We start from the raw sequence: 57,671 nt of genomic DNA on the forward strand, positions 1-57,671 counted from the left end.
CCCCAACCCGCCGAACGCCCGGGTGATGGAATCATCGGCTTGTTCGAAGGCTGAAAAAATCCGCGGCAACGCTTCGGCGCTAATCCCGATACCGCTATCGGTCACCGAAATCGCGATGGTCGATGCATCCGGATTCCACATCCGCACCGCGATACGCCCGCCCGCTGGCGTGAACTTCACCGCGTTTTTCATCAGGTTCCACACGATCTGCTGCAAGCGCGCGGCATCGCCGAAAACCAGCGTGGAGGTAGCGCCCAAGGTTGTTTCCAGCGTCAGGCCCTTGCCGCGCAGATCGGACTCCGACATATCGAGCGCGCTCGACATCAGCGTCTCCAGCTCCACATTCGCGAAGTTCAGCGAAAGCTTGCCGCGCGCGATACTGGTCAGGTCGAGCAGATCGTCGATCAAGCGCGCCTCCAGCTCCACATTGCGCCGGATCAGTTCGAGCGTCGCCTGGGCCTCGGCCGGCAGCGCATGACGTATCTCCAGCAAACGCACGGCGGCGACGATCGGTGTCAGCGGCGTACGCAATTCGTGCGACAACACCGCCAGGAAATGATCCTTCGCCCGATTCGCGGTCTCGGCCTGTTCCTTCGCCACCCGCAAGGCATCGGCGGCCATGTGCTCTTCGGTGACGTCGCGGATGATCTTCGAATAGCCGATCAGCTCGCCGCTATCGGCACGGATCGCTGTTGTCACGCCCGACGCGAAGAACGAGCGCCCGTCCTTGCGCCAGAGCCAGCGGTCGTCGCTCGCACTGCCATCGGCTTGCGCCGTCTCCAGTTCCTGCGCAAACACATGGGTGTCGCGATCTTCCTGACCGTAGAACACGTCGGCGGACCGGCCGACCACATCCTGCGCCGCGAACCCGAGAATTCGCTCCGACGCCGCGTTCCACGTCCGGATCCTGCCCTCCTGATCGAGCGTGATGACGGCGTAATCCTTGAGCGCATCCACCAGCAAGCGGAAGTGCGTTTCCGTCTCCCGCAGCGCGCGCTCGACCGCAATACGCTGCTGGCGCTCGGTGCTTTCCGTCAAGGCGCGCCGCACGACGGCAGGCAGCCGTTGCAGGCGCTGCTTCAGGACGTAGTCGGTGGCACCGCGCTTGAGCATGTCGACGGCATGCTCCTCGCCGAGCACGCCGGAGACGAAGATGAACGGCGTATGCGGCACGCGCTCGCGGGCGATCGCCAACGCTTCGACGCCGGAAAACACCGGCATCACGAAGTCCGCGAGGATCACATCGAAGCTGGATGCCTCTAGCGCCGCGATGAAACCCTGCTCCGTGTAGACGATTTGCACGTCGACCTTATAGTCGGCGCGTTCCAACTGAGTCAGGGTCAGTTCCGCGTCGAGCGCGTTGTCTTCTACGAGAAGCAGATGCAAAGGCTGCATGTCAGGGCACTCAGGCGAACCGGCGCACGCGATACTGCCGGGCAGGTCGCATCGGGCAAAACAACGAAAGGACCAGCGGGTCCAGGCCGCTACGCCAGGCACCGTGCAGGAGGAATACGCCAGTGTGCACCAGATTCATTGCGGCGCGGGCTGACGGCGAACCCGCATTGACCCGGGCGGCGGCTCGTTGAGCACGGCCCAGAACACGCCGAGATCGGCAATCGCCTGCACAAATTCGTTGAACTCCACCGGCTTCACCACATAAGCGTTCACGCCGAGCGCGTAGCTGCGCACGAGATCCTGCTCCTCACGCGACGACGTCAGCATGACCACCGGAACCGCCTTCAGCGTTTCATTGGAACGGATGGTTTCCAGCACTTCCAGGCCATCGATTTTCGGCAGCTTCAAGTCGAGCAGGATCACTGCGGGGTTGCCTGGGTTGCGTGGGCTCCACTCGCCTTCGCAACGCAGGTAATCGATTGCTTCCTGGCCGTCACGCGCCACGATCACTTCATTGGCAAGCTGGCTTTTGTCGAGCGCCATGAGTGTCAGTTCGAGATCGCCGGGATCGTCTTCGACAAGCAAAATGGGTTTCAGCATGGTCCGATATGACGGGTTGGAATAAAAGGTGACGGGATCAGTCGCTCGGTAATTGCTCGATAAGCAGTCAAACACCGCACATTCACTTCTGCGGTGACGGCGGTGACGGCGGTGACGGCTTCCTCAGCTTGCCAGTGCCTTCGGTGGCGGCGGTTTCAGCCCTGAACACCTTCGGCAGCGAAAAATGGAACGCGGCGCCCTCGCCTTCGCGGCCTTCGGCCCAGGTCCGGCCGTCGTGCCGCTCGATGATCCTCCGCACGTTCGCCAAGCCAATGCCGGTGCCGTCGAACTCTTCAGCACGATGCAGCCGCTGGAACACGCCGAACAATTTGTTCACGTACTTCATATTGAAACCGACGCCATTGTCCCGCACGCTGACGATGTATTCATCGACCGTCGAATACACCGACAACTCAATTTTCGCCGATTCCCGTGTACGCGTATATTTCACCGCGTTCGAGAACAGATTACGCAACGCGATCTGCAGGAACGCCGGATCACCTGTCACTGTCGGTAGCTCCGGAATAATCCATTCCACCTTTCGGTTCGCTGTCTCTTCGCCAAATTCCTGCGCGACCGATCGTACCAACTGGTTCAGGTCGACGCTTACCGGACGCAATGCGGCACGGCCCATTTGCGAAAACGTGAGCAGATCGTCAACCAGAACGCCGGCGAAACGCGCCGACTCAAGCATGTTGTTGAGGAACCGTTTGCTGCGCTCGGACAGTGCGTCGCCTTCGCTTTCCCGCAGCAAATCCCCATAGCCGGCGATATGCCGCAGCGGTGCGCGCAAGTCGTGGGAAACGGAATACGAAAATGCTTCGAGCTCCTTGTTCGCGCGACGCAATTCGTTCGCGAGTTCCGCCAGTTCTTCCGCGCGGCGCAGCACGATGTTAAGCATGCCCAAGCGGAATTCGCCCGCGATTTCGAGTTCCACCGGGTGCCAGCGAATCGAGCGGTTGCGCACGGTCTCCAGCCACGGCGCAAAGTCCTTGCGCGGCGCCACCCTGTCGTCCCGACTCGACACGCGTTTGACCGGCTCGCCCGCCCATGTGATCGTGCGCGTGGTTTCGGGACGGAACCAGAGCACGTAGTTGCGAAAAATCTGTGAGATTGGCACGGCCAGGATGCCGCTCGCGGTGTCTGCATGACGCGATGCAGGCGGCCAGGCTTCCGACAGCGCGTCGGTCGCGTAGACGCCCGACGTGCTCGACGACAGCCACTGCGAGAGCGCGAGCACGGTTTCCTGGTCCGGCGTGGAACCCACCAGCGTTGCTTTCCCGTCGACTACGATCGCGGCGCCCGTCGATCCGGCGAAACACAGCAAATCCTCGGGCGCCGATTCGAGAGCGGAAAGATAGTCGTCTTGCTCGGCGAGCGAGCCCATCAGACGTGACATCGTGCGTCGTAACCTCAGCAGATACGCCGTCTCGGCCCGCTCCTCCTTCGCCTCGATCTGCAATGACACGATCTGTCCAAGGTGCTCGATAGCGACGCGCACCTCGAACGGCACGAGACGCGCGTCGCGGTCGTGGCAGGAAATCAGGCCCCAGAGCTGTCCGCGCACGATCAGCGACACCGATATCGACGCATGCGTGCCCATGTTGCGCATGTACTCGAGATGGATTGGCGAGAAGCTGCGCAGCGCGGCATAAGTGAGGTCGGTGGGGCGGCCGGTCGCGGGGTTCATCGTGGGGACGAGCCGCGCGGCTTTCGCGTCGGCGTTCGCGACGACCCTCACGCGCTGTTTCACGTATAACGCGCGCGCCTGGCGCGGGATATCGGAGGCGGGGAACAACTGGTTCAGGAACGACGCGTACCCGTCATCGACATGTTCTGCCAGCACTTGGCTTCGGCCCTCGTCGTCGAATTTGTAGAGCAGCACACGGCCGAAACCCGTCATCGTGCGCACCTCGCGCACGGCGAGGTTCCCGAGTTCGGTCAAGGTTCCGACGTCCTGCAGACTGCGCGTGAAAGTGCGCACCAGCGGATAGAGCGACGCAAACACGTCTGCAGACTGATGCCGCGCTGCTTCGAGTTCGACGATCAGGTTGCCGTCGTGCCGATGCATCGTGATGTCGAGTTCAGGAGCGTCTACGGCCGTGGCCAAATGGTCCTGCGCGGGGTCCTGCACGGCATCAGGCAGGCTGAAGAGCGGCTTCTCCATCACGCCGACGTAGAGCGGCGTTTCGTCCAGCGTGGCCGTGGCAGCGGCCTGTGCGACCCGCGCCGCAGCGGCAGCGCCGATCACCACGTCCACTGGTTTGCCCAGCAATTGCTCTACCGGACTGCCCACGAGCGCCGCGACGTTTTCGCTGGCCTGGAGGATGGTAAGCGTGCTGGAGAGGCACAGCAGATAACCGTGCGGCTGGATGCCGCCCGGAATGTGGATTGGCTCGGCGTCGCACTGTGCATTCGCCGTGAGCGCCCGGTGGGGCGGCTCCGCGCCGGGTACCGCAGGGGTGGTCCCGTTCAAATCCGGACCCGACACGCCGCGATCATCGTGCCCGCGCATGGCCGCCGTATCGGGCGACACTGGCTCTGGCCCACTGCTCATGCCATTGTCCCCCATCCTGCGCGGACCCGGCCGAGCCAGCCGTGCAACCCATCGAACGTGGCGATCGCGGCATCTACCGCCTCGTCGTACTGCTCGGGCGGAACGTTCGCGCTCGCGGTCTCGCGAAACGCGTTCCACATACTGCCCGTACGCAATCCATAACCTTCGAAATAAGCGTTGCCGAAGCCGCTTTGCAGACCGAACAATGTCGCGACGTGCGGCGCGATGAAGCGCCCTCCGAGCGTGGAGCCTTCCATGACGTACATGGAACCGAAAACGCGGCCGATGCTGTCCATTGCAGGAAGTTGTTCAACTTTCGTCACTCTGTTCGCGCGATTGGTATCGCCGGTCAGGAGCGCCAGGTCCGACGCAAGCAGCGACGCCTTGCGACGCCCTTCGAAAAAATCGCGCAGCCGCGCGGGCATAAAGGCCGCCGCCGCATCCTCCCACGGTGCGACGTATCCGTAAAAGCCCTCAAGCAAGGCCACATACTCCTCCCGCGGCCACTCAGGACGCATCAGATCGAGTGCGTTTTCCAGCCGCGTATGACACTCGGCGGTTTCGTTTTTCAGACGGGACAGGAGGTCGTATTGCATGATCCATTTAATAGATTTGCCGCGGATTTGCCGCGCGGATGCCGCAATGTCGACCCGAATGCCAGATACCGAATGCCGGGTAACCATGCTGGACCAGGCGTACGGCGTTGCTACTGTTCGTGTTGGGGCGGCGTGGGCCGGCACAGCATTGTGGCCGGCGGGGCATTGAGCAGTCCTGGCTCGCCACTCCGAACTCCCCGTCGGCATCGATTACCGATGCACAGGGCGACGCGTACGCAAAAATGGTAGAAACAACTGCGGCTGCTAGGAGCAAACGCCTTTCTCACCTTGGCTCGCACGAGGCCGTGCAGGTTCTCCGCAAGTTCTCTTAACACCGCGCGCCCATTCTACGCAAGAGGTGCTTTGTTGACCACGTGCAACCATCGGCGCCGCCGCGGCGGTCCGTGTCCTGCAAGCCACGCTCCAGATCTTCGTGCGCCTGCTCGCCGACCTCGCGCGGCTCATCTTCCTGCTGCGAAGCGGGACTTTGATCAGTCTCATGCGGCAGCGGCGCGACCGCGCCGTCATCGCGTTTTTGCTGCGCCGGATGCTTGCTTTCCAGTTCACGTCCGTCCTGCGCCGGACCTTGGCGAGTGGCATTGGCGGCGTCGTGTGACGTATCTTGTGACGTATTGCCCTGGTGTGTCATTGCAACCTCCGTTGCCGTGGTCGTTATGCGGTGATCTTCGCTTCCGTTCACTTCATATCAAGCCGCTTCTTCATGGAAGCGGTGATGCGTTGCCGTGTTTTCGCGTACTGGCTCCACGGATCGGTTTTGAGTGCATCCAGGCGCTCATGCAGATTGCCGATATTCCATTGATCACCGCTCGTGGTGGCATCGAGTTCGTCCCAGCCGATAGGAACCGACACCCCCATGCCCGGCCGCGCGCGCAGCGAGAACGCGGCGACCGTGCTCGAACCCCGGTTGTTGCGCAAGTAGTCGACGAAGATCTTGTCACGGCGATTCTGCTTGCCCATCTTCGCGGAGAAATACTTGGGCAGCGTGCTGGCCATATGCTGCGCGAGCGCCTGTGAGAACCCCTTCACTTCGTCCCAGCCGGCCTGCGGCGTAAGCGGAACGACCACATGCAGGCCCTTGCCGCCGCTGGTCTTACAGAACGATTCAAGACCGAGTTCCGTCAGCAACTCACGCGTCAGGCGTCCGGCCTCCTGCATCCGGTCCCAGCCGAGGCCTTCGCCTGGATCGAGATCGAAGACCATCCGGTCGGGCTTCTCGAGTTTGGCCGCGAGCGCATTCCACGTGTGCATCTCGATCGTGCCCATTTGCGCCACGCCCACCAGCGCGCCGACGTTTTCTATCGTGATGAGCGCCGGATGACCAGGATCGATGCCCGGGTGCTGCTTGACGTTGGGAATGGTCAGCTTCTCGCTGTGCTTCTGAAAAAACAGCTCGCCGCCGATATCCTCCGGCGCACGCACCAGCGACACGGGACGGTCTTTGAGATGCGGCAGCATCCACGGCGCGACGGACTCGTAGTAGAGCGCGAGATCGAGTTTGCGAGTACCCGTCGAAGGATCGATCACACGATCGGGATGACTGATCTTCACGCCCGCTACAAGCTCGGTACCAGCGGGACTGCGCGTGGTTTTTTTCGCGGCTGTTTTAGCGGCAGCTTTCGCGTCTGTTTCCTCGGAAACCAGCTTGGATTTGCCATTCGGTTTCGCCGTATCGGCGGTCTTCGCCGACGTTTTTTTGGTCGCCGCTTTCACCGCGCGAGTCGCCTTCGCCGCGCTTTTGGCCACTGTTTTCTTCGCTGGTTTTTTGTCCTCATCGTTGTCATCGTCCAACGCAACCTCCTTCGTCGATTTCGGCACTTCCTTGACGATCTCACGCGCCGGCTTGTCGTCCCTCAGGCTCACGAATGACGCTTGCCGCACGATCCGCTCCGATGTCCATTCAGCGAAATTGCATTCGGCGACAAGGTCCGGCTTGACCCAATGCACCGGTGTGCGGCTACGCTCTTTCGGCGCGCTGGCGAATGGCATTGTCTTGACCTCGCGTGCATCGAGTTGCTTTTTGACAGCGCGTAGAGTCGATGCATCGAAGCCGCTGCCCACCCGCCCTGCGTATTGCAGCTTGCCGTTCGCGTCATAAACGCCGAGCAATAACGCGCCGAACTGCCCCCGGCTGCCCGTCGGCTCCGAATACCCGCCGATCACAAATTCCTGCCGGCGCCGACATTTCAGCTTGATCCACGCGCTGCTACGGCCCGGCGTATACGTGCTGTCGCGCCGCTTGCCGATAATCCCCTCCAGCGCCATATCGCAAGCACTCTTCAACAGGTCGTCGACGCCAAATTCGAAATCCGCGGAGAAACGCAGCGTGTCGTCATCGACCGGTTCCAGCAGCGCCTTCAGGATCGCTCGCCGCTGTACCAGCGGCACGCCGCGCAGGTCGTAACCGTTCAGGTAGGGGATATCGAAGAAATAGACGGCGATATCTTGCGGACGATTGGCGTCGAAGGCGTTCTGCAGTTTCTGGAAGCTGGGCAGGTCGTTGTCGTCGAGCACGACCGCCTCGCCGTCGAGCCACGCGCTATCCACATCGAGCTGGCTCAGCGCCTTGACCTGACGGCTGAACTTGCTGGTCCAGTCATGGCCGTTGCGCGTGAAGACTTGCGTTGCCCTTGCCTCGCGATCAATGCGCACGAGAATCCGATAACCGTCGAATTTGATTTCGTACGACCAATCATCGCTCGGTGGCGCGATGTCCACGAGGGTCGCGAGTTGTGGCTTCATGGTTGCAGGAAGCTTTGCACGTATCGCGTCCTGGATCGCCGGGTTATCCGCCAGCGTGCGCAGTGATTCCGCGCTCCGGTTCGCCACGATATCCGGCCGTGACCGCTCAGGGCTTTTGCCTTGATCCTTCACGGCAGGCCGCTTCGGCGATGGTACGGCCTTGGTCGTTCTACTCGTCTTCGCAGCGCTCTTTCGCTCGGTCCTTTCGCGTACTTCACCACTCTTCGTGCGTGCGCCGAGCGAATCGCTGATCACGCTGCCGGGCTGCTTGAGCAGCACGTCGTAGTCGGCCTCGTTGCGAGCTTCGTCATCTCGTTCCTTGATCAGCAGCCATTGCTCTTTGTCGCCATTGCCACGCATGTTGCTACGCACGAGCGTCCAGCCGCCGTGCAGCTTGTCGCCGTGCAGGACGAACTTGAGCTTGCCCTTCGCGTACGTTTCGCGGGCCTCGTCGATGCTGCCGCCCTGCGGCTCCCACGTCCCGCGATCCCAAACGATCACGCTGCCCGCGCCATAATTTCCTTCGGGGATATTGCCTTCGAACGAGCCGTAATCGATTGGATGATCTTCCACGTGCACGGCCAGCCGTTTCACCGATGGATCGAGACTCGGCCCTTTCGGTACAGCCCATGACTTCAGCGTGCCGTCGAGTTCAAGACGAAAATCGTAGTGAAGACGTCGGGCATCGTGTTCCTGGATGACGAACGAAAGCGCGCTCGCCTGAGCCTTTTTCGACGCGCGCCTGGCCTTGGCCTTATCAGCCGCCTGGCCGGATGGCTCGGGCGTCTGGTTGAAGCGCCTCATGCGCTGATAGGTGTCGAGTTTTCTGTCGGGTTTTCCGGCCATTGGCGGATCGCTTTTCTTGGTGCGTGTAGATGGAAGAACCAATGCACGACGCAACGCATGATTCAACGCTCAACGACAGGCTCAAGCGCGTTTGCGGCGCGTTGTTGTCTTGCGTGCGGGTTTGGCCGCTGGTTCCCCGGCGTCGGCTTCAGCCGTATCGTCCTCGGCGCTGCCGGCACTCTTGGCGCCGCGCCTCGTCGGCTTCCCCTTCTTTAAACTGCGTTTCAGCAGGTCGGACAGGTCGAGAATCTCCGCCGATGCCTTGCGCGGCGCGCCTTCTTCAACCTCCGACACCTCCTCCGTCTTCCCTTCCTTAACCTTCTTGTTAACGAGCGCCATGATGTCCTCGCGAAACGTGTCGTGATAATCGTGCGGGTTCCATGTATCGCTCATGTCATCAATCAATCGCTGCGCCATCTCCAGTTCTTTCGGCGATACCCCCGCCTTCTTCGAGTTTTCGTCCGGGAACTTGAAGTCATCGAATTCGCGCACTTCATCCGCCCAGCGCAACGTGTTGAGCGCCAGCGCAGGACCCACCGGAATCAGTGCGGCCAGATGCTGTTTGTTGTGCAGCACCACGTTCGCGATCCCGACTTTCCCCGACGCCTTCAACGCGTCGCGCAGCAACGCATACACCTTCTCGCCCTTGCGATCGGGCGCGAGGTAATAAGGGGTATCGAGGGAGAGAAACGAGATTTCGGGGGCTTCGACGAACGCGAGGATGTCCACGGTCTGCGTCGATTCCGGATTGGCCGAGCGAATCTCGGCGTCGCTCATCACGACGTATTTGCCCTTCTCGTACTCGAAGCCACGCACGATGTTGTCGCGCGTGACGTCCTTACCCGTGTTCTTGTTGAATTGCTTATAGCCGATGGGGTCCATCGAACGCTTGTCGAGCAGGTTAAAGCCGACATTCTCCGACTGCGTCGCTGGATAGAGCTGCACGGGGACGTGGACCAGCCCGAAGCTGATCGCGCCTTTCCAGATCATGTGTGGCATCGCGAATGACCTTTCCGACAAGCCGCTCTGACGGCGTGACGGGATGAACGGCTAACAACGATTAACACGCGCCGATAGACGCATGGCCGTTATCGCGTTGCAGAAAACATGCCAGATGGGCTAAGCGCGCGCCGGCCTGGACGCGCGCTTATCCAACACCAGCGGCGAGGCCTCCGGACTCCAGGCACGAAAATGCAAACCTCGCCAGCGTCGCCGGGAGAGACCCTACTTGCGGCTCGCGCTGATCGTGAGTTTCGTACCGTCGCTGAGTGTGATGTTTTTGTCGGCGCCGCCGGTGGGCATCGTGAAATGAACCAGCTGGCTGAAGAAGTTATCGGTGGGACATTGAAGCTTCTTGCCGCCCACGGTAACAGCGCTCGCCGGGCGCGGCGCGTGGCCCTGGAAACTCAACTGGACGTCGGCGTCCCCGCTATTCGCCACCACCGCCGCAAAACGGATCTTCACCTGACGCACCGTCGTGCCGCTTGCGTTGCGGATGGAATCCACATCCGGACACGCATCCGGGACGTTCTGCGAACCGCCCACAGGCTTGCTTTGCCATGTGAAGTCATCCGTCTGGCCCGAGCGGATCGTGCGCGTTTCCTGCGCGCTGCCCCAGTTCTTCGACGCCATCTTCACCGTATATTTGATCGGCCCGTCGTTGGCCACTTCCGACAGCACCTTGATACCAGGCGTCGCATGAGCTGCGGGAGCAACCACGCAAGCCAACAGGGCCATCACGGCGCCTGCCGCAATCACGCGACCTCGCGAAGACCCGCCAGCCTGAATAAAACCCGAACGATCAATCATGTGAAAAACCCCTCCGTTTGCAGCCGTCACGCCAGGCATACAGCAACGGCGCCGGGGTGGCCGCGCCGCGCGTGTGGCGCGATCAGTCTAGCGCGACGCACGCCACGGGTTTCTCATGAGAAACCCGTGGCGCGCAGCTTGCAATGGATTGGCCGATTGAACCGCCCGGCGATCAGAAGCCCGTCAGCACCAGTTTGCCGATCGCACGCCCTTCTTCCAAAAGGCGATGCGCCTCGCGCAGGTTTGTTGCGTTGATCTTGCCGAGGTCGCGGCCGAGCGTCGTCTTGATCGTGCCTGCGTCGATCAGTCGCGCCACTTCAGTGAGCAGCTTGTGTTGTTCGATCATGTCCGGCGTGCCGAACATCGAGCGCGTGAACATGAACTCCCAATGGAACGCGGCGCTTTTCGCCTTCAGCAATTCGACCGGGACCGGCTTGTCGTTTTCGACGATCGAGCAGATGCTCCCTTGCGGTGCAATGACGGCGGCAGCGGCGGGAAAGTGTTTGTCCGTGTCATTGAAAATCAGCACGTAGTCGACTTGCTCGAAACCGGCTTCCTTCAGTTGCTTGGGCATGTCACCGAAATGGTCGACGATGTGATCCGCGCCCAGTTCGGTCGCCCACTTCGCCGATTCCGGCCGCGACGCGGTCGCGATCACCTTCAGCTTCGCGACTTTTTTTGCAAGCTGGATGCCGATCGAACCTACGCCACCCGCGCCGCCCACGATCAACACGGACTTGCCGGCGTCATCTCCTTGCGCCGATACCCCCAGCCGCGCGAACAGTGCTTCCCACGCAGTAATCGTGGTGAGCGGCAAGGCCGCGGCGTGCGAGAAATCGAGCGATTCGGGCTTGATGCCAACGATGCGCTCATCGACCAGATGGAACTGACTGTTCGTACCCGGCCGCGTGATGCTGCCGGCATAAAAGACGGGGTCTCCCACCTTGAACAACGTCACGTCCGGACCGACCGCTTCGACCACACCCGATGCATCCCAGCCAAGGACACGCGGCGTTTCTTCGACTTTGTCCTTCGGCGCACGCACTTTTGTATCGACGGGGTTCACGCCGATCGCTTCAATCTTCACCAGCAGGTCACGGCCGGCCGGCGCGGGTTTGTCGATCTCCACGTCCATCAACGATTCCGGGTTCGAGATGGGCAAGTAACGGGTCAGGGCGATGGCTTTCATGAAAGAGCTCCTTAGGGGGTTTCAAGCGTTGCTTATGCAATGCATGGACCCGATGTTAAGGGCTTTCAGCTTCGCGCGAAACCGTCATAATCGCTGAAACATTTTATTGAAAATCACGAAGATGACAAAAACAGACGTTCTGAGCGAATTACCCTACAAGGCACAGCTCGATTTGCTGGACGTCGCGCTGTTCGTGCGGTCGGCGGCTTTATCGAATCTGTCTGCAGCGGGACGGGAATTCGGATTGTCTGCCGCTGTCGCGAGCGCCCGGCTCGCCCAACTTGAACGGCAGCTTGGCGCGCGGCTTTTGCACCGGACGACGCGGCGCATCAGCGTCACGCAGGAAGGCGAGATTTTCGCCAGGCACGCCCGCGCGTTGCTGGACGCCGCCGACGCGGCACGCGCTTCGGTCGGACGGGCGTTCGAGCAACCGCAGGGGCGTTTGCGCGTGACCATGCCGTCTTCGCTTGGGCGTCAGCATGTCTCGCCGGTTATTCCTGAATTCCTGCGCCGCTATCCCGGCGTGAGCCTCGACTTGCGCCTGACCGACCAGATAGTCGATCTCGTCGATAAAGGCATTGATCTGGCGGTGCGTCTTGGCGCGTTAAAGGATTCGACGCTCGTCGCGAAAAAACTCGCCAGCAACCGGCGCGTGCTGTGCGCGTCGCCGGCGTATCTCGCTGAGCACGGCACGCCGCATCACCCCGCCGATCTCGCGCAGCACGAATGCGCGATCTTGTCCGGCCAACGAGACTGGGCGTTCGTCACGCCGACCGGGACCATCGACGTGCGCGTGTCCGGCCGCCTCGAGACGGATAACGGCGAGGTCATTCGCGATGCGTTGCTTGCCGGGTTTGGCATCGGGTTGAAATCGACGTGGAGTGTGGCGCCATTCCTGCACAGCGGCGAATTGGTGACCATCCTCGATAGCTATCCGCTCGGGGAAACGGTGGCGATCTGGGCGGTGTACCCGAGCCGCGCATTCGTGCCGCCGAAAACAACAGCATTCATCGATTTCCTGATTGAGCATTTCGGCGATCCGCCTTACTGGGACGTCGATCCGCAAAGGGTGATGCGGTAGTCGTCATCCCGTAAATGCAAATAGGAATTTACGTATTCTTAAAATTTTGGGGGAGCGGGATCAGGGCGATTGCACTAAAAGTTAAATTTCTATTCCTCACGCCAGCCGAGGAGTTGAGCGAGATAGCGGTCGTTCGCGCACGCTTTTAGACGGCGAATCTTCAGCCCCACCTTGGATGTCGTATCGCGTTTGAGCAGGTTCATGACGATGCGCCGAAGCACAGCGAAGTTCTGCGCGGCGTTGTCCACCCGTACGCGGCATTGATCTTCGCCGAAGGCCATGTCCAATACCCAATGCATTGAATTTTCGATGCGCCAGTGGGAACGTACGGCCTGGGCGATCGTGAGTGCGTTAGGCGGGAGGCTGCTGATGTAATAGCGGCGCTCGGTTGAAACGATACCGTTGATCTCGCGCGTGGCCTCGACCATCGCCACCGAGCGCAGCTTCGGCCAGCGAGACAAAGCATCCAGTGCGCAAGGCGTGTACGACAGCGCCACGCAGCGCCGCGTTTCGATGCGCCCGTGATCCTTGCCAATCTCCACATGTTCGTCGCACTCGTAGGCACCCGGCCAGCGCTCCAATGCTGCAAAGGCCTCGTGGACCCGGTCCTTGAGTTTGCCCTGGTTTCCCTTGACGGCCAGCACGTAGTCAGCCTCGCCATCCACGATCTTCTGCGCAATGCGCTGCTGACACCCCATGGCATCGATGGTGACAATCGCACCCTTGAGCAACAGGGCATCGAGCAGTTCCGGAATCGCCGTGATTTCATTACTTTTGTCGGCCGTACGAACCTGCCCGAGCACCACGCCCAGTCCACAACCGTACGCCGAGACCAGGTGAATCGCACGCTCACCTGCCCGATGCGAGCCACGCACGGTCTTGCCATCAATCGCCACGACCTGATCGACAAGCGCCGGACACAGGTGGCTCATCCAGCGGATAAAACATGCTTCGAACTGCTTAGGATTGAGTGACGCGAACACCTGCCCGAAAGTGTCGTGAGAGGCAATGCCGTGCTCCAGCGGCACATAGCGGCGCAGCCAATCCAGTTTTTCGGTGCCCCAAGTCTGGATCGCGACCCAGCTGTCTGCCCCGCTCAGGATCGCACACACCGCAACCATCAGCATCCCGCTCAGATCATGAGCCGGCGTGCGCCTGCGCGGGTCCTTCAAATCACCAAACGCATCTTCAATACTCAGTGCTTCATCGCGCATCGTTTCGACCCGAAAAAGACGAAAGTAAACGCCTTTTCCGTCGAGTTAACAACCCCCCTTTCTCTAACCCGTTGATTGTTAACGAGCCTTCATGCAATTGCCCTGGGAGCGGGATTATTGCAGTGCATTGACGAATTGGAGCCGGCGCGCCCAGTCGTGTGCATCCTTCGGCAATTCATCCTGCTGTCCTCGTGTTTGTTGTTTTTTCAGCCAACAGCACTTATAAATTTTGGGTGTACAAATAAACCTTGTACTCACCGTTTTTTGGGGGTACATTATTCATGGGCATTTCGTATAACGTCCCAAAGAGTGAAGCAAATATCCAGGAACGAGGCCTGTCGTTCGAAGCGGTCCGCGACTGTCATGTCGAGTGCCTTGATCGTCGAGGATTGCCGTAACACGTATGACGAGCGCAGGTTTCAGGCCCTCGGTTTAATAGCCGACCGCCTGCACATGGTGGTTTTCACACCGCGCGGCAACAAAATTCACGTTATTAGTTTACGGAAAGCGAACCTTCGCGAGGTAAAGCGGTATGAGCAAGCAGAACAAGGAAGAAGTGCTGGACGAGAACCCCGAATGGGGTGAGGCGGAATTCGCCCGTGCACGACCGGCGTCGGAAGTTTTGCCGGAGCTTTACGGGCATGAGCGAGCGATGGAAATTCTGCGCCCGCGCGGGCGACCGAAGCTGGAAAACCCGAAGTTACCCATCAAATTGCGCATCGATCCGGACGTGGTAGACGCTTATAAAGCGCAAGGCGAAGGCTGGCAAACGCGAATGAATGCCGCGTTGCGCGACTACGCGAAATCGCACGGATTGATGCGTTGAAAGATGACTGAGATGAGTGGTAGAGGCGCGCCCGATTCAGGGCGCCCTCAACCCACCGTCACCAGCGCCTTCACGAACCCCCGAAACCGCGCCCGGGACGCGCGCACCGGCTTCCCCGCCAGCCCATAATCTGGAAACCGCGCAATAAACCGCCCGATCGCAATACGCGCTTCCAGCCGCGCCAGCGACAACCCCGCGCACTGATGAATCCCGAATCCAAACGCAAGATGCCGATTCGGCTCGCGAGCAATATCGAACTGATCCGCCGCCTCAAACTGCTCCGGGTCACGATTCGCCGCCCCAATGCACAACGTCACCGGCGTCCCACGCGCCACGGTCATCCCTGCAATATGCGTATCCACCGTTGCGATCCGGTTGCCAAGCTGGTTCGAGCTTTCGTAGCGCAAGCACTCCTCGATCGCGCTCTCGATCAACGCCGGATCGGCCAATAACCGCGCCCGCTGCTCCGGCCATTGCGCCAGTAGCACGATGCCGTTGCCGATCAGATTCGTAGTCGTCTCGTGCCCCGCGTTCAGGATGAAAATGCAGTTGTGCAGCAGTTCAGCTTCGTCCAGGCGCTCTCCGTCGGCTTCGCTTTGAATCAGCCGCGTAAGCACGTCATGCTGCGGGTCGCCGGGATGCGCCCGGCGGCACGCCACCAGCGTCACCAGATAATCGATGAAATCCGCGACCGCCCGATTACCCCGCGCTTCCTGTTCCGGCTTGAGCGCAGGTTCCAGCGCGCCGAGAATCGCTAGCGACCAGTCACGCAATGGCGCACGTTCATCGTGCGGTACGTCGAGCAAATTGCCGATCACTTCAACCGGAATCGCCGAAGCGAAGTCATCGATCAAATCGATCTCACCGCGTACCGCAGCCTGATCGAGGAGACCGTCGACCAGACGCACAAGACCTGGCTCCATTGCCGCGATCGCACGGGCCGTCAGCGCCCCTGCGATCAGTTTGCGCACACGCGTGTGACGCGGTGGGTCGTTGAATACGAGGCTGGTCGTGTGATGCGCGAAAAGCGGCGTATGGACGCCATACTTCGGGCCGAATTCGACGGTCTTGTCCGAACTGAAAGTTTTCGGTTCGCGATACACGGCCTGAACGTCCCGATAGCGCGTGAGAAACAGTGAGCCATCGGGCATTGTCTTGATCGGCTCCCTGGTGCGCAACGCGTCGTAGACCGGATACGGGTCGGCGTAAAACGCGGCGTCGAGCTTGCGCAGATCAAAGTCGAGCGCGCGTTCGGTCGGGGTCATGCGGGTCTCCGTCGTTGATCGAGAGTCATCATAGCGGCGCGGCGCGTACGTCCGCCATCCGTCGGGACCATTACAATGACGGGTCTCGCACCGCTTTCCATCGCTATTTTTCTCGCTCGCCGCCCGTCATGAACCTTGTCATCCAAAGCCTCGATCCAATCGCCGATACCCATCTGAAACCGCTCACCGGCCTCGCCCGCTCGCAGCAGACCGAACGCGCGGACGCCGGCCGGGTGTTGCGGCTGGGCGGCGCGGATCCGCTGCAGCGACCGGATATCGATGCGTATTGCGGCGCGCATCGGCTGGATTACGCGTTCATTGATCCCGCGTGGCGCCTGAGCGATTTCGGCCTCGTTGCGATGGACATGGATTCGACGTTGATCACGATCGAGTGTATTGACGAGATCGCCGATTTTTGCGGGTTGAAAGCAGAAGTCGCGGCGATCACCGAAGCGTCGATGCGCGGCGAGATCAAGGATTTCAACGAGAGCCTGACGCGGCGTGTCGCGCTGCTGAAGGGGCTCGACGCAAGCGCGCTGGAACGGGTTTATGAGGAACGGCTGCGGTTGTCGCCGGGTGCGGAAATCATGCTCGCGGGGGCGAAGGCGGCGGGACTGAAAACCCTGCTGGTATCTGGCGGTTTCACGTTCTTCACCGAGAAGCTGAAGGCACGGCTCGGGCTAGATTTCACGCGCGCGAATACGCTTGAAATAGTGGACGGCAAGTTGACCGGCAAGGTCACCGGCGAGATCGTCAACGCTGATGTCAAAGCGCGCACGTTGCGCGAAACCTGCGCGCAACTGGGTATTGATCCGCAGCGGTCCATCGCCATGGGCGACGGTTCGAACGACTTGAAGATGATGGCGGAAGCAGGGTTGTCCGTTGCGTTCCGGGCGAAGCCGGTGGTGCGCGAAGCGGCCGGATTAGCGTTGAACTTCGTCGGACTGGACGGCTTGCTGCGGCTGTTTTGAGCGGACTCGTATCGCGAGAAAAGGGCTAAGTCCGAGACTCGGCCCTCTTCCGATCAACCGGCTTTACCCGTCCAAGCCCGACAGCGCACGCTCCAGATCCGCCCGCAGATCCGCCTCATCTTCCAGCCCGATATAAAGTCGCACCAGCACGCCCTCATGCGGCCAGTCCCCGGCGGTGCGCATCGACTTGATGTCGTACGGCATGGCAAGACTATTCGCCCCGCCCCAGCTCCAGCCGATCGCGAAGTTTTCCAGCGCCTCGACGAAGGTATCGATTTGCGCCGGGCTGTAGCGTTTGTCGAAGACCACGGAGAACAGTCCACCGGCCCCCGTGAAATCGCGTTCGAAAAATTCATGGCCCGGGCAATCGGACAACGCCGGATGCAGCACCGCCGCAATTTCCGGCCGCGTCTTGAGCCAGTGAGCCAGGGAAAGCGCCGTGCGGTCATGAGCATCGAAGCGGATTTGCATGCTCGGCAAACTGCGCAGCACGAGCGAACAGTCGTCCGAAGACACGCCGACGCCCATGCGCATCCGCGCGCGCTTCAATTGCATGTGGATGGCTTTGTCGGCGGTAATCGTCGCGCCCATCAGGATGTCGCTCGCGCCTGACTGGTACTTCGTCAGCGCCTGCACCGAGATATCGACGCCATGATCGAACGGCTTGAATGCGAGACCGGCCGAATACGTGTTGTCGATAGCCGTCAGGATCTTGCGCGCCCGCGCGACCTTCGTGATCGCTGGCACGTCCTGTACTTCCATGGTCACCGAACCCGGTGCTTCGAGCCAGATCAGCCTGGTGTTCGGCCGAATCAGCGCGTCAATGCCCGCGCCGATCAACGGATCGTAATACGTCACTTCCAGGCCGAAATCCGCCACAAGCCAGTCGGCGTGCTCGCGATTCGGCGAGTAAGCGTTGTCGGGAATCATCACGTGATCGCCGGCCTTCACCAAACCAAAGTACACGTTCGATATGGCCGATAACCCCGAAGGCTGCAGCAACGCATGCTTGCCACCCTCGATCGCCGCCAGCCGCTGCGCCAGCGCAAGCGACGTGGGCGTGGCGTGAAGGCCGTATCGCCACTGACTGTCGTCGCTCCAGACGAGCGCGCGCATGGCGGCGAGATTCGGGAATACCACGGTCGACGCCCGTGCAACCGGCACCGAGAACGAGTCGAAACCGGGGCTGAGCTGATCGTCCGGATGGACGATACGGGTCTGCAAGCTGCGCGCACGGGACGAGTTGCTGGAATCGGTCATGAGTGTCCTGCTTGTTCGAGGCTATAAGAAAAAAGCGTCATCGCTCGAAGCCGATGACGCCGTGTTACATCGAACGGCGAGTTCGTGTTTCACTCGCCGATGGTCACGTTACTGGTCCCGCCCAGCGCGTGCCCTGCGGCCGGGGGAGCAGGCGGAGGCGCCGGCTCCAGCGAAGGTGCGGCCGATTGCGGCACTTTCGGCGCAACCGCACCGGCGGCAGGGGCAGGCACAACACCGGACCCGACCGGCTTGAGGTCGAAGGGCAGCGGATTGGAATCGTCGGCATTCATGCGTTCGCCCGACACGCTGCCATCGGCTGCAAACTTGCCGACCCAGTTGCCGGTGATATGCGTGCCGTCATTCGACTCTTCGATCTCGAGCGTATCGCCGTCACGGTCACCCGCGACCAAAATCACCGTCGACGCTCCCGCAAACCGGTATTCGCCGTGTACGCCCGTGCGCTCATCGGTTTTTGCGCCGAGCTTCATTTCAATCTGCTTGTCGCCCAGCGTACCGACATAGGTCGGGAAACGCGCAAACGCCGGATTCGGCGTCAGCGGTTTGGCGGGCGGGAGTGCCAGCGTTTCAATTGCTTCGGCCGTACCCGGCCCCTGCAGGCCCAGATCGCCTGGCGTAGCCGCCGCGCGTGCCGCCGACACGGCTCGTGAGCCGTCGGGCGGCATGGCCGAATTACAGCCGGCGAGCAATAGCGCTGCCGCCACCGCCGCCACTTTCAGTTGCGTCATCGAATAATTTCCTGTCCTTGCCGTGCTCATGCGCGTTCAAAAATTGCCGCGATGCCCTGCCCGCCGCCAATGCACATAGTCACCAGCGCATAACGTCCGCCCACGCGCTGCAGTTCGTACAGCGCCTTCACGGTGATCAGCGCGCCGGTTGCCCCGATCGGGTGGCCGAGCGAAATGCCTGAGCCGTTCGGGTTGACCTTCGCAGGATCCAGATCCAGCTCCTTAGATACCGCGCAAGCCTGCGCCGCAAACGCTTCGTTCGCTTCGATTACATCGAGATCGCCAACGCTCAGGCCCGCGCGCTCCAACGCCTTCCGTGTAGCCGGAATCGGGCCAATGCCCATGTATTTCGGATCGACGCCCGCGTGCGCATACGAGACCAGCCGCGCGAGCGGCTTCAGGCCACGCGCTTCAGCCGCGCCGCGTTCCATCAGCACGACGGCCGCGGCCGCGTCGTTGATGCCCGACGCGTTGCCCGCGGTCACCGTTCCGTTTTCCTTGGCAAACACGGGCTTGAGCTTCGAAAAGTCCTGGAGCGTCGCGTTCAGACGGACGTGCTCGTCGGTATCGAAGACGATGTCGCCCTTCTTCGATGCCTGCGTGACGGCAAGAATCTGTTCCTTGAAGTAACCCGCTTCGATAGCCCGCGCTGCGCGCCGATGCGATTCGAGCGCAAGTTCGTCCTGCATCTCGCGCGAAATGCCGTATTTGGCAGCGACGTTTTCCGCCGTGACGCCCATATGGATCGTATCGAAGGGATCGTGCAGCGCGCCGAGCATCATGTCGATGAGACGCGCGTCGCCCATGCGCTGTCCGAAGCGCGCCGACTGAGCGAGATACGGCGCGCGGCTCATGCTTTCCGCGCCCCCGCCGATGGCGATATCGGTGTCGCCAAGCAGAATGGATTGAGCGGCCGAGATGATTGCCTGCAGGCCCGACCCGCACAGGCGATTGACCGTCAGCGCGGGCGCGTGATGCGCCACGCCGCCGTTCACCGCGGCGACGCGCGCCAGATACATGTCCTTGGGTTCGGTCTGGATCACGTTGCCGAAGACCACATGGCCAACATCCTCGCCCGACACGTTCGCTCGCGACAAAACTTCCCGCACCACGCGCGCACCGAGATCCGTCGGGCTGAAGTCCTTCAGCGCACCGCCGAAATCGCCAATTGCAGTCCGTACGCCGCTGACCACCATCACTTCACGTTGCGCCATGAAAGCTCCTTCGTCTCAGTTGTTTTGCGTTTTGCGTACGCCGCTGCGGCTAGCGTGAAATCACAACCAGACGCTCAGACTTCGCCCCACAGGTCGTGGCCATCGGCGCCGGTGATTTTCACCGACACGAAATCGCCCGCCTTGTAACGCTTCGACGCCTTCTTTGCCGGCTCGATATACACCACGCCGTCGATCTCCGGCGCGTCCGCCGCGGTCCGGCCGACGCCGCCTTCATTGCTCAGTTCATCGACGAGCACTTTCAGCGTCTTGCCGACCTTGCGTTTCATGCGTTCCGCCGACAGTTCTTCGGCCAGCTCCATGAAACGCGCGCGACGGTCCTCGCGCACTTCGTCGGGCAGCGCACCGTCGAGCTCATTCGCCGTTGCGCCTTCGACTGGCGAATAAGCGAAACATCCGACCCGATCCAGATCGGCGATGCGAATAAAGTCCAGCAGCGTCTGGAATTGTTCTTCCGTTTCACCCGGGAATCCCGCAATAAACGTGCTCCGAATCGTCAGGTCCGGGCACATCGCGCGCCATTTCTGCACGCGTTCCAGCACCTTCTCGGCGTTCGCCGGGCGCTTCATGCGCTTGAGCACTTCGGGATGCGCGTGCTGGAACGGCACATCCAGATACGGCAGCACGTGGCCCTTCAACGGACCTTCGGCCATCATCGGGATGACTTCGTCCACGCTCGGGTACGGATAAACATAATGCAGGCGGACCCACGCGCCGTATTGCACAGCGAGCTCGCCCAATGCGCCGACGAGATCCGTCATGCGCGTCTTGACCGGCTTGCCGTTCCAGAAACCAGTGCGGTATTTGACATCGACGCCATACGCGCTCGTGTCCTGCGAGATCACGAGGAGTTCCTTGACGCCGGATTTGAACAGGTTCTCGGCTTCGAGCATCACGTCGGCCAGCGGGCGCGACACCAGATCGCCGCGCATGGACGGGATGATGCAGAACGTGCACCGGTGGTTACATCCTTCCGATATCTTCAGATACGCGTAATGCCGCGGCGTCAGCTTGATGCCGGCAGGCGGCACGAGATCGATGAACGGATCGTGCGGCTTGGGCAAATGCAGATGCACGTGGCTCATGACCTCGGCGGTCGCATGCGGCCCGGTCACGGCCAGCACTTTCGGGTGCACTTCCTGGATCAGGCCGGTCCCGCTCGCGCTTTTCTTCGCACCGAGACAACCGGTCACGATCACCTTGCCGTTCTCGTGCAGCGCCTCGCCGATGGCGTCGAGGCTTTCCTGCACGGCTTCATCGATAAACCCGCAGGTGTTGACCACGACGAGATCGGCGCCGTCGTAGGAGCCGGAAATCTCGTAACCTTCCGCGCGCAGTTGGGTGATGATCTGCTCGGAATCCACCAAAGCTTTTGGACATCCGAGGCTTACAAACCCTACTTTCGGAGTCGAAGGGGTCGGCACGGCGGGGGAAATGGTCTGCGACATAGGTGTGGGTCCGGCGTATAGCGGTGACGATGGCGACAAATGGGGACGGTGCGGCAAGGCTACGGGTCCGATGTCCATGAGGACCACAGCCCAGACAGCGTCCCGCGCACGTAACCGCTTATTGTACCGCGCTGGCGGGGGCAGAGCCGGCCAAGCGGCAAGGCGTTGCCGCATCAAGCAGGCCGAGCGCCGCGCGTTGATGTGCCGGTATCGGGTCGTGGAAAGCCGAAGCGCGCTCGATTACCTCAAGAATTTCGCGCGAATCGTGCAGGCGCCGGATGGCTGTGTGCAACTCAGCCGCCTGCGGCCAGGTCCGCTTGAGGTAACTGAGCCACATTTTGACGCGTCCGTGCTCATGACGGACCGCGATACGGACTTGCAGTTTTCTCAGGTAATCGGCGAGTTGACCCAGCACGGCCGGCCATTCCTCGCTGGAAGGCGTCCTGTCTATCAATCCGCGGATGCGCAAGGCCAGGAACGGATCCGAAACGGCGCCACGCCCGATCATCACGTCCGCGCAGCCGCTGACCGCCCGGCACCGCTCCCAGTCCGCCACTGTCCAGACTTCGCCGTTGGCGACGACCGGCACGTCCACGGCGGCGTCGATACGCGCGATCCACTCCCAGTGGGCCGGCGGCCGATAGCCATGGTCACGCGTTCTGGCATGCACGACAAGGGAAGCGGCACCGCCTTCGGCCAGCGCCGTGGCGCAGTCGATTGCGAGCGAAGTATCGGACACGCCAAGCCGCATTTTTGCAGTCACGGCGATGCCGGCAGGCACCGCTGCGCGAACGGACGCAACGATCCGGTTCAACTGTTCAGGGTGCGCCAGGAGCATCGCGCCGCCACCGTGCCGGTTGACGACTTTGGCAGGGCAACCGAAGTTCAGATCGATTCCATGCGGCGACAGACTGGCGGCTTGGGCCGCGTTCAGCGCCATCCATTCAGGATCGCTGCCGAGCAACTGGATCACCATCGGCGTGCCGCCGGGTGTACGGGCTCCGTGGAGGACTTCGGGCGTATCTCTCTCGTAGACACTTCGGGGAAGCACCGAGCCCGTCACCCTGACGAATTCGGACACGCAGCCGTCGAATCCGCCTGTGCTGGTCAGCACGTCGCGCAGCACGTAGTCCGCAAGCCCTTCCATGGGCGCAAGAAACAGCCGGCTCATGCGAGAACGGCGCCTGGGCTGCTTTTGCCGATCTTACGGCTATCCGAGCGTAACAAAGCCGACTTTCGGAGTGGCGGGTGTGGTGATGTGGGACATGTTGTGTTCTGCGATGTGAGTGCCGGGCGGCGTTTGGGCACCGGACAGGCACGAAGCTAACGAGCGCAGCGACGCGCGTGCTGCCGTTATCGTTCGTCGCCGCTCGAAAGCGTGACAAAAGACGCTGGAAAAGACGAGAACCGGCGCGGCATCCGCCACAGGGCGAGGTATTCGCCTTGGGCGCTGTGCTGCAAATCGAGATTGTACCGTGAGCGGACGCGAAGGAATGCCGTGCACCAGAGCCTCAACCGAATAGCGTCCAGACCTTCTGAACCAGGCAGTCCTCCAGTCCCAAATGTAGCGCACGCGTTCTTGCGAATTATACGGCAATGCCGTATAATTCGATCCAATGTATACGATCGTCGAGACTGAAATTTTTCAGCGTTATGCTGCGGACATCTGGCGCGAAGCAGAGCGAGAGGCTTTCATCGCTTGGCTTGCCAATAATCCTCTATCCGGAGATGTCGTTCCGGGTACTGGCGGCTTACGCAAAGTACGGTGGTCAAGGCCAGGAATGGGAAAACGTGGCGGCGCACGTGTGATCTATTACAACCTGCTCGATGACGGCTGCATCTGGTTGCTGATCGCGTATACGAAGGCGAAGTTCGACAATCTGCCAGCGTCGTTTCTAAACCAGTTACGTGAAGAGGTGAAGAATGGATAAGGAAATGGAGCAATTCCAAGCGGACTTGTTGAAGTCTGTCCGCGATATGAAAGCAGGACGTGCTGGACGCACTACTACCGTTGCACCCACAACGGCGTCCTTAGCCCGCGCCAAGGTCGGACTTTCGCAGAGCGCATTTGCCGCTCTGCTCGGTGTATCGACGCGAACACTGCAAGATTGGGAGCAAGGTCGACGCGAACCTACCGGGGCCGCACAGACGCTGCTGCGGGTCGCAGCTCTCCATCCAGACGCGTTGCGAGACCTACAAACGGTGTGATGCGGAAATACGGAGCCAAGCCGGTATAAAAGCCAAGCCGCCGATTTATCAACGTTCCTTCAGATATCCGAAGGAAACAAAGCTGACTTTCCGCGCGCGGATGCCACATGATACCGCGCGCCCAGCCTTGACCCGCGCGGCTTTGGCCCTTCGCCAAGTCTGCTTCAAATCAAACACTGCGCCGCTCGCCGCTTACTTCTTCTCCTGCGTGCCGGCCGGCGGAGTAGCCGTGGAAGTAGCCGGCGCTGCAGTCGCAGCCGCCCCAGCCGTCCCCGGCGTCGGAAACGGGAACGTGTTGAACATCGATTTCGCCTGGGTCTGCATCTGCTCCTGCATCTGCACGAACATGTTCTTCGATTGCTCGATATAGCTCGTCATCATCCCCTGCATCATGGGCGCCTGCATGTTCATGAACTGCGACCAGACTTCAGGATTAAGCGGCACGGCATTACCGTCGATCAGCCCCTTCGACTGATCGGTGAGCTTGTGCTGGATGTCGATGAACGCCTGGATATTCTTCTCCAGGTACGTACCCATCATGCCCTGCATCGCGTTGCCGTAGAAGCGGATGATCTGCGAGAGCATGACCGATGAAAACATCGGCAAGCCACCGCTTTCTTCTTCCAGAATGATCTGCAGCAGGATGCTGCGCGTCAGGTCCTCGGCGGACTTGGCGTCCATCACCTTGAACTCTTCCTGGTCGAGCACGAGCTGTTTGACGTCGGAAAGCGTGATGTAGGTGCTGGTTTCGGTATCGTAGAGCCGGCGATTCGGATATTTTTTTATGAGTCGTTCGGCGGATTTCTTTGTAGTGGTCATGTAACGCCTTTAAACGCAAAACTCAAACTGTGCCGGCGGACTCCGCGTGATTGAAAGCGACGCAAGCCGCCGGTTCGTAGTTGGTGCCGGTGATCTCCGGCATCCAGTCCCAACGCCCCGACCCTACCCGAGACGCGCGGCGCGCACAGCTTTATGGCGCGCCGCTTGAAGCACCCTCACCCCATGTGCAAGCCGCCGTTCAGCGAGAAATCGGCGCCGGTCGAAAAACCCGATTCCTCCGATGCCAGCCACGCCACGATCGAACCAATTTCCTCCGGCCGCCCCAGCCGGCGAACCGGAATGGTCGCGACAATCTTCTCCAGCACGTCCGGGCGGATCGACTTCACCATGTCCGTGCCAATGTAGCCCGGCGAAATGGTATTGACCGTCACACCTTTGGTCGCCACTTCCTGCGCGAGCGCCATCGTGAAGCCGTGAATGCCGGCCTTCGCCGTGGAATAGTTGGTCTGGCCGAACTGCCCTTTCTGACCATTCACCGACGAAATATTGATCACGCGTCCGAAACCACGCTCAACCATGCCATCGATCACCTGCTTCGTGACGTTGAAGAGGCTCGTCAGGTTGGTATCGATGACCGCGGTCCAGTCTTCGTGCGTCATCTTCCGGAACACGACGTCGCGCGTGATGCCCGCGTTGTTCACCAGGATGTCGACTTCGCCGACTTCAGCCTTGACCTTGTCGAAGGCGTTCTTGGTCGACTCCCAGTCGCCCACATTGCCTTCTGACGCAATGAAGTCATAGCCCAGCGCCTTTTGCTCTTCGAGCCACTTGACCCGGCGCGGCGAGTTCGGTCCACAGCCCGCGACGACCGTGTAGCCATCCTTATGGAGCCGCTGGCAGATACTCGTACCAATGCCGCCCATGCCGCCCGTCACATACGCTACTCGTTTCGTCATTGCTCGCTCCGTTTATCGTTATGCGCGCTTGGCGACCGGCCTTGGCTGCCGGCTCGTATCGCGGCGCGCGGTGCTTGTCGCACCCTGTCTCCCTACAGCCGCTCCACCGCGAGCGCCACGCCCATACCGCCGCCGATACACAGCGACGCCAGTCCTTTCTTCGCATCGCGTTTCTGCATTTCATGCAGCAGCGTGACGAGAATCCGGCAACCGGACGCACCGATCGGATGCCCGATCGCGATCGCCCCGCCGTTCACGTTGACCTTCGACGTGTCCCAGCCCATCTGCTGATGCACAGCCAGCGCCTGCGCTGCAAATGCTTCGTTGATTTCCATCAGGTCGAGGTCCGACGCGGACCAGCCCGCGCGTTCCAGGCAGCGCTTCGATGCCGGCACTGGACCCATGCCCATCACTTTCGGATCAACGCCTGCGTTCGCGTACGCCTTGATGCGCGCGATGGGCGTGAGGCCCAGCGCATCGGCCTTTTTCGCCGACATCACGATCACGCCCGCCGCGCCGTCGTTAAGACCGGAGGCGTTTGCCGCGGTCACAGTGCCTTCCTTCGAGAACGCGGGCTTCAGGCCGGACAGCGACTCGGCTGTTACGCCATGACGCACGAATTCGTCGGTGGCAAAACGCAGCGGCTCGCCCTTGCGCTGAGGAATTTCAACGGGCACGATTTCATCGTTGAAACGGCCGGACTTCTGTGCCGCTTCCGCCTTGTTCTGCGACAGGGCCGCGAACTCATCCTGCGCTGCACGCGTAATGCCGTATTCCTTCGCGACGTTTTCCGCCGTGACGCCCATATGAATCGAGTTGAACGCGTCCCACAGGCCGTCCACGATCATCGAATCGATCAGCTTCGCGTCGCCCATGCGGAAACCGTCGCGTGAGCCCGGCAACACGTGCGGCGCCGCGCTCATGTTTTCCTGGCCGCCCGCGATCACGATGTCGGCATCGCCCGCGATAATCGCGTTTGCCGCCAGCATCACGGCTTTCAGGCCCGAGCCGCACACCTTGTTGATGGTCATGCCCGGCACCGAGCTGGGCAAGCCTGCCTTGATCAGCGATTGACGCGCCGGATTCTGGCCGGAGCCCGCGGTGAGGACCTGGCCGAGGATCACTTCACTGATCTGCTCGGGCTTGAGGTTCGCGCGTTCGAGTAACGCGCGAATCACGATCGCGCCCAGATCGGGTGCGGCGATTTTCGCCAGCGACCCGCCGAATTTGCCGACGGCCGTCCGTGCAGCCGATACGATCACTACGTCTGTCATTTCAGTTTCCTTTGAGAATCGAAAGTGGTAGCCCGGGTTTAGCCGGCTGACTGCGTGGCCGGCTGGATGCGTGTTCGCGCTTGCCCCTTGTTTGCCTGCGCGGTTTTCACCCGGTGCAGGCGACGCTCTCAACAGCGCTGGCGTTACAGTTTCTTCAGGTTTCTTCGGGTTTCAGCAACTGCAATAAAGCGATACGTCGGATACTGTTGACCGGTCGCGCCCGAAATGCAATCGGGTCCGATCCGCATGACCCGCCCGGCCGTCGCTCAAACTTGCGCTCAAAAAGTCATTCAGCCGTGCAGGTCATGCAAAATTTCACTGGTCCCGCTGCAGGACATAACGTCCCGGCGCCGGCTCGATCACCGGGAAATCACCGGACCCCAGGTTTGCTTTCGGCTTTACTTTCTTGCCGGCGTAACCATCGAGCCATTGCGTCCACGTCGGCCACCAGCTACCCGGATGTTCGGTCGCGCCTTCGAACCATGCATCGGCGTCTTCGGGCAGGGTTTTATCGGCGTTATCGAGAAGCCAGAAACTGCGCTTGTTCTTCGACGGCGGATTGATCACGCCCGCAATATGTCCCGATGCCCCAAGCACGAACGTCTGCGGCCCGGTCAGCAAAGGTGCGGACGCATACGCCGCCGTCCACGGCACGATGTGATCCTCGCGTGACCCATACAAAAACGTCGGCACATCGATCTTCGACAAATCCACCGGCTCACCGCACGCGGTCAGTTCGCCCGGATTACGCAGGCGATTTTCCAGATACGTGTTACGCAGATACCAGACGAACATCGGACCTGGCAGATTGGTTGAATCGCTGTTCCAGTAAAGCAGGTCGAACGCCTGCGGCGTGCGGCCCTTCAGGTAATTGTCCACCACGTAGTTCCACACCAGATCATTCGGGCGCAGATACGAGAACGTGTTGGCAAACTCGACGCCACGCATCAGCTCAGCCGGTTTGCCGTTCTTGCCGCCAATGGTCTGCTCGCGCATCTGCACATGCTGCTCATCGATAAACACATCGAGCACGCCCGTGTCCGAAAAGTCGAGCATGGCGGTGAGCAGCGTCATGGACGCAACGGGATGTTCCCCGCGCGCGGCCAGCACGGCCAGCGCGGTGGCGAGCATCGTGCCGCCGACGCAAAAACCGAGCGTGTTGATCTGCTCGCGTCCGCTGATCTGCTTGACTACATCAATAGGCGTAAGCACGCCTTCGTCGATGTAATTATCCCAGGTCTTGTGCGCGATCGATGCATCCGCATTACGCCACGAGATCATGAAAACCTGATGGCCGGCGTCAAGCGCATGGCCGACGAGCGAACCTTCCGGCTGCAGGTCGAGAATGTAGAACTTGTTGATGCACGGTGGCACGATCAACAGCGGCCGCTCTCTCACAGTCGCCGTGCGCGGCGTGTACTGGATCAGTTGCAGCAGGTCGTTCTCGAACACGACCGAGCCTTGCGTGGTCGCAATGTTCTTGCCGACCACAAAACCGGATTCATCGCTTTGCTGGATCTTGCCGCGCTGCATGTCGGCGAGCAAATTCAGCATGCCTTTTTGCAGACTCTCGCCACGGCTCTCGATCAGCGCCTTCTGTGCATCCGGATTCAACGCAATGTAATTGCTCGGCGACGCCGCTGCTGCCCACTGCTGTACGGCAAACCTGATTCGTTCGCGGGTCTTGTGATCGGCTTCGACAGCTTCTGCAAGCTCCTGCAAATAACGCGCATTCAACACATACCATGCAGCGGCGAATGCGAAACCAGGCGCGGATTGCCACGCGGTCGTGCTGAAGCGACGGTCTTTCAGCGTCGCCAGGTCGATGCTTTGCTCACTGGCCTGCTTGATCAGTTCCGCGGCGTCACGCGAGAAACTGGACTGCAGCTCCTGTAGGCGCTGCGGCGCGATAGCGGCAGTCGGCATCTTCGGCATCGCCAACGGCAATTGACCACTATCACCGTTACTGCTGTTGCCGCCACTCATGCCCGGAAAACCAGAGAATCCCGGGAAACCACCCAGCGCCGCAAACGGATTGGCCGATGCTGATCCTGCCGATTCCGCATGTCCCGAATTCGCCTGGGCGGCAAGCTTTTGCCACTGGTCCGGGTCGGCTACTGCACGCCATGTGTTGAGCCATTGCTCGAACATCTTTTGCACTGCCGCTGGATCTGCGGCAGGCACACTAAAAGGCGCACCCGACGCACCAGGCGAAGCCTTGGCAGCGGATGGACTTGATGAACCCGGTGATGATGAAGATGAAGATCTGGAAGCAGCCATATCCGCGTTTGACCTAAGCGTCCCGAGAGACTGAGTTGCTGATGCAGGCGTGACGTGGAGCCGCGTCGTTGTAATCGTCGTGCCGGGCTGCTAAACGCCCGACCGCGATGATGTGACCTTGCTACGCCGTGCGCTTTTGTGAAACATTCTTGCTCCACGGTGCAAGGCGTGTCAATGCGTCGCCTTGATTTTGACGCAGTGCGATATTTTTTTCATCATCGTTTTCCCGATGTGACGCGATGATGAATGTCAAGAATTGTTGCGCAACATAAGACGCGTCCATCGCAGCCAATCACGTTTTAGTTGCGCAGCAAAAAGCGTGCGCCTGGCGGCATTGACGAACACCAGGTCATAGGCGGTTTGAGCCGGATCTGCGCGGGTCGGATCCGGAGTCTAGTCTGCCAGCCAGATCATTGCGGCCATGCGTCCCGTTGTCCGGTCCCGTCGATACGAATAGAACCGGTCCGCATCAGTCATCGTGCAAAACGTCCCGCCGTGGACATTGCCGGACGGCACGCCGCTCCGTTCGAGGCGCAAACGGGCGAGCGCATAGAGATTGGCCAGATATTTGTGTTTCTCTTCACGCTTGACGAAAGCGGCAATGGTCGCATCGCGACATGCAGGGTCGGCCGCAGCGACGAACGCATCGAGCACATCCTCACCTACTTCGAACGCTGCCGGGCCAATTGCCGGACCGAGCCATGCGTGCAACGTGCTGGTCTGGGCGCCGGCGAGATGCGCAACCCGCTCCGCCGTCTTTTCCACGATTCCAGCCGCCAGTCCACGCCAGCCTGCATGCGCTGCGCCGACGGCACGGCCGGCTGCATCGCAGAAAAGTACCGGCAGGCAGTCCGCGATCATCACAACGCACACGACGCCCGCGCGATCGGTCACCGCTGCGTCCGCCTCGACCACTGACGCGGGGGAACCGGCGCAGCGGTCGATCACCGCGCCCGCATCCTCGATCTGTGCGCCATGCACTTGCGCAAGCCATGCAATCGGGGCGCTAGTGAGTTCCGCCACGCGCCGGCGGTTTTCCATCACGGCGTCGGGTGCATCGCCTGTGTGCAGGCCGAGGTTCAGGCCGACACGGCTGTTCGCACCGCCGTACGGCGCGGCGCTGACACCCCCATTGCGCGTGGTCGCGAGCGCCTTCACTCGCGGCGAAACCGCATTGGGACCGCTGGACCAGCCGGGCCAAAGGCAATCGTCGTGGCGAAGCTGCGGGTAAGCCGCAAATTTAGCGGCGAAGCCTGCCTCGGATGGCGTCACCATTGGCCTCATTCCTCGTCATCATCGTCATATTCGATTGGCTGCGACTCGTCCCAGCCGCCGCGCGCCTGAACGCCGCCATCGTCTTCATCGATGAAATCCGCGTCCTCCGGATCGAGATCCGTCGCTTCATCGCGACCCAGGCCCAATTCCGCTGCCAACGCTTCAATATCCTCCGGCACGTCGGCGCGCCAGCTGATCTCGCGACCCGTGATCGGATGGATCAGTCCAAGCCGCCAGGCATGCAGCGCCTGGCGATTGAACCCCTCCGGCAGCGGCTGCACCGAACGCTTGCCACGCGCGTGACCGTAGATGGGATCCCCCAGCAACGGATGGCGGATATGCGCACAATGCACGCGGATCTGGTGTGTACGGCCGGTGTCGAGATCGCAGTGAACCGCGGACACGGGCTGGTTGTTCCACATCGCCCGGTCGATGGTGCGGTAGTGCGTACGGGCGTATTTCCCCGATGCGCTCTCCACCACCGCCATGCGCGTGCGGTCGCGCGGATCGCGGCCAATCGGTGCATCGATAGTGCCTTCGTCCGGCATCGTCCCCCACACCAGCGCGACGTAGCGGCGCTTCACCGTGCGTGCCTGCAACTGACGGGTCAGGACCGTCTGCGCTTCGAGCGTGCGTGCAACCACCATCAGCCCCGACGTCTCCTTGTCCAGCCGATGCACGATACCCGCGCGCGGCAAGCCGGCGGCGGCGTCGCCGTACCGGTACAGCAAACCGTTGAGCAGCGTGCCGCTCCAGTTGCCCGCCGCCGGATGCACGACCATGCCCGCTGGCTTGTTGATGACCACGAGCGCCTCGTCTTCATAGACGATCTCGAGCGGCACCGGTTCCGGCGTGAACGCGAGCTGTTCGGGCAGTAAATCGGGAATCAGCGTGATAGTGGCGCCGAGCGGCACCGGTTGCCGGATCTTCGCGGGCGCGCCGTCGACCTGCACACGCTGCGCATCAATCCAGGTCTGCAGGCGGCTGCGCGAAAATTCGGGGAACAGGCGTGCCATGACCTTGTCGAGACGCTCGCCGGCGTACTCGTCGGGGACGAGGATCGTGCGCGGCGTTTCGGCGTCGGCGCGGCGCTCGTGCAGGTTGGTGGGCACGGGTTTGCCGTGAATTTCGCTTGCGGCGTCCGGCGCAGCGGCCGGTTCGGTCAAATCGTCCGGACGTGCGTCGTCGGCCGATGCGCTTGGGCTATAATCTTTGCTGCGATCTTTGGTACGACTTGTACTTGAGCGGGTCATTTAGACTGAAAAGCTGGGAATTAGCCAGAAAGGCATGAGCTAGAAAATGCAAGCACTGATGCGAGCCGTGAATCAAGCTTTGAGAACCGTTTTGAACCCTGTCCGTCAACTGGTCCGGCTATCGTCGAACTCGTCTGTCAAGGTCATGGCGCTGGCTGCGGGTGCCGTCATTGTTGCGGGCTGCCATGGTTTGCCCGAGAAAACCGACGAAACGGCAACGTGGAATAACGGCAAATTATACTCGGAGGCGCAGGATGCGCTGACCGGCGGTGACTTCGGCAAATGTGCGAAGTATTTCGAGAGCCTGGAAGGTCGCGATCCGTTCGGTCATTTTGCGCAACAAGCGCAGATCAATGTCGCTTACTGCAACTGGAAGGACGGCGAAACCGCTTCCGCAGATTCGGCTATCGACCGCTTCATCAAGCTGCATCCGGATCACCCGGACATTCCCTACGCGTATTACCTGAAAGGCATGATTCACTTCAACGACGACCTCGGTCTGTTCGGCCGTTTCTCCGGCCAGGACATGAGCGAACGTGATCCGGTGTCGCTGCGCGAATCGTACGACGCGTTCAAGGTCGTCGTCGACAGGTACCCGCAAAGCAAGTATGCGCCCGATGCTGCTCAACGCATGCGCTACATTGTGAATGCGCTGGCTTCGCACGAAGTGCACGCTGCGGATTATTACTATCGGCGTGGCGCTTATGTCGCGGCAATCAACCGTGCGCAACTCGCGATCCGTGAATACCGGAATGCGCCTGCAACGGAAGATGCGTTGCACATCATGATGCTGTCGTACGGCAAGCTCGACCAGCCGCAGCTGGAAGGCGATACGAAACGCGTGTTGGCCGCTACGTTCCCCGACAGCCCGTATGTCACCGGCAAATCGCGCCCGGGTAAGGAAAACAAATCGTGGTGGCAGATCTGGTAAGCGGGTTCTTCACGCTAGGTTCTTCACGCTAACCACGGCAACGAAAAAGCCGGCGAAAGCGGTGATGCAGTTCAGTTAAGCCTTATAAAAAAGCCGCGCTCATTTCGGAGCGCGGCTTTTTTTCGGACACCATTCTCACAGGCTGAAGCGGGTTCCAGATGGCCAATTCCCGGCCAGTCCCGGTCTCTCAAAAGAGATGCCCGGATCGGGCCTCCTGACGTGAAAAGCGCGCCTGGCGGACGATTACCCAACGGGCAGCGGGGACATTACAACTCTGTTATCGGGTGGAATCGAAGCCCGTGTCATCTCCCGTTACACAAAGAAGGAAAAATCTCCGCGGAATTCATACACTTGTGAGTAACCGGTCCTGATTCGGGGTAGCCTGCCCTGTGCAAGATCCGGCTTGGCAAAACAAATCTGAAATAGTGCGGACAGTAGAGGTGATCATCATGAATGCGCGTAGAGCGTGCCAGCTATTGCTGGTGGTGTTGGCGGCCGTGGGTGCAAGCGGCGCAGCCATGGCCGGCGGCTACTATCACGGCGGCGGCGGTGGCTGGGGGGGTGGCTATCATGGCGGCGGCTATTACCACGGCGGCGGCTACTATCACGGCGGTTGCTGCGGTGGGTCGGTCGGGGTGTATTTTGGCCCGGGTTTTGTCGGTGGCTATCCGTACCCGTACTACCCCGGTTACTACCCGAATTACTACGCTTACGGCCCTGTGCCAGTCGTCGATCCCACGCCGACTCAGTATGTCGAACAGGGGCAAACGGACACGACAGGTGGCGGCGCGCCGCAAGCGTCCTACTGGTATTACTGCGGGAAGCCTCAAGGTTATTACCCGTACGTCAGGGCCTGCCCCGGAGGTTGGCAGACAGTGCCGGCCCAACCGCCCGGCGGCTGATCGAGCAGCGCGCCGCGTTTGGATCAACGCCGCCTGATCCGGCGTCATGCCCGAGGGGGCGTGCATAGCGAAAGAAGCACGCCAACGACTGCGCCGCGGCACATGCTGCCGGCGCAGAGGCTCGCGGCGTTCAACACGCCGCGTTCATTCGTCTTCTTGAGCCACCGCCGTTTCCGGATCGGAGAAGAAAGCGCGCACCACTTCCAGTTCACGCGTGCGCTTGAACGGTGGCAGGCTTTGCCAGATGCGCCGGCCGTAGGGTTTATCGACGAGACGGGTGTCGCAGATCATTAGCACGCCGCGATCCGTTTCCGCGCGTATCAACCGGCCCGCGCCCTGCTTGAGCGTAATCACCGCCTGCGGCAACTGATGCACGGCAAACGGGCTCAGCCCCTTCTTGGTCAACGCATCCAGCCTCGCCGACAACACCGGGTCATCAGGCGGCGCAAACGGCAGCTTGTCGATAACCACCAGCGACAGCGCGTCGCCACGCACGTCCACCCCTTCCCAGAAGCTCTGGCTGCCCACCAGGATGGCGTTGCCGTAGGAGCGGAAGCGGTCGAGCAACTCGGTTCGGCTGGCATCGCCCTGCACCAGCAGCGGATAGTCCCAGCCGCGCTGCTCGATCGTGTCACGCAAACGCATTGCAATCCGATCGACCGCGCGCAACGTCGTGCAAAGGAAAAACACGCCGCCCTTCGATGCCTCGATCACCGGCAGCGCGCCATCGAACACGGCGTCGGTGAAATTCGGCGACGACGGTTGCGGCAAGTTACGCGGCACGTACAGCAAGCCTTGCGTCGGGTAATCGAAGGGACTGGGCAGCGTCATGGAACGACGCGCGTTCAGGCCCATTTGCGCGGCGTAATGCGTGAAATCCCCTCGCACCGACAATGTTGCCGACGTGAAGATCCACGCCCGCGGCACACCGGCGCGCTGCTTCGAAAAAATTGGCGCGACGGAAAGCGGCGTCTCGTGTAACTGCACCGTATGCGAGAACACTTCGATCCAGCGGACCATTTCGTTTGGATCGGCTTTCGCCGCCGCTTGAGCCTCCTCGGCTACCGCCTTTTCGACAGAAGTCGGCGGCGCGGTCCAGCCGCCCAGCAAGCCCTGCAATTCGCGCGCACGGCGCAACAGCACCCCTAGCGGCTCGGCCCGTTCGGCGTGCTCGCCAAGGGCCTTGGTGAGTGCATCAAGATGCTCTTCAAGTGTGTCGAGCGCGTCGAATAGCGGATGGTCATCGGCAAGCTGGCCAAGCGACATCCGCACCGAATCTTCTTTGAACGCCAGCCGCACGTCGCGCGCCGCACGTTCCAGCGCAGCGCCGAGTTTGGTCCAGTCGGAGAAATCGCGGGCGTGGCCCAAGCCTTCTGCTACCGCGTCGCGGGCCAGTTCGAGAAACTGCGTGGTGGATACCGTTTCGCCGAAAAACAGCGTCGCGGTTTCGGGCAACTGATGCGCTTCGTCGAAAATGATGGTATTCGCCGTCGGCAACAACTCGGCCATGCCGGTGTCGCGCAACATGACATCGGCGAAAAACAGGTGGTGATTCACCACCACGATATCCGCCTGCTGTGCCTCGCGCCGCGCCTGCATCACGAAACACTCTTTGTACTGCGGGCATTCCTGACCGAGGCAGTTGTCACGGGTAGACGTGACCATCGGCCAGACGGGCGAATTCTCGGGCACGCTCGCAAGTTCGGCTTTGTCGCCGGTGCGCGTGATCTTGGCGAAGCGGATGATTTCCTGGAGATGCGACGTGTCCTGGCGCGTGGGCAAGCGGCCGTTGTCGGCCGTGCGCTGCAGGTAGTAATGGCACAGGTAATTCGCGCGCCCTTTGAGCATGGCGACCGACACCGGCACGGCGAGCGCGTCGCGCACGGTAGGAATGTCGCGCTGGAATAGCTGGTCCTGCAAGTGCTTCGTGCCGGTCGAGACGATCACCTTGCCGCCCCACAGCATGGCCGGCACGAGATACGCAAACGTCTTGCCCGTACCCGTACCCGCTTCCACGATCAGCGTGTTCTCGCCGCCGTCGATTCCCGTCGATGCCGTCGCCACACCCAACTCGTCCGCACCGTCGTCATGAACGACAGGCGCATCCGACGGCCCGAGCTTGCGCGCGGGACGGCGTTGCGCGTCGAACATCGCGGGTTCAGGCATGGCGCGCCCGGAAGCCTCCATGGCGGCGGCGACCGCGCGCGCCATGTCGACCTGCGAAGCACGCGAGCGATAACCATCGATTTGCCGCGCCAACAGACCCTCGGCGGCAAAAATCGCATCAAGTTCAGTGCGGCGTTTTGGCGCCAGCGAGAGCGACAGCGTGGTGTCGACGACACCCGCCTTCGCGGCCGGCTTCAGCACGGCTTCCGCGTTCTCTGTGAGGGCATTGTCGGGCGAATTCAAAGGGACGTTCCTGCTTGTGTTCCGGCTTGTGACTCGTGTCAGCAAGCCAGGTCTGCCCCCTTGCCGACAAGGCGCCAAGGGTAGCTGGCGTAAAAATTCTTCCGGCCCGCGCAGGCATCACGTGTGCTTCACGTGTACGTCATGGATTCAAGTGCGCGTCCGGTTCCAACTGCAATTGCAGCAGGATGATGGTGTCCTTGACTTTGAGCTTGCGCTTCTTCAGGCGCCTGATCTCGAAGTCGTTGATGCCGGGAACCTCAGCCATCTTGCCGATAAGACTATTCAGGCCGTGATGCTCCGCTTCCAGCTGTCCGATGCGTTCACGGATCGTGCCTGTGTCGACTGCTGCTGCAGGATATGCATGCATATTCGTCTCCCCTGGCCGCGTAGGCCGCTTCAGGTCACTGACCGGCGTCGCCCGAGGTTACTGTCCGGTCCCGGCTTACTTCGGTTGCTGTTGTTGCTGCTGCTGTTGCTGCTTGAGTTGTTCCTGGTGCGCCTGATCTGCCGCGTCCTGCTGCGCACGCTGTTGCTGCTTGGCGGCCGCTTCCTTCTGCCGGGACTGAACTTCCGCCTGATGCTCGGCAGCATCACGTTGCTTGGCCGCAAAACGTTCCGCCTTGTCTTCGCGGTCCTTTGCGTCCTGCACGCCGCGCGCGGCGGCATCGGCAAGTTTCTTCTGGTAATCCGCCTGCTTGCGATCGTAATCGGCCTGGTTCTGCGCACGCTGCGGCGCTTCCGCATTTCGCTGCGCCTCCGACAATGCGTTCTGGCGCTGCTTCTCTGCAAACGAGTCCGCGCTCGCCTTCTCATTCGCCGCACGCTGCGGCCCCTCGGACACGTACTGCGCGCGTTTGATCGCCGTTTGCTGGTCCCGCTGCTGCGCGTGCTGCAGACGTTGTTCGTCGTCGAGCGCCAGTTGTTCCTTGCGAATTTGCTGGGCTACTTCACGCTTGGCGTCCCGCGCTTTGTCCAGGCAGTGATTGACGAAAAAATTGCTGTAGCAATCGTGCTGCTTGACCCCGTAGGTATAGTTGTTCTCCGCGCTGCGAACGTCCAACGCCTTCTGGCGCGCGGCGAAAGCGTTGGTATCGGCGGTGGCTTGCGCTGCATCAGCATCGATTACGCCACTTGCTCCGATCTGCCCCGCCGCCCGGCTTGCCGGCACGCCCGATGCCGCTTGGCCCCCATTGCCATTGTCTTGCGCGCCGGTTTCGTCGAGCGGCGTTTGCGTGACCGACGTACCCGGGTTGATGGGCTTCGGCGTCTGCGCCATGACGGCCGTGCCGATACCCGCGCAGGTTAACGCGACCAATATTGCCGCAACGGGCCGGGCGAATGACAAGACCTGCCGCGACAAGCCAGCCAACAGTCCGGCTGATCGCACGATGGCAACATCGCCACCCGATGCGGCCGGACCGGTCGAGGCGAACGAATCGACTGAAGCAGTCGGCAAAGCGGGCGAAAGGCGGGAAGTCGGCAACGTGATAGCCAGCGTGATAGGCAAGAAAACGGACAAGGAGACGGACAATGGCGTGAAAAAGCAGCTTCTACGATCCTGAAATTCTATCACCGCGCGCCGGAGCCCTCCGGCATTTATGGCAAAATGCCTCGCTTCACCAACCCGGCAAACGTGTTCGCGCGGCTTACAGTGAAATGCGAGTGAAATGCGCGGTACGAAAAGCCCTTGATGAGCCAGCAGGCTGACGCAGACCCCCATGACGGAAACCGTAGCACTCAAGATTGTCCAGCGCATCGCCACCGAGTTGAATGTGCAACCACGGCAGGTCGCCGCCACCGTGCAACTACTCGATGAAGGCGCAACCGTTCCGTTCATCGCCCGTTATAGAAAGGAAGTAACGGACAATCTCGACGACACGCAATTGCGCAATCTCGAGGAACGGCTCATCTATCTTCGCGAGCTGGAAGACCGCCGCGAGACGATTGTCCAGAGCATCGACGAACAGGGCAAGCTCACGCCCGAGCTGCGCGCAGCCGTTGAAGGCGCCGAGAGCAAGCAGGTGCTCGAAGACCTGTATCTCCCCTACAAACCGAAGCGCCGCACGCGTGCTCAGATCGCCCGTGAAGCCGGCCTGCAGCCGCTCGCGGATGCCCTCCTCGCCGACCCGACGCTCGATCCGCAAACAGAAGCCGCGCGTTATGTAGACGCTGAAAAAGGGGTTGCCGATATCAAGGCCGCGCTCGATGGCGCCCGCGACATTCTCTCGGAACAGTTCGGCGAAACGGCAGAAATTCTCGGTAAGGTTCGCGACTACCTGTTCAAGCAAGGCAGCGTGATTTCGACTGTCGTGGAAGGGAAAGAAACCGAGGAAGGCGAGAAATTCCGCGACTATTACGACTACTCGGAAACCATCCGCACCGTCCCGTCGCACCGGGCGCTCGCGCTTTTTCGCGGGCGCAATGCAGGCGTCCTGATGGTCAAGCTGGGACTGGGCGAAGAGCTCGACGCGCAAGTGCCGCATCCCGGCGAAGCGCTGATCGCACGCCATGTGGGCATCGCGAATCAGGGCCGGCCAGCCGATAAATGGCTCTCGGACGTGTGCCGCTGGTGCTGGCGCGTGAAGGTCCAGCCGAATATCGAAAACGATTTGCTGACGAATTTGCGCGAAGAAGCTGAAGCCGAGGCTATTCGCGTATTTGCACGCAACCTGAAGGACCTTTTGCTTGCCGCTCCGGCAGGGCCGAAAGCCGTGATCGGACTCGATCCCGGCATGCGTACCGGTGTGAAAGTGGCCGTGGTCGATCGTACCGGCAAGCTGCTTGCCACCGACGTGATTTATCCGCACGAACCGCGTCGCGACTGGGATGGCTCGCTCGCCAAGCTTGCGCGGATCGCCGCGCAGACGCAGGCTGAGCTGATCAGTATCGGCAATGGCACGGCGTCACGCGAGACCGACAAGCTCGCGAGCGAATTGATCGCGAAACATCCGGAACTGAAGCTGCAGAAGATCGTGGTGTCCGAAGCGGGAGCATCGATTTATTCGGCCTCCGAACTGGCATCGAAAGAGTTTCCTGACCTCGATGTCACGCTGCGCGGCGCAGTATCTATCGCGCGGCGGCTGCAGGATCCGCTCGCGGAACTCGTCAAGATCGATCCGAAAGCGATCGGCGTCGGCCAGTATCAGCACGACGTCAATCAACGCGACCTCGCCCGTTCGCTTGACGCGGTGGTCGAGGATTGCGTGAACGCGGTCGGCGTGGACGCCAATACGGCATCGGTTGCATTGCTTGCGCGCGTGTCGGGATTGAACGCGACATTGGCGCGTAATATCGTCGATTTCCGCGATGCCAACGGCCCGTTTGCATCGCGTGATCAATTGAAGAAAGTGCCGCGTCTCGGCGATAAAACCTTCGAACAAGCCGCCGGATTCCTGCGCATCAACAACGGTGTGAATCCGCTGGACCGCTCGTCGGTGCATCCGGAAGCCTATCCGGTGGTCGAACGAATCCTGGCGAAAATCAAGAAGCACGCCGCCGATGTCATGGGCAAGCGTGAAGCCTTGGCGGGCCTGTCGCCGGCAGAATTTGTCGACGAACGGTTCGGTCTGCCGACGGTGCGAGACATCCTCGCCGAGTTGGAAAAGCCGGGCCGCGATCCACGTCCGGAATTCAAGACGGCCACGTTCCGCGACGGCGTCGAGAAACTCTCCGATCTCACGCCAGGAATGATCCTGGAAGGCGTGGTCACGAACGTCGCGGCGTTTGGCGCGTTCGTGGATATCGGCGTGCATCAGGATGGATTGGTGCACGTATCGGCGATGTCGACAAAGTTCATCAAGGACCCGCACGAGGTCGTGAAAGCGGGACAGGTGGTGAAGGTGAAAGTGCTGGAGACGGACGTGAAGCGCCAGCGGATCGCGCTGACCATGCGTCTGGACGATGACTTCGCCGCCGATGGAGCACCGCCGCAGCAACAGCAACGCGGCGCGCAAGACCGCCGTGGTGGTGGTGGCGCGGGTGGTGGCAGTGCCCGCGATGTCCGGGGCAATAGCGGCGGCAAGCGCGAACCGGAAGCAGCCAGCGCAATGGCAGCGGCGTTTGCCAAGCTGAAAAAGTAAACGAGCGGCACGGCCCGATGGAAACGAAAACGGCCCGATGGGCCGTTTTCTATTTAACAATCTTGACGGATCAAGCCGGGCCACGCGTGCATGATGGTCTCAAACGCCCCCGCACGCTTCCCGTCAAATCTCGATCTTCGTCCCCAACTCAACCACCCGGTTCGCGGGAATACTGAAGAAGTCAGTCGGCTTGGCGGCATTCTGATGCATCCACGCGAACACCCGTTCACGCCACACCGACATACCCGGCAACTGCGTCGGCACCACCGTTTCCCGAGCCATGAAGAAGGACGTATCCATGAGTTCAAACGTCATGTCATGGGTACGGCCAATCTCGTTCAGCACGGCCTTCACGTCGGGCGTTTCGTTAAAACCATACTGCGCTTTCACGAGAAAGAGCCCGCCGCCCGCGTCCTTCACTTCCACTCGCTTGTCGTCATCGACATACGGCACATCGCGGGTAACGAAATTCAGGAAGATGGTCCGTTCGTGCAGAACCTTGTTGTGCTTCAGGTTGTGCAACAGGCTGACGGGCACGAGCGTGTCGTTGCCGGTCAGATAGATTGCAGTACCCGACACCCGATGCGGCGGATGCGCAAGCAATCCCTGCAGGAACGGCATCAGCGGAATACCGTCGGCGGCGGTCCGGTCCTTCACGATCATGCGGCCCTTGAACCACGTCATCAGCAGGAAAAACAGCACGCCGCCAATCCCCAGCGGCAGCCAGCCGCCCTGCTCGATCTTGAGCAGGCTGGCGCCGAAGAACCCGACATCGACGATAAAAAACACGCTGATGATCCCGCCCACCAGGAACTTGTTCCAGCCCCACAGCTTGGTCATCACAACCGACGCGAGAATGGTCGTGACCAGCATGGTCGCGGTGACGGCAAGCCCGTATGCGGCCGCGAGATTCTCGGAGCTTTTGAAACCGATCACGATGCACAGGATAACGAACAACAGCATCCAGTTCACGACCGGAATATAGATCTGCCCGATCGCCAGATCCGATGTATGCAGGATCTTCATGCGCGGCACGTAGCCAAGCTGGATTGCCTGGCTCGTCAGCGAATACGCGCCTGAAATGACGGCCTGTGATGCAATCACTGTGGCTACAGTCGACAGGATCACCAGGGGCAAGAGAGCCCATTGCGGCGCCAGGAGAAAGAACGGACTTTCGGCGGCTTCCGGCGAGTGCATCAGCAACGCCCCCTGGCCGAAATAATTAAGCACCAGCGACGGCATGACGAGGCCATACCACGCGTAGCGAATGGGCTTGGCGCCAAAGTGCCCCATATCGGCATATAGCGCTTCCGCGCCGGTCAGCACCAGCACGACCGACCCGAGCACGATATACGCCTGCAGCACGTGGGCAGCCATGAACGAGAACGCGTAATACGGATTCAACGCGATCAGCACGCGCGGCACTTGCGCGATGTGATACACGCCAAGCACGGCCAGCGTCAGGAACCACAGCACCATGATCGGGCCGAAAAGCTTGCCGACCACCGACGTACCGCGGCGCTGGATCCAGAAAAGCATCACGAGAATGACGATGGTGATGGGGATCACCCATTCAGAAAGCGCCGGTGAGACGATTTCCAGCCCTTCCACCGCCGATATCACCGACATGGCCGGTGTAATGACTGCGTCGCCGTAAAACATGCACGCGCCGAAAATGCCGAGCATCATCAGCACGCCGGTTGCACGTCCCGATCCCTTCAACGTGCGTAACGCAAGTGTCATGAGTGCGAGTACGCCACCTTCGCCATTGTTGTCGGCGCGCATCACGAAGAGCACGTATTTGATGGAGACCACGATCATGATCGCCCAGAACAACAACGAGATAACCCCGAGGATGGAGGCGTCGCTCAGTTCAATACCGTGGGACTTACTGAAGGCCTCTTTCAACGCGTACAGCGGGCTGGTGCCGATATCGCCGAACACTACGCCGATTGCGGCGAGTGCCAAGGCGGGCAGCGGCTGTTTGCGCTCGTGCGCGTGGGTGATTTTGTTCATAAACGCGGGAAGCCGTCCGAAGCGGAAAAAACGAACGCCATTCTAACGTTGCGTGCGGCGCCCGACCGGCCTGTTGCGATACCGCGACGACCGGAGCGAAGCGGCAGTTTAGCATTGCGGCAAAGGCGCGAAGGTGCATGCGCGGCGGTTTCCGGCTTTAACCGGCTATCAGCAAAAAAATGCCGTTCGATCGCACCGGACAGGCGAATCGAACGGCGTTTCGTTTCAGTTTCGTTCCGCTGCTCAACAACTAACCACTAACAACTCACGTGAACGGCTGACGCGCACGACTTGAACACGCTCAGGACTTGAATCAGCCGCGCTCGTCCTGGACGCCGCGCTTGATCCACGCACCGAGGTTGTGCGGGCGGACAGTGTCCCACTCTTCGAACGGCTGATGAATCCAGGGATTCGTTTCGAGAAACTGCACATGATAGTCGGGCTTCACTTTGGAGCAGCCCTTGTACCAAAGCACGGCGGAACGCACTGCCGTGACCGCCGGATAACGGTCTTTCAGATGCTGCTGCACACGCGAAAGCGTGACGCCGGAGTCGACCAGGTCATCGACAAGCAGCACGTTGCCAGACAGCTCGCCACGCGTCATGGTGATGTATTGCCCGATGTCGAGTGTGCCCTGTTCCGTGCCGGCCGCCTCGCGATACGAACTCGTCGCCAGGATGGCGAGCGGCAGGTCATAGATGCGCGAAAGCTGGTCGCCAACCCGCAGGCCGCCGCGTGCGAGGCACAGGATATTGTCGAACTTCCAGCCCGAGTCATGCACGCTGAGCGCGAGCAGTTCGATCAGCCGGTGATATTCGTCCCAGCCTACCCACAGATTCCGGTCGTCATTGCGCGGATCTTTCATCGCGATCATGGTGAAACTCTTTTCAATATGTACAGCACTGTACGTCTGTTGAATATGCAAAAGTGGCCGCTGATTCGCGGCCACTTTGGTCGTTGCTGCACGTCCGGCCTGCTTAAACCTTGAACGGATGACGCAGCAGGATGGTTTCGTCGCGATCCGGACCCGTCGACACCATGTCGATAGGCACGGCCGCCACTTCCTGGATACGCGACAGATACTTGCGCGCATTGGCCGGCAAGCTGTCCCATTGCGTAATGCCAATGGTGCTTTCCTTCCAGCCGCCGAACGTCTCGTATACCGGCTCGCAACGCGCCACTTCCGACGCACCGCGCGGCAGGATGTCGACATCTTTGCCGTCAAGCTTGTAGCCCACGCACAGCTTCACTTCGTCCAGGCCATCGAGCACGTCGAGTTTCGTCATGCACAAGCCCGAGATGCCGTTGATCTGGATCGAGCGGCGCAGCGCGGCGGCGTCAAGCCAGCCGGTACGGCGCGGACGGCCGGTCACCGAACCGAATTCCTTGCCGACGGTCGCAAGCGTCAGGCCAACCTGCTCCTGGCGACTGGCGTTGTCGGCGTCATACAACTCGCTCGGGAACGGGCCTGCGCCCACGCGCGTGCAATACGCTTTCGTGATGCCGAGGATGTAGTTGAGCTTTTGCGGACCCACGCCCGCACCGGCAGTCGCCGCACCCGCCACGCAATTGCTCGATGTGACGTACGGATACGTGCCGTGATCGATATCAAGCAGCGTGCCTTGCGCACCTTCGAACAACAGGTTCCGGCCAGCGTGGTTTTCGTCATAGAGACGGCGCGAGACGTCGGTCACCATGGGCGCGAGGCGCTCGGCGTAGCCGAACATGGTGTCCAGCGTTTCCTGATAATCCACCGCTGCGGCGCCCAGATAGCCGGTCAGCACGAAGTTGTGGAAATCGAGGGTTTCGCGCAGGCGCTCAGCGAATACTTCGCGGTCGTACAGATCCTGCACCCGCAAGCCGCGGCGGCCAACCTTGTCTTCATACGCCGGGCCGATGCCGCGTCCGGTGGTACCGATCTTCGCCGCGCCGCGCCGCGCTTCGCGGGCCTGGTCGATAGCGATGTGATACGGAAGAATCAGGTTGGCGGCTTCGGAGATGAAAAGACGCTTCTGGACGTCCACACCCACCGATTCCAGCTCGCCGATTTCCTTGAAGAGCGCTTCCGGCGACAACACGACGCCATTGCCGATGTAGCAGGCGGTGCCGGCGCGCATGATGCCCGACGGAATCAGTCGAAGGATGGTTTTCTTGCCGCCGATAATCAGCGTGTGGCCGGCATTGTGGCCGCCCTGGAAGCGCACGACGCCCTGGGCGTGGTCCGTCAACCAGTCGACGATCTTGCCCTTGCCTTCATCACCCCACTGGGTGCCGACCACGACGACGTTGCGCCCCGGGTTCACATTCACTGCGCTGGCAGACATGTCAATTTGATAGCTGGTTAAAAAAGCATTTTACCTATGTTCGCGGAAGGTTCCGAGTTTTTCCCGGTATTTGCGAACGCGTATCGATTTTGCATCGATCGGATCTGGCAGAAATTTTGTCCGCGGCTTGCGGCTGCGCACCGATAAAAAACGCGCCGGCAAACCGCAAAACCGCTAGGAACGGGCCTCTACGACCCACTTTCCGTCCCGCTCGACCAATACGCGATCGAACGCGAACTCGTCGAGATCATGGTCGTGACCGGGCAACGCCTGAATCACCACTTCGCCCGCATCGCGCAATTGCGCGACTGCCGAGAGCAGCGGTTCGTCATGCTTCCACGGGGCGAGGACCGCGCTGCCGCGGGCATCGACGGGGGAAATGCGGGCGACTTCGCGCAGGTCGAGCGAGAAGCCGGTTGCCGGGCGCGCACGGCCGTAGGCCTGGCCGACATGGTCGTAACGGCCACCCCGCGCCACCGCATTCGGCACGCCATCGACGTACGCCGAGAACATCACGCCGCTGTGGTACGCGTAACCGCGCAGATCGGCGAGATCGATCATCAGCTCGGCTCCGTTCGCCTGGGCCGCGAGGAACGCGAGGTCGTCCAGCGCCCGGCCGATCACCGGAAGATTCGGCAGCCGAGCCCTCGCTTCGTCGAGCACGGAAGCGTCGCCATACAGCGAAGGCAAAGCGCGCAATGCGTCCCGGGTGACATCGCCAAGCTTGGCCGTAAGTTCGTTCAGGCGCGGCACATCCTTCGCGCCGAGCGCGTCGAACAGCGCTTCACCGAGCACCGCCGCAGCCGGCTCCAGATCCAGCAACGCCGACAAAACGCCCGCGTGGCACAGGTCGAGGCGCACTTTGTCGAGGCCGCTCAGACGCAGTGAGTCCAGCATCAGTTGCTGGATCTCGAGATCTGCTTCCAGTCCCGCATGGCCGTAGATTTCCGCACCGATCTGGATCTGCTCGCGCGTAGCGTGCAGACCGCGCGGGCGCGTATGCAGCACATTGCCCGCGTAACAAAGGCGCGTCACGCCCTGGCGATTCAGCAAATGCGCGTCGATACGCGAGACCTGCGGCGTAATGTCAGCGCGCAGGCCGAGCGTTCGGCCGGATAATTGATCAACGAGCTTGAACGTGCGCAGGTTCAGGTCGCTGCCGCCGCTGGTGAGCAACGACTCGAGATACTCGAGCATGGGCGGCATGACAAGTTCGTAGCCGTACGAACGAAAACGGTCGAGCAGCCGACGGCGCAATTCTTCAATCTTGCGAGCCTCGGACGGCAAGACGTCGGCGATATTCTCGGGGAGTAACCAGGTGGACATCGATGCGTTTCCTACGGAGCGCTTGAGCGCGGCGGTGATGATTGCCGCGAGTGAGCGCAAGCTTTGAGTCTATGGGCGACCGGAGACTACAAGTCGACCCGCTTTGAAGTTTTCACGTCGCGACGATCATGGTGCAATGATCACGTTGCAATGGTCACGTCGCAATAATCAGCAGGATAACGCCAAGCACCATGGCGATCAGCCCACCGATACGAATCTGGTGCGGCGGCCGTTGCGCGATCCGGCGGAACGTGTCGCGCCAGGAGTTAGGGAAGACGAACGGAAACATCCCCTCAATAATCAGCATCAACGCAATCGCGAGCAGTAACGATGCAGCCATATCCATTCGATTGAAGGCGTCGCGACTCTCGCCGCGACGCTTGGACGCTCAGCGCTTGCGCGCGAGCGCCGGGGTGGTGGCATCGGCGCCGCTCGGCGCAGCACCATTCGGGCTGCGCATGAAGCGGAAGAAATCGCTGCTCGGATCGACGACCATCACGTCACCAGCATTGAAAGTCTTTTTATACGCTTCGAGGCTTTGATAGAACTGGTAGAACTGCGGATCGACGCCGTATGCATCGGCGGCAATGGACGCAGCTCGGCCATCACCCTCACCCTTGATGGTCTGCGCTTCCTTGTAGGCATCGGCAAGAATGGCTTCCTGCTGGCGCTCGGCGCTCGCTTTCAGCGCATCGGCGTCGGCCGTCCCCTTCGCGCGCTCCTCGGCCGCCGCTTGCTGGCGCGCCGCGATCATGCGTTTGTAGACCGAATCGGCCACCGCCGGCGGAAAGTCGATGCGCGTCAGTTGCAGGTCGACGAGCTCCACGCCGAACGCCGCTGCAGGCTGCTCGATTGCCTTCTGAGCTTCGGTCGCAATAGCCTGCTGCTCACCGAGCACGTCCGTCAGCGAACGCTTCGTGAACGACGACGTCAACGCCGTGCGCGTGAGCGCGGCCAGCCGGTCCTGCGCCGTCTGCGTGTTCTTCTCGTTGCTTTCGAACAGCTTGAGCGGATCGGCCACGCGATACTTGATGACCGTATTCACGATCACCTCGTTCTTGTCCGACGTATTGAAGCGGTCCGAGCCTGCTTCGTCTAGCGTGAGCGTACGGGTGTCAATCAGCGTCAGCGTCTGGAACGGCGGCGGCAGCTTGAAATGGAGGCCGGGCGTGACAAGCGTGGGCGTGTCGCCGCCATGTGCGGTGACCACGCCGGCATGGCGTTCGTCGACCACGAACATCATGGACGAGCCAATGAACAACACAACCACCACAGCAGCGACGAGCGCAATAATTCGATTCATGATCGCGCTCCTCATTGCGTGTCGTCTTCGCGCGAACGCGAACGGAACGCGTCCCGCGAACGCAATGGGTCACCCGACGACTGCGCTGCGGTACCCGAGGCGGCAGCAGAAGCTGCAGCGCTGGCGGGAGCGGCGGACTGGGCAGTGACGGCCGAAGCCGCCGATGCGCTTTCGGCGCGCGCATCCTGCGTAATAGCCCCTCCGATCACACCGGTAGGCGCGGCGCCGACGGGTTGATTCGCGCCCGAAGGCGCCGTCCCCGCAGCAACACCTGACGCGCCCGACGCCACGGCGGCTGCGGCCGCGTTCTGGCGGTTTGCATCGACTAGCTTGTCGAGCGGCAGGTACACCACATTGTTCGAACTCTTGCTGTCGACGAACACCTTCGTCGCACGCGAATAGATCTGCTGCATTGTGTCCAGATACATGCGTTGACGAATCACTGCCGGCGCCTTCGAATATTCTGCGTAGACCTGCTTGAAGCGCTCGGCATTGCCTTGCGCCTGCGAAACGACCCGGTTGCTATAGCCCTTCGCATCGTCGATCATGCGTGCCGCGTCGGTCTTCGCGCGCGGCAACAGTTGATCTGCGTAGGCTTTCGCGGTGTCGACCGCGCGCTCGTTGTCCTGGCGCACCTTCGCGGCATCTTCAAACGCCGGCTGAACCTGCGCCGGCACCTGCACGCTCTCGATGGTCACGCCGGTCACCTGCAAGCCCGTCTTGTACGAATCAAGCGATGCCTGGATGGTGTCGACAAGCTTCGCGCGCAATGCTTCGCGATCCTTGAAAAGCAGGTCGTCGGTACTGTGCGTGCCCGCGATTTCGCGAATTGCGGCTTGCGCCGATTCCGTCACGTTCTGCTCAGGATCGGCATTGCGGAACAGATAGTCGGTCGCCGACCTGATCTGATACTGCACGGCAAACCGCACCTCGACGATATCCGCGTCGTGCGTCAGCAGCGATGCGTCGCGAACGTTGGCCTGGGTCACGGTGTTGTTGCGGCCGACTTCGATCGAACGAATCTGCGACGTATTGACGATCTCGTGCGATTCGAACGGATACGGAAGACGCCAATGGATGCCCGGGTCGTCCGACTCTTCATACTTTCCGAAGCGCGACACGACACCCACATTGCCGTCCTGTACGACGAATACGCCGCTGCCCAGATAGATCGCGATCAATACACCGACAACAATGCCCAAGCCGATCTTGGCGCCGCGGCCGTTGTCGGTACGCGGACCGCCGCCAGGCGCTTTCTTGCCGAATAGGCCGGCGAGCTTCTTGTTGAAGTCGCGCCACATTTCGTCGAGATCCGGCGGACCTTCACCATCCTTGTCCTTCGATGGACGCTTTTGTTCCTGCGGACGCTTCTGGTCCTGGCTTTTGCCGTCGCCATTGCCGTCGCCCCGCCCCCAGCGCGGGTCGTTGATCGAAAAGACGGCATGCGAAAGCTGCCGGTTACTCCGCTCGTTGTAGTCGTTCACTCGGTGATTCACCATTAGACAGCCGGGTCAATGCAAATCGGAACAGATCAGTGCCCGTGCTCGGGGACCTTGCGGTCATCACTTTCGTCGGCTGACCGGTGGTCTTCCGGTAGCGTGGTTCCGTCGTCGGATGTGCTATCCATGGACTCCGGCACGATTGTGCCGTCCGGAAGTTCCGTGTACTCGTTGTTATCTTTGGGTTCGGAAGCCGCAAATTCGGCGATGGCCGCGCGCAGCGCGTCGAGTCCCTGACCCGTTCGCGCGCTCAAAAAGACGCGCAAAATATTACCATACTCATCCCTTTCAACTGAGTCGCCACGGGCCGCCAACTCAGGCACCGCATCGATCTTGTTGAAAACGAGGATCTGCGGAATACCGTCGGCGCCAATGCTGCTCAGCACCTTGTTCACCTCGTCGATCTGATCGAGCCGCACCATGCTCGATGCATCCACCACGTGCAGCAGCAAGTCAGCCTGAACGGTTTCCTCAAGCGTCGCACGAAAAGCCGCGACCAGTTGGTGAGGCAGGTCGCGAATGAAGCCGACCGTATCCGACACCACGGCCTGCCCCGCTTCCTCGCTGAGATAAACCCGGCGTGAGGTGGTATCGAGTGTGGCGAACAACTGGTCCGCCGTGTACGCCTGCGCTTTCGTCAACGCGTTGAACAACGTCGACTTGCCCGCGTTCGTATAGCCAACCAGCGACACCGAAGTGGTCCGATTGCGCCCGCGCTGGCGGCGCTGCGTGCCATGCTGACGTTGCAGCTTCTTCAGCTTCGCCTTCAGCGCCTTGATCCGTTCGCCAATCAAACGGCGGTCAGTTTCAAGCTGCGTCTCACCCGGGCCGCGCAAACCGATACCGCCCTTCTGCCGTTCAAGGTGAGTCCACGCACGGATCAGTCGCGTGGACAAGTAGGTGAGCTGCGCGAGTTCGACCTGCAGCTTGCCTTCATGACTGCGGGCACGCTGGGCGAAAATGTCGAGGATAAGACTGGTGCGGTCAATCACGCGCCGTTCCAGCGCGCCTTCCAGATTGCGTTGCTGCGCGGGCGCGAGAGCGTGATTAAAAATGACAAGTTCCACGTCGTTGGCTTCGCACGCGAGGCGCAGCTCTTCGACTTTGCCGCTGCCGACAAACATCTTGGCATCGGGACTGGAACGGCGACCGGTCAGGGTGACGGCGGGATGGGCACCCGCACTTTGTGCGAGCAGACTGAGTTCTTCGAGACTGGCATCGAAATCGATTTTTCCGAAGTCGACACCGACAAGCGCTGCGTTGATCAAATCAATGTTTTCATTTTGAAGCGACCGGTGAATTAGCACGTTCATTCATGCCGTGACACCGGGCGCAACGAGGTTTAGGGCGTCTCTGCATCCGGGTGGAAATTCACCGGACGCGCCGGCACGACCGTCGAAATGGCGTGCTTATAGACCATCTGGGTAACCGTATTCCGGAGCAACACGACGTACTGGTCGAACGATTCAATATTGCCTTGCAGCTTGATGCCGTTGACCAGGTAGATCGATACAGGCACATGCTCTTTTCGCAGTGCGTTCAAAAACGGGTCTTGTAACAATTGCCCTTTGTTGCTCATAGCAAACTCCGTATTATTTTTGCAGGTTGATGTGATTGCGACGAAGAAAAAGAGATCCGTCGTCAATCGCTACACTATAGCCGATTTTCATTTTCGCACCAGCGCGCCACGGCCATCGAAAATCCGGCGAAACGCTTGGTGCACGCGGGGTTCAGCCTTTGTCCGCGTAAGGGTTCGCGCTCGAACGGAACTCTATGCGCAATGGAGTCCCCACGAGCCCGAAAGTTTCCCTGAAGCGGCCTTCGAGATAACGTTTATAGGTGTCGGTGATCGCGTCGAGGGCATTTCCGTGCACGACGATGATCGGCGGATTCTGTCCACCCTGGTGCGCGTAACGCAGCTTCGGACGAATCGGTCCGCGGCGGCGCGGCTGTTGAAATTCAACCGCGTCGATCAACGCGCGCGTGAGCTTCGGCGTGGGCAACTTGGCCATGGCGGCGGCGTAGGCATCATCCACCGATTTCATCAGTTGGCTGATGCCCGTCTTTTCCAGCGCCGACACGTAATGAAATTTAGCAAAGTCCAAAAACTTGAGCTTGCGCGTAAGGTCGGCCTTGGTGCGCTCGCGCACATGGGAGTCCAATCCGTCCCACTTATTGACCCCTACTACCAGCGCACGTCCCTGCTCGACCACAAATCCCGCAATATGTGCATCTTGGTCCGAGATGTCCTGCTGCGCATCCAACAGCAGAATCACTACGTTAGCGTCGGAAATAGACTGCAACGTCTTCACCACCGAGAACTTTTCGACGGCCTCGAACACCTTGCCGCGACGGCGCAACCCAGCTGTATCGATCAGGGTGTATTTGCGGCCGCTTCGCTCGAAATCAACATAGATGGAGTCACGCGTAGTGCCGGGCATGTCGAACGCGATCACGCGCTCCTCACCGACCAACGCATTGATCAGCGTCGACTTGCCGACGTTCGGGCGTCCCACGATGGCGATTTTCACGCCGCGCGCCGCTTTTTCTTCGGGGTCTTCTTCCGGCTGTCCGGCATACGCAATCTCGAGCGCGTCATCGATCATTTCCGAGACGCCGTCGCCGTGCGCGGCAGAGATGGCACGCGGGTCGCCGAGGCCCAGTTCATAGAAGTCGGCGGCGACCGCGCTGTATTTCATGCCCTCGGCCTTGTTGACCACGAGGAACAGCGGCCGGCCACTCTTGCGCAGGTAGTCCGCAATCGCCTTGTCCTGCGGTGCGAGCCCGTTGCGGCCGTCGGTGATGAAGACGACCACATCGGCCTCCTCCACCGCCTGGCGGGTCTGGCGAGCCATTTCGTGCAGGATGCCGTCTTTCGCGACCGGTTCGAAACCACCGGTGTCGACCACCAGATAAGGCCGGTCGCCTACCCGGCCTTCGCCATAGTGACGGTCACGGGTAAGGCCGGGCAAGTCGGCGACGAGTGCGTCGCGCGAACGGGTCAGGCGGTTGAAAAGCGTCGATTTCCCCACATTGGGGCGCCCCACGAGGGCAATTACGGGTTTCATCAGATGGTGTTCACAGTTGAACGCAAGGCGGATGATTCCGGCCCGGCGCGCGCCGGATAAAAGTCCGGAAACGGCGAGCCGCGAGTGTGCGTGGCCCGGCGATGTGTCAAAAATTAGCACGGTTTCGGCGGAGACCGCGGCGTGCAGCGATGTTCCACGTTCATGGCGTTTGAAGCGCATGTGGAACGCGCTGAGCGCTCCGCCAAACGACATGATCGATCGGGCAACGTCACCCGAAGGTGTGGACCGGTTTGCACAAACCTGCTGCCGGAATCCCGATGCCTGTTGTTACTTGTGATGTTGCCTGACCTGCTTATATGCTGCTTGTGCGCTTATTTGCCGCACGATGATCCTTCACGCGCAGCCTTGATGAATCGATTCTATTCGCACGACGCGGACTCAAAAAACAAAAAAGTCCGAAAAAACACGAACGGCCGGCAAAACCGGCACGTCCGTCAGAACGTCAGATCAACTCAAACCATTACATCAGCGCGGACGGAAACCGTACAGGCCACCGTCGTGCGTCTGGATAACCAGGGTATCGCCCGCCAGCACCGGCGCAGCCGTGATCGCGCTGCCATCGGTCTTGGCCCGGCCGACGAATTCGCCATTTGCCGTGGAAAGGAAATGCACAAAGCCCTGATAGTCGCCGAGTACGACCGCGCGGCCCAGGATAAACGGCACGCTGACCATGCGATTCTTCAGCTTGTCGTTCTTCCAGAGCGGCGCGCCGTCGATCCCGCTAAACCCGTTGACAATCGACCAGTCGTCGCCGGCCGCGACCATTTCATTGTCCTGCGCCAGGCCGCTATCGCTCGAGAATGACTTTTCCCATTGCGGACGGCCCGAATTCGCGTCGAAACAACCAATGCGTCCCTGGAACGTCACCGCGCATGTCTCCGATCCCACCAGTGTTGGTGCGCCGGTGACGTCGTTGATGCGCTCTACCTCAGTCACGCCCTTCGGGAACGACACCGGCGTCTGCCAGTAGGCGTCGCCGGTCTGCAGATTGATTGCGGCGAAGGTACCGCCCGGGAAGCCCGCCAGGACCGCCTGGGAAGCGGCGAACGTCATTCCGGCAGCCACGCGCAGGTTGAGCGGCACGGCACGCGCCTGGAATATCCATTTCTGTTCGCCAGTTTGCGCGTTGAACGCAATCACCTTGCCGTCGATCGTCCGGACGACGACCACGTCATTGCCGACCAGCGGCGGCGAGATGATTTCGCCCGGCGCGATTGCCGTCCAGAGTTGCTTGCCGTCCGGTCCCAGCACGTACACGTTGCCTTTCAGGCCACCGACCGCGGTCAGGTTGCCGTCGCTGCCCACGCCTGCCGACAGATCGTCTTTAAGCTTGATGCGCCATACGTCCTGCCCGGTCTTGGCATCGATCTTCGCAACCGTGCCGTTGGCGCCAGCCGCGTAGACGAAGTCACCAATCGCCACCGGCGAGAACAGGTAACGCCCGGCCTTGCCGACGCTCGCCTTCCAGGCCTGCTCCACGGTGAGAACCGGCTTGATGTCTACAAGCGGAGTCGGCACGCGGCGCTCGTCCTTGGTGGCGCAGGCGGTGAGCATAACCGTCATCGCACAAGCGAGCGGGAGAGCGTAGCGTTTCAGAAAGGTCATCGGTAGACGCAACATGAATAAGTGAAATCGGTTGATCGGTGTGCTGCGCGGTGGTCGCCAGGGTTAGATTCACCGCCGCAAACCGGTGACTTTAACCTAGCGAGCAACACGCCTGCATAAGGACGAGGTCGGCTGACCGGCCTTAGGGCCGGCCGTCGGCGCTAGCCGCCGAGTGCGTCCAGCTTGAACTGGACCAATTGACGGGCCGACGTATCGGACTTCGGCAGCGTGTCGAGCGCGACCTTGTAAGCCGTGCGCGCGTCATCGCGCTTGCCTTCGGCCACCAGCAGGTCGCCGCGACGGTCCGACACCACGCCCTTGAACGCGTCAAGCGGCGCATCGGCAAGCACCTTCAGGCCGGCGTCATAGGATTTTTCGTCGAGCAGCAACAAAGACAGCCGCAATTTCGCAATCTGTTTGTATTCAGCGTCTTTCGCGTGGTCGGCGGCCCATTGCAGCTGCGTTTTAGCCCCTGCAGTGTCGCCCGCGGTGTACAGCGATTTGGCGGCGGCCAGCGCCGTCATCTGCGCGTACGCAGTGCCGCCGAACTTGTCTTCCATGTCCGTTGCCGCTCGCGTGACCATTGCCTTGTCACTCGATGCCACCGCTTGCTGCACCTGGTCGTAGAGCACGGCGGCTTCCGCAGCCTGCCTGCGCTGCCAGAAATTCCAGCCGTTCCAGCCCGCCGCGACGACGAGCACCGCGAGGACAATCCAGGTCGTGGAGTTGCCCCATTTCGCCCACCAGGCTTTCAGATTTTCAAGCGACTCTTGTTCTTCGTGATAGCTCATGCCCTGCGTATTCCTTGACTGCTTTTGTGTTCACGCGCAACGCTGCGCGCCATTGTTTCAGGCCGCCGCACGGGCTTTGCCCGCGTGGCGCCGCCCGACAAATCAGTCCGCGCTGTCGTCGGCGGTTGCCACCATCGCATTGATTAGAAATTCGGTCAAGTCTTCCACCGGCACCGTGGCCTGCTCGTTCTTTTGACCCGTCGATTCAACCGACGCACTGCGCAGCGGCTTCACGCCAACCATGCCTTGCGCCAGCTCGTTCTCGCCCAGCACCACGGCAAAAGCCGCGCCGCTGGCATCGGCCTTTTTCATCTGCGACTTGAAGCTTGCCGGCGTGCCGTCGGGGCTGCAATGCAGGATGACGTCCAGGCCGGTATCGCGCAGCCGCTCAGCGATGATAAACGCCTGCTCCGCCGCCGCTTCACCCTGGTGAACCACGTAGATGTCGGTTCCTTCCGGCGCCGGCACCAGATCTTCTTCTTTCAGCAATTCAAGAATGCGCTCGACACCCATCGCCCAGCCGCACGCCGCCGTTGCCTTGCCGCCCAGTTGCTCGATCAGCGGATCGTAGCGGCCGCCGCCCGCCACCGTTCCCTGCGCGCCGAGCTTGTCGGTCACCCATTCGAACACGGTGAGATTGTAGTAATCAAGGCCGCGAACGAGACGCGGATTGATCTTGAACGGAATGTTGTTCGCCTTCAGCAAACGCTGAACACCCTCGAAGTGCGCGAGCGATTCGGACCCGAGGAAATCGACGAGCTTCGGCGCGTTCTGCGCAATCTCCTGCATGGCGGGATTCTTGGTATCCAGCACACGCAACGGATTGGTGTAGAGACGGCGCTTCGATTCTTCGTCGAGTGCGTCAGCATGTTGCTCGAGATACGCGATCAATTCCTTCCGGTGCGCTGCGCGCTCTTCCGGCTGGCCTAGCGAGTTCAGTTCGAGCCGGATGCCGGAGAGTCCGAGATCGTCCCACAAGCGCTGGCACATCATGATGATTTCAGCGTCGGTGTCCGGTCCCGCAAAGCCGAGCGCTTCCACGCCGACCTGATGGAACTGCCTGTAACGCCCGCGCTGCGGACGCTCGTGGCGGAACATCGGGCCGATGTACCACAGCCGCTTCGGGCCGTCGTAGAGCAGATTGTGTTCGATCGACGCACGCACCACCGCAGCCGTATTCTCCGGGCGCAGGGTGAGCTGCTCGCCGTTGAGCGCGTCGGTGAAACTGTACATTTCCTTCTCGACAATATCCGTCACCTCGCCAATGCCGCGCGTAAACAGCTGCGTATGCTCGAGAATAGGCGTGCGGATCTGCTGATAGCCGTAGGCCCGCAACATCGATTTGACGGTACTTTCGAAGAATTCGTATAACGCGGCATCCTGCGGGAGGATGTCGTTCATGCCCTTCACGCCGCTCAGTTTCTCGAGCTTTTTCTTGACTTCAGTCATCTGTCTTTAAAGTGTTTCTGCCTGCGCGGTTTCGCGCTTGCCGTAGGTCCGCGTCACATACTCACTGACGATTTGCTGGAAATCCTGGGCGATATGCTCGCCACGCAGCGTCTTGACCTTCACGCCATCGATAAACACCGGTGCCGCCGGATTTTCGCCCGATCCCGGCAAGCTGATGCCGATATTCGCCTGCTTCGACTCACCCGGTCCGTTCACAATGCAACCCATTACCGCGACGTGCATTTTCTCGACGCCGGGGAATTGATCACGCCACTCGGGCATTGCGTTGCGCAGATACGTCTGGATCTGCGACGCCAGTTCCTGGAACAACGTGCTGGTGGTGCGTCCGCAGCCGGGGCATGCGATCACCATGGGCGTGAAAGAGCGCAGGCCCATGGTCTGCAGGATTTCCTGGCCGACGATCACTTCGCCGGTCCGCGCGCCGCCGGGTTCCGGGGTGAGCGAGATACGGATCGTGTCGCCGATTCCTTCCTGCAGCAGCACCGACAACGCCGCCGTCGACGCCACGATACCCTTCGATCCCATCCCCGCCTCGGTCAGGCCGAGGTGCAACGCGAAGCTGCAGCGTTTGGCCAGTTCGCGATACACGGCAATCAGGTCCTGCACGCCGCTGACCTTGCACGACAGGATGATCTTGTCGCGCCCGAGGCCGAGTTCGACCGCGCGTTCAGCCGACCCGATCGCCGATTGAATCAGCGCTTCGTACATGACACTTTGCGCTTCCCACGGGGTGGGACGGGCCGCGTTCTCGTCCATCATCCGCGCGAGCAGATCCTGGTCGAGACTGCCCCAATTCACGCCGATCCGGACCGGTTTGTCATAACGCGCAGCCGCTTCGATCATCTGGGCGAACTGCGTGTCACGTTTTGCGCCGGCGCCTACGTTGCCCGGATTGATCCGGTATTTCGACAACGCTTCGGCGCAAGCCGGATAGTCGCGCAACAGCGTATGACCGTTGTAATGAAAGTCCCCAACGAGCGGCACGGTCACGCCCATCCGGTCAAGTTGCTCGCGTACCGCGGGCACCGCTGCTGCGGCTTCGGGCGTATTCACCGTGATCCGCACCAGTTCCGATCCGGCTTGCGCCAGTTCCTTGACCTGGATCGCCGTGCCGATGGCGTCGGCGGTATCGGTATTCGTCATCGACTGGATGCGCACGGGCGCATCGCCGCCGATTGTCACGAGCTGGCCGCCCCAGCGGACGTCGACGGCGTGCGATGCGCGCCGTTTCCACGATCCGCCGAAAACTGGCTCCGACGAACAAATCTTGCTTTCAATAAGGGGTTGTTGAGCTTCGGATTGCATCGAAAGACCCTTTGCGCCGCCGGCTATCACACGGTGACGCGTATCTGGACATGAATGAGACTCGAGGACATAAAAACGGCGCCGCCACCTTTGCGACGCCTTGATGAAATCTTCGCACAACTCCGTGTCAAGGCTGAGAACCGACCTCAAAGCCCCTCACGCCGTGTGGCGTAATTCTTTCAAGCCCGCGTCCTGTAACGGCGCGGGCCTGATCATGCACGAATGCACGCTTGGACGACCCGGGGCCGCGAGATCAGGGCAGCGAAAAGCGGGCGACGTTGCCCTTCGCAGGACCAAATTTGGCTGGTTCGACGGGTTGTCCGTCGAACGTCAGCGAATCGAGGCCTGCCCGATTTCCAACCGTGATCTTGAACGGCGCGTCGCCTGCCACTCGTTGCACGCTGCCAGCCTTGACCAGGCCTGAAAACACTTCCTTGCCGTCCTTCTGGCGCACGCTGAACCAGCTATCGCTCGCCACCTTCAATTCGAGTTCGTTGGCGCCGGTACCAACTGAAGCAGTCGCTGACGCGGTAACAGCCGCATCCGCCGATAGCGCCGGTTTCGCTGCATTCGCCAACGGCGCCGTCACCGGAGCGCTCGCACTTTGTGCATGTGCGGCGGCGCCCTGAACGGCCGTAATAGTGGACGATGACGCGGGCAGCGCATTCGTACCTAGCGGGCTCGGCATCGGCTGGGCACCTGCCTGCGTTCCAGCCTGAGCTTGAGCCTCAGTTGCATTAGCCGGCGGCTCAGTAGCGGCGTCACCCGACGCAACCGAACCCGTATTGGCCGTTGCTTCGT

General features: G+C 61.0%; 50 protein-coding genes (2 of these 50 cut by a window edge). 10 read left to right on the forward strand and 40 right to left on the reverse strand.

All coding sequences use genetic code 11. The annotated features are described in order from the left end of the window. The 9 genes from HB376_RS00465 to HB376_RS00505 form a co-directional block, all read right to left on the reverse strand. Window positions 1–1,395, reverse strand: the 5' portion of a protein-coding gene (locus HB376_RS00465; protein WP_213761485.1) for a response regulator. Its footprint begins 546 nt before the window's first position; 1,395 of the gene's 1,941 nt are visible here — the first part of the coding sequence; the start codon lies at window positions 1,393–1,395; the stop codon falls past the left edge of the window. 135 nt (window positions 1,396–1,530) lie between these two features. After that, window positions 1,531–1,995 (reverse strand): response regulator, encoded by a 465-nt coding sequence (locus HB376_RS00470; protein WP_213761486.1) that lies wholly within the window; start codon window positions 1,993–1,995, stop codon window positions 1,531–1,533. An 82-nt stretch (window positions 1,996–2,077) separates the two neighbouring features. After that, complete coding sequence (locus tag HB376_RS00475; RefSeq protein ID WP_255631087.1) at window positions 2,078–4,552, reverse strand: ATP-binding protein; 2,475 nt, start codon at window positions 4,550–4,552, stop codon at window positions 2,078–2,080. Continuing rightward, the gene (locus tag HB376_RS00480; RefSeq protein ID WP_213761487.1) at window positions 4,549–5,148 is read right to left on the reverse strand and encodes a biliverdin-producing heme oxygenase; all 600 of its coding nucleotides are present in this window, start codon (window positions 5,146–5,148) and stop codon (window positions 4,549–4,551) included. The genes HB376_RS00475 and HB376_RS00480 overlap by 4 nt, the downstream gene beginning before the upstream one ends. Before the next feature lie 328 nt (window positions 5,149–5,476). Then, window positions 5,477–5,797 (reverse strand): hypothetical protein, encoded by a 321-nt coding sequence (locus HB376_RS00485; protein WP_255631088.1) that lies wholly within the window; start codon window positions 5,795–5,797, stop codon window positions 5,477–5,479. A 47-nt stretch (window positions 5,798–5,844) separates the two neighbouring features. Further along, window positions 5,845–8,754, reverse strand: a complete 2,910-nt coding sequence (gene ligD / locus HB376_RS00490) for a DNA ligase D (protein WP_213761488.1) — start codon at window positions 8,752–8,754, stop codon at window positions 5,845–5,847. 81 nt (window positions 8,755–8,835) lie between these two features. Then, the gene (locus HB376_RS00495; RefSeq protein ID WP_213761489.1) at window positions 8,836–9,753 is read right to left on the reverse strand and encodes a Ku protein; all 918 of its coding nucleotides are present in this window, start codon (window positions 9,751–9,753) and stop codon (window positions 8,836–8,838) included. 225 nt (window positions 9,754–9,978) lie between these two features. Next, window positions 9,979–10,563 (reverse strand): DUF6013 family protein, encoded by a 585-nt coding sequence (locus tag HB376_RS00500; protein ID WP_213761490.1) that lies wholly within the window; start codon window positions 10,561–10,563, stop codon window positions 9,979–9,981. Between the two features lie 172 nt (window positions 10,564–10,735). Further along, window positions 10,736–11,752 (reverse strand): zinc-binding alcohol dehydrogenase family protein, encoded by a 1,017-nt coding sequence (locus HB376_RS00505; protein ID WP_213761491.1) that lies wholly within the window; start codon window positions 11,750–11,752, stop codon window positions 10,736–10,738. 121 nt (window positions 11,753–11,873) lie between these two features. Here HB376_RS00505 and HB376_RS00510 point away from each other — a divergent pair, with 121 nt between their 5' ends. Beyond that, entirely contained in the window at window positions 11,874–12,833 is a 960-nt protein-coding gene (locus HB376_RS00510; RefSeq protein WP_213761492.1) for a LysR family transcriptional regulator, read from the forward strand. An 89-nt stretch (window positions 12,834–12,922) separates the two neighbouring features. Here HB376_RS00510 and HB376_RS00515 read toward each other — a convergent pair whose 3' ends face one another. After that, window positions 12,923–14,047: an ISAs1 family transposase gene (locus HB376_RS00515; protein ID WP_213761493.1), complete on the reverse strand. Its 1,125-nt coding sequence runs from the start codon at window positions 14,045–14,047 to the stop codon at window positions 12,923–12,925. Between the two features lie 363 nt (window positions 14,048–14,410). Here HB376_RS00515 and HB376_RS00520 point away from each other — a divergent pair, with 363 nt between their 5' ends. Continuing rightward, window positions 14,411–14,632: a BrnT family toxin gene (locus HB376_RS00520; protein WP_255631089.1), complete on the forward strand. Its 222-nt coding sequence runs from the start codon at window positions 14,411–14,413 to the stop codon at window positions 14,630–14,632. Further along, window positions 14,580–14,873: a BrnA antitoxin family protein gene (locus HB376_RS00525; RefSeq protein ID WP_213761494.1), complete on the forward strand. Its 294-nt coding sequence runs from the start codon at window positions 14,580–14,582 to the stop codon at window positions 14,871–14,873. Before HB376_RS00520 ends, HB376_RS00525 begins: the two co-directional genes overlap by 53 nt. Before the next feature lie 47 nt (window positions 14,874–14,920). On the opposite strand, the gene HB376_RS00530 is transcribed toward HB376_RS00525, so the two are convergent. After that, window positions 14,921–16,138: a cytochrome P450 gene (locus HB376_RS00530; protein ID WP_213761495.1), complete on the reverse strand. Its 1,218-nt coding sequence runs from the start codon at window positions 16,136–16,138 to the stop codon at window positions 14,921–14,923. 128 nt (window positions 16,139–16,266) lie between these two features. On the opposite strand from HB376_RS00530, the gene serB reads away from it, so the two are divergent. Continuing rightward, complete coding sequence (serB, locus tag HB376_RS00535) at window positions 16,267–17,109, forward strand: phosphoserine phosphatase SerB (protein ID WP_213761496.1); 843 nt, start codon at window positions 16,267–16,269, stop codon at window positions 17,107–17,109. Window positions 17,110–17,172: 63 nt separating this feature from the next. Here serB and HB376_RS00540 read toward each other — a convergent pair whose 3' ends face one another. From HB376_RS00540 to HB376_RS00560, 5 genes are all read right to left on the reverse strand, one after another. Beyond that, a complete protein-coding gene (locus tag HB376_RS00540) occupies window positions 17,173–18,369 on the reverse strand; it encodes a cystathionine beta-lyase (protein WP_213761497.1) in 1,197 nt (398 codons plus the stop codon). Between the two features lie 89 nt (window positions 18,370–18,458). Next, window positions 18,459–19,115, reverse strand: coding sequence for a hypothetical protein (locus tag HB376_RS00545; RefSeq protein WP_213761498.1), 657 nt, complete (start codon window positions 19,113–19,115; stop codon window positions 18,459–18,461). A gap of 26 nt (window positions 19,116–19,141) precedes the next feature. Next, entirely contained in the window at window positions 19,142–20,329 is a 1,188-nt protein-coding gene (gene bktB, locus HB376_RS00550; RefSeq protein WP_213761499.1) for a beta-ketothiolase BktB, read from the reverse strand. Window positions 20,330–20,403: 74 nt separating this feature from the next. Then, on the reverse strand, window positions 20,404–21,795 hold the full coding sequence (gene rimO, locus HB376_RS00555) for a 30S ribosomal protein S12 methylthiotransferase RimO (protein ID WP_213761500.1): 1,392 nt from the start codon (window positions 21,793–21,795) through the stop codon (window positions 20,404–20,406). Window positions 21,796–21,913: 118 nt separating this feature from the next. After that, entirely contained in the window at window positions 21,914–22,966 is a 1,053-nt protein-coding gene (locus tag HB376_RS00560) for a tRNA-dihydrouridine synthase (protein WP_213761501.1), read from the reverse strand. A gap of 445 nt (window positions 22,967–23,411) precedes the next feature. Here HB376_RS00560 and HB376_RS00565 point away from each other — a divergent pair, with 445 nt between their 5' ends. Both HB376_RS00565 and HB376_RS00570 read left to right on the forward strand, forming a co-directional pair. After that, window positions 23,412–23,726, forward strand: a complete 315-nt coding sequence (locus HB376_RS00565) for a transcriptional regulator (RefSeq protein ID WP_213761502.1) — start codon at window positions 23,412–23,414, stop codon at window positions 23,724–23,726. Further along, a complete protein-coding gene (locus tag HB376_RS00570) occupies window positions 23,719–24,003 on the forward strand; it encodes a helix-turn-helix domain-containing protein (protein WP_213761503.1) in 285 nt (94 codons plus the stop codon). The genes HB376_RS00565 and HB376_RS00570 overlap by 8 nt, the downstream gene beginning before the upstream one ends. Before the next feature lie 192 nt (window positions 24,004–24,195). Here HB376_RS00570 and phaR read toward each other — a convergent pair whose 3' ends face one another. From phaR to HB376_RS00600, 6 genes are all read right to left on the reverse strand, one after another. Next, window positions 24,196–24,822 (reverse strand): polyhydroxyalkanoate synthesis repressor PhaR, encoded by a 627-nt coding sequence (gene phaR, locus HB376_RS00575; RefSeq protein WP_213761504.1) that lies wholly within the window; start codon window positions 24,820–24,822, stop codon window positions 24,196–24,198. A 176-nt stretch (window positions 24,823–24,998) separates the two neighbouring features. After that, complete coding sequence (locus HB376_RS00580) at window positions 24,999–25,739, reverse strand: 3-ketoacyl-ACP reductase (protein WP_047897600.1); 741 nt, start codon at window positions 25,737–25,739, stop codon at window positions 24,999–25,001. Window positions 25,740–25,831: 92 nt separating this feature from the next. After that, window positions 25,832–27,013, reverse strand: coding sequence for an acetyl-CoA C-acetyltransferase (locus tag HB376_RS00585; RefSeq protein ID WP_213761505.1), 1,182 nt, complete (start codon window positions 27,011–27,013; stop codon window positions 25,832–25,834). Between the two features lie 315 nt (window positions 27,014–27,328). After that, window positions 27,329–29,164, reverse strand: a complete 1,836-nt coding sequence (phaC, locus tag HB376_RS00590; protein WP_255631119.1) for a class I poly(R)-hydroxyalkanoic acid synthase — start codon at window positions 29,162–29,164, stop codon at window positions 27,329–27,331. A gap of 522 nt (window positions 29,165–29,686) precedes the next feature. Then, window positions 29,687–30,568, reverse strand: coding sequence for a peptidoglycan editing factor PgeF (pgeF, locus tag HB376_RS00595; RefSeq protein ID WP_213761507.1), 882 nt, complete (start codon window positions 30,566–30,568; stop codon window positions 29,687–29,689). A 5-nt stretch (window positions 30,569–30,573) separates the two neighbouring features. Continuing rightward, window positions 30,574–31,821 (reverse strand): RluA family pseudouridine synthase, encoded by a 1,248-nt coding sequence (locus HB376_RS00600; protein ID WP_213761508.1) that lies wholly within the window; start codon window positions 31,819–31,821, stop codon window positions 30,574–30,576. Between the two features lie 145 nt (window positions 31,822–31,966). Here HB376_RS00600 and HB376_RS00605 point away from each other — a divergent pair, with 145 nt between their 5' ends. Together HB376_RS00605 and HB376_RS00610 are read left to right on the forward strand one after the other, a co-directional pair. Next, window positions 31,967–32,752 carry an outer membrane protein assembly factor BamD gene (locus tag HB376_RS00605; RefSeq protein WP_255631120.1) on the forward strand — a complete coding sequence of 262 codons (786 nt, stop codon included), beginning with the start codon at window positions 31,967–31,969 and terminating at the stop codon, window positions 32,750–32,752. 449 nt (window positions 32,753–33,201) lie between these two features. Further along, window positions 33,202–33,654 (forward strand): hypothetical protein, encoded by a 453-nt coding sequence (locus HB376_RS00610; protein ID WP_213761509.1) that lies wholly within the window; start codon window positions 33,202–33,204, stop codon window positions 33,652–33,654. Window positions 33,655–33,798: 144 nt separating this feature from the next. Here the strand turns inward: HB376_RS00610 and HB376_RS00615 are convergent, their stop codons facing one another. The 3 genes from HB376_RS00615 to HB376_RS00625 all read right to left on the reverse strand — a co-directional run bounded on the left by HB376_RS00615 (window position 33,799) and on the right by HB376_RS00625 (window position 37,339). Beyond that, window positions 33,799–35,979, reverse strand: coding sequence for an ATP-dependent DNA helicase (locus HB376_RS00615; RefSeq protein ID WP_255631121.1), 2,181 nt, complete (start codon window positions 35,977–35,979; stop codon window positions 33,799–33,801). A 223-nt stretch (window positions 35,980–36,202) separates the two neighbouring features. After that, entirely contained in the window at window positions 36,203–36,430 is a 228-nt protein-coding gene (locus tag HB376_RS00620; RefSeq protein WP_165091437.1) for a DUF465 domain-containing protein, read from the reverse strand. A gap of 75 nt (window positions 36,431–36,505) precedes the next feature. Continuing rightward, complete coding sequence (locus tag HB376_RS00625) at window positions 36,506–37,339, reverse strand: colicin transporter (RefSeq protein WP_255631090.1); 834 nt, start codon at window positions 37,337–37,339, stop codon at window positions 36,506–36,508. On the opposite strand from HB376_RS00625, the gene HB376_RS00630 reads away from it, so the two are divergent. Then, complete coding sequence (locus tag HB376_RS00630; protein WP_213761909.1) at window positions 37,338–37,625, forward strand: hypothetical protein; 288 nt, start codon at window positions 37,338–37,340, stop codon at window positions 37,623–37,625. The two genes, HB376_RS00625 and HB376_RS00630, sit on opposite strands and share 2 nt — an antisense overlap. A 156-nt stretch (window positions 37,626–37,781) precedes the next feature. Next, the gene (locus tag HB376_RS00635; RefSeq protein ID WP_213761511.1) at window positions 37,782–40,142 is read left to right on the forward strand and encodes a Tex family protein; all 2,361 of its coding nucleotides are present in this window, start codon (window positions 37,782–37,784) and stop codon (window positions 40,140–40,142) included. 123 nt (window positions 40,143–40,265) lie between these two features. Here the strand turns inward: HB376_RS00635 and HB376_RS00640 are convergent, their stop codons facing one another. The 15 genes from HB376_RS00640 to HB376_RS00710 all read right to left on the reverse strand — a co-directional run. Then, window positions 40,266–42,158: a potassium transporter Kup gene (locus tag HB376_RS00640; RefSeq protein ID WP_213761512.1), complete on the reverse strand. Its 1,893-nt coding sequence runs from the start codon at window positions 42,156–42,158 to the stop codon at window positions 40,266–40,268. A gap of 313 nt (window positions 42,159–42,471) precedes the next feature. Further along, window positions 42,472–43,032, reverse strand: coding sequence for a phosphoribosyltransferase (locus tag HB376_RS00645; RefSeq protein ID WP_213761513.1), 561 nt, complete (start codon window positions 43,030–43,032; stop codon window positions 42,472–42,474). A 103-nt stretch (window positions 43,033–43,135) separates the two neighbouring features. Further along, window positions 43,136–44,482 carry an adenylosuccinate synthase gene (locus tag HB376_RS00650; RefSeq protein ID WP_213761514.1) on the reverse strand — a complete coding sequence of 449 codons (1,347 nt, stop codon included), beginning with the start codon at window positions 44,480–44,482 and terminating at the stop codon, window positions 43,136–43,138. Window positions 44,483–44,656: 174 nt separating this feature from the next. Beyond that, the gene (locus HB376_RS00655; protein ID WP_213761515.1) at window positions 44,657–45,808 is read right to left on the reverse strand and encodes an ATP phosphoribosyltransferase regulatory subunit; all 1,152 of its coding nucleotides are present in this window, start codon (window positions 45,806–45,808) and stop codon (window positions 44,657–44,659) included. Window positions 45,809–45,962: 154 nt separating this feature from the next. Continuing rightward, window positions 45,963–46,154 carry a DUF2065 domain-containing protein gene (locus HB376_RS00660; RefSeq protein WP_031356417.1) on the reverse strand — a complete coding sequence of 64 codons (192 nt, stop codon included), beginning with the start codon at window positions 46,152–46,154 and terminating at the stop codon, window positions 45,963–45,965. Between the two features lie 42 nt (window positions 46,155–46,196). Continuing rightward, window positions 46,197–47,111: a protease modulator HflC gene (gene hflC / locus HB376_RS00665; protein ID WP_213761516.1), complete on the reverse strand. Its 915-nt coding sequence runs from the start codon at window positions 47,109–47,111 to the stop codon at window positions 46,197–46,199. Window positions 47,112–47,122: 11 nt separating this feature from the next. Then, the gene (hflK, locus tag HB376_RS00670; RefSeq protein WP_213761517.1) at window positions 47,123–48,595 is read right to left on the reverse strand and encodes an FtsH protease activity modulator HflK; all 1,473 of its coding nucleotides are present in this window, start codon (window positions 48,593–48,595) and stop codon (window positions 47,123–47,125) included. A 47-nt stretch (window positions 48,596–48,642) separates the two neighbouring features. Beyond that, complete coding sequence (gene hflX, locus HB376_RS00675; protein WP_213761518.1) at window positions 48,643–49,923, reverse strand: GTPase HflX; 1,281 nt, start codon at window positions 49,921–49,923, stop codon at window positions 48,643–48,645. Window positions 49,924–49,952: 29 nt separating this feature from the next. Next, entirely contained in the window at window positions 49,953–50,189 is a 237-nt protein-coding gene (gene hfq / locus HB376_RS00680) for an RNA chaperone Hfq (protein WP_031356421.1), read from the reverse strand. 151 nt (window positions 50,190–50,340) lie between these two features. Then, complete coding sequence (der, locus tag HB376_RS00685; protein WP_158934623.1) at window positions 50,341–51,678, reverse strand: ribosome biogenesis GTPase Der; 1,338 nt, start codon at window positions 51,676–51,678, stop codon at window positions 50,341–50,343. Between the two features lie 486 nt (window positions 51,679–52,164). Continuing rightward, window positions 52,165–53,304 (reverse strand): outer membrane protein assembly factor BamB, encoded by a 1,140-nt coding sequence (gene bamB, locus HB376_RS00690; protein WP_213761519.1) that lies wholly within the window; start codon window positions 53,302–53,304, stop codon window positions 52,165–52,167. Between the two features lie 161 nt (window positions 53,305–53,465). Beyond that, the gene (locus HB376_RS00695; RefSeq protein WP_213761520.1) at window positions 53,466–54,095 is read right to left on the reverse strand and encodes a tetratricopeptide repeat protein; all 630 of its coding nucleotides are present in this window, start codon (window positions 54,093–54,095) and stop codon (window positions 53,466–53,468) included. 102 nt (window positions 54,096–54,197) lie between these two features. After that, window positions 54,198–55,544: a histidine--tRNA ligase gene (gene hisS, locus HB376_RS00700; protein WP_213761521.1), complete on the reverse strand. Its 1,347-nt coding sequence runs from the start codon at window positions 55,542–55,544 to the stop codon at window positions 54,198–54,200. A gap of 6 nt (window positions 55,545–55,550) precedes the next feature. Then, window positions 55,551–56,870: a flavodoxin-dependent (E)-4-hydroxy-3-methylbut-2-enyl-diphosphate synthase gene (ispG, locus tag HB376_RS00705; protein WP_213761522.1), complete on the reverse strand. Its 1,320-nt coding sequence runs from the start codon at window positions 56,868–56,870 to the stop codon at window positions 55,551–55,553. A gap of 253 nt (window positions 56,871–57,123) precedes the next feature. After that, a protein-coding gene (locus HB376_RS00710) for a RodZ domain-containing protein (RefSeq protein ID WP_213761523.1) crosses the window boundary here: on the reverse strand, window positions 57,124–57,671 show its final stretch. It continues 652 nt past the right edge of the window; the window shows 548 of its 1,200 coding nt (coding positions 653–1,200); the start codon falls outside the window, past its right edge; it ends in the stop codon at window positions 57,124–57,126.

Origin of the sequence: Caballeronia sp. dw_19 (assembly GCF_018449515.1) — a bacterium.
Classification (GTDB): domain Bacteria; phylum Pseudomonadota; class Gammaproteobacteria; order Burkholderiales; family Burkholderiaceae; genus Caballeronia.

Excerpts from the sequence above, each read along its gene's own strand:
- HB376_RS00470 (WP_213761486.1), bottom strand. The coding sequence starts at position 1,995 with ATGCTGAAACCCATTTTGCTTGTCGAAGACGATCCCGGCGATCTCGAA.
- HB376_RS00475 (WP_255631087.1), bottom strand. The coding sequence starts at position 4,552 with ATGAGCAGTGGGCCAGAGCCAGTGTCGCCCGATACGGCGGCCATGCGC.
- HB376_RS00480 (WP_213761487.1), bottom strand. The coding sequence starts at position 5,148 with ATGCAATACGACCTCCTGTCCCGTCTGAAAAACGAAACCGCCGAGTGT.
- HB376_RS00485 (WP_255631088.1), bottom strand. The coding sequence starts at position 5,797 with ATGACACACCAGGGCAATACGTCACAAGATACGTCACACGACGCCGCC.
- ligD (WP_213761488.1), bottom strand. The coding sequence starts at position 8,754 with ATGGCCGGAAAACCCGACAGAAAACTCGACACCTATCAGCGCATGAGG.
- HB376_RS00495 (WP_213761489.1), bottom strand. The coding sequence starts at position 9,753 with ATGCCACACATGATCTGGAAAGGCGCGATCAGCTTCGGGCTGGTCCAC.
- HB376_RS00500 (WP_213761490.1), bottom strand. The coding sequence starts at position 10,563 with ATGATTGATCGTTCGGGTTTTATTCAGGCTGGCGGGTCTTCGCGAGGT.
- HB376_RS00505 (WP_213761491.1), bottom strand. The coding sequence starts at position 11,752 with ATGAAAGCCATCGCCCTGACCCGTTACTTGCCCATCTCGAACCCGGAA.
- HB376_RS00510 (WP_213761492.1), top strand. The coding sequence starts at position 11,874 with ATGACAAAAACAGACGTTCTGAGCGAATTACCCTACAAGGCACAGCTC.
- HB376_RS00515 (WP_213761493.1), bottom strand. The coding sequence starts at position 14,047 with ATGCGCGATGAAGCACTGAGTATTGAAGATGCGTTTGGTGATTTGAAG.
- HB376_RS00520 (WP_255631089.1), top strand. The coding sequence starts at position 14,411 with ATGTCGAGTGCCTTGATCGTCGAGGATTGCCGTAACACGTATGACGAG.
- HB376_RS00525 (WP_213761494.1), top strand. The coding sequence starts at position 14,580 with ATGAGCAAGCAGAACAAGGAAGAAGTGCTGGACGAGAACCCCGAATGG.
- HB376_RS00530 (WP_213761495.1), bottom strand. The coding sequence starts at position 16,138 with ATGACCCCGACCGAACGCGCGCTCGACTTTGATCTGCGCAAGCTCGAC.
- serB (WP_213761496.1), top strand. The coding sequence starts at position 16,267 with ATGAACCTTGTCATCCAAAGCCTCGATCCAATCGCCGATACCCATCTG.
- HB376_RS00540 (WP_213761497.1), bottom strand. The coding sequence starts at position 18,369 with ATGACCGATTCCAGCAACTCGTCCCGTGCGCGCAGCTTGCAGACCCGT.
- HB376_RS00545 (WP_213761498.1), bottom strand. The coding sequence starts at position 19,115 with ATGACGCAACTGAAAGTGGCGGCGGTGGCGGCAGCGCTATTGCTCGCC.
- bktB (WP_213761499.1), bottom strand. The coding sequence starts at position 20,329 with ATGGCGCAACGTGAAGTGATGGTGGTCAGCGGCGTACGGACTGCAATT.
- rimO (WP_213761500.1), bottom strand. The coding sequence starts at position 21,795 with ATGTCGCAGACCATTTCCCCCGCCGTGCCGACCCCTTCGACTCCGAAA.
- HB376_RS00560 (WP_213761501.1), bottom strand. The coding sequence starts at position 22,966 with ATGAGCCGGCTGTTTCTTGCGCCCATGGAAGGGCTTGCGGACTACGTG.
- HB376_RS00565 (WP_213761502.1), top strand. The coding sequence starts at position 23,412 with ATGTATACGATCGTCGAGACTGAAATTTTTCAGCGTTATGCTGCGGAC.
- HB376_RS00570 (WP_213761503.1), top strand. The coding sequence starts at position 23,719 with ATGGATAAGGAAATGGAGCAATTCCAAGCGGACTTGTTGAAGTCTGTC.
- phaR (WP_213761504.1), bottom strand. The coding sequence starts at position 24,822 with ATGACCACTACAAAGAAATCCGCCGAACGACTCATAAAAAAATATCCG.
- HB376_RS00580 (WP_047897600.1), bottom strand. The coding sequence starts at position 25,739 with ATGACGAAACGAGTAGCGTATGTGACGGGCGGCATGGGCGGCATTGGT.
- HB376_RS00585 (WP_213761505.1), bottom strand. The coding sequence starts at position 27,013 with ATGACAGACGTAGTGATCGTATCGGCTGCACGGACGGCCGTCGGCAAA.
- phaC (WP_255631119.1), bottom strand. The coding sequence starts at position 29,164 with ATGTTCGAGCAATGGCTCAACACATGGCGTGCAGTAGCCGACCCGGAC.
- pgeF (WP_213761507.1), bottom strand. The coding sequence starts at position 30,568 with ATGGTGACGCCATCCGAGGCAGGCTTCGCCGCTAAATTTGCGGCTTAC.
- HB376_RS00600 (WP_213761508.1), bottom strand. The coding sequence starts at position 31,821 with ATGACCCGCTCAAGTACAAGTCGTACCAAAGATCGCAGCAAAGATTAT.
- HB376_RS00605 (WP_255631120.1), top strand. The coding sequence starts at position 31,967 with ATGGCGCTGGCTGCGGGTGCCGTCATTGTTGCGGGCTGCCATGGTTTG.
- HB376_RS00610 (WP_213761509.1), top strand. The coding sequence starts at position 33,202 with ATGAATGCGCGTAGAGCGTGCCAGCTATTGCTGGTGGTGTTGGCGGCC.
- HB376_RS00620 (WP_165091437.1), bottom strand. The coding sequence starts at position 36,430 with ATGCATGCATATCCTGCAGCAGCAGTCGACACAGGCACGATCCGTGAA.
- HB376_RS00630 (WP_213761909.1), top strand. The coding sequence starts at position 37,338 with ATGACGGCCGTGCCGATACCCGCGCAGGTTAACGCGACCAATATTGCC.
- HB376_RS00625 (WP_255631090.1), bottom strand. The coding sequence starts at position 37,339 with ATGGCGCAGACGCCGAAGCCCATCAACCCGGGTACGTCGGTCACGCAA.
- HB376_RS00635 (WP_213761511.1), top strand. The coding sequence starts at position 37,782 with ATGACGGAAACCGTAGCACTCAAGATTGTCCAGCGCATCGCCACCGAG.
- HB376_RS00640 (WP_213761512.1), bottom strand. The coding sequence starts at position 42,158 with ATGAACAAAATCACCCACGCGCACGAGCGCAAACAGCCGCTGCCCGCC.
- HB376_RS00645 (WP_213761513.1), bottom strand. The coding sequence starts at position 43,032 with ATGATCGCGATGAAAGATCCGCGCAATGACGACCGGAATCTGTGGGTA.
- HB376_RS00650 (WP_213761514.1), bottom strand. The coding sequence starts at position 44,482 with ATGTCTGCCAGCGCAGTGAATGTGAACCCGGGGCGCAACGTCGTCGTG.
- HB376_RS00655 (WP_213761515.1), bottom strand. The coding sequence starts at position 45,808 with ATGTCCACCTGGTTACTCCCCGAGAATATCGCCGACGTCTTGCCGTCC.
- HB376_RS00660 (WP_031356417.1), bottom strand. The coding sequence starts at position 46,154 with ATGGATATGGCTGCATCGTTACTGCTCGCGATTGCGTTGATGCTGATT.
- hflC (WP_213761516.1), bottom strand. The coding sequence starts at position 47,111 with ATGAATCGAATTATTGCGCTCGTCGCTGCTGTGGTGGTTGTGTTGTTC.
- hflX (WP_213761518.1), bottom strand. The coding sequence starts at position 49,923 with ATGAACGTGCTAATTCACCGGTCGCTTCAAAATGAAAACATTGATTTG.
- hfq (WP_031356421.1), bottom strand. The coding sequence starts at position 50,189 with ATGAGCAACAAAGGGCAATTGTTACAAGACCCGTTTTTGAACGCACTG.
- der (WP_158934623.1), bottom strand. The coding sequence starts at position 51,678 with ATGAAACCCGTAATTGCCCTCGTGGGGCGCCCCAATGTGGGGAAATCG.
- bamB (WP_213761519.1), bottom strand. The coding sequence starts at position 53,304 with ATGACCTTTCTGAAACGCTACGCTCTCCCGCTCGCTTGTGCGATGACG.
- HB376_RS00695 (WP_213761520.1), bottom strand. The coding sequence starts at position 54,095 with ATGAGCTATCACGAAGAACAAGAGTCGCTTGAAAATCTGAAAGCCTGG.
- hisS (WP_213761521.1), bottom strand. The coding sequence starts at position 55,544 with ATGACTGAAGTCAAGAAAAAGCTCGAGAAACTGAGCGGCGTGAAGGGC.
- ispG (WP_213761522.1), bottom strand. The coding sequence starts at position 56,870 with ATGCAATCCGAAGCTCAACAACCCCTTATTGAAAGCAAGATTTGTTCG.